The sequence below is a fragment of the Kitasatospora sp. DSM 101779 genome (genome assembly GCF_025655475.1).
Lineage (GTDB): Bacteria > Actinomycetota > Actinomycetes > Streptomycetales > Streptomycetaceae > Kitasatospora.
The window spans coordinates 3,931,236-3,985,565 of sequence record NZ_JAHTIK010000001.1 but is presented as its reverse complement, the minus strand read 5'-3'; the positions used below and the strand labels follow the sequence as shown (position 1 = coordinate 3,985,565).

Genomic DNA, 54,330 nt, shown 5'->3' with positions numbered 1-54,330 from the left:
CTGTCCCCTCCCGGACCGCTGGTGTCGGCCGACTGGCTGGCGGAGCACCTGGGCCGGCCCGGGCTGGTGGTGCTCGACGCGAGTGTCGGGGTGTACCGCGGGATCCGGCGGCCGATTCCGGGGGCGCGGACCTTCGACATCGACGGGGCGCTCTCCGACCCGGCGGACCCGCTGCCGCACACCATGCCCGGCCCCGAGCAGTTCGAGCGCGAGCTGCGGGCCCTCGGTGTGGACGACGACAGCGTCGTCGTGGCGTACGACAACGCCGGCATCTACTCCAGCGCCCGTGCCTGGTGGATGCTGCGGGCGATGGGCTTCGACCGGGCGGCCGTGCTGGACGGCGGCCTGCCGGTCTGGGAGGCCGCCGGGCTGCCCCTCGCCGGCGCCGCCGGCGCCGAGGAGGCGCCCGCCGCGCCCGGGAACTTCACCGCTCGGCCCCGCGCCGGGCTCCTGGTGGACCGCCGGGCCGTGGACGCCGCCCTCGCCGACGGGGCCACCGCCGTCCTCGACGCCCGCAGCCGGGACCGCTACACCGGCCGGGTGGAGGAACCCCGACCCGGGCTGCGCCGCGGCCACATCCCCGGCGCCGTGAACCTGCCCTACCTCGACCTCCAGGCGGACGGCCGGATGCGGCCCGCCGACGAGCTGAAGGCCCGGTTCGCCGCCGTCGCCGACGGGCGCGAGCGGCTGGTGGTCAGCTGCGGCTCCGGAGTGACCGCCTGCGTCCTGGCCCTCGGTGCCGAACTGGCCGGCTACCGGGACCTCGCCGTGTACGACGGCTCCTGGAGCGAGTGGGGCCGCCCAGGCGACCTCCCCGTCGAACAGGGCCCCGGCCCGGCGTGACCGCCGCCGGCGGGGGGCGCGGGCCCGCCCGCGCCGCCCGTGCCCGGGAACACGAAGAAGTCCCCGCAGCGATCTTCGCTGCGGGGACTTCGGCTGTGGCCAGGGCCGGGGTCGAACCGGCGACCTTCCGCTTTTCAGGCGTCCTCCGAGGTGGTCCCGGACCGGTGAGGGTTCACCTGCCACGGCGTGTCGGGGCTGACCGACTCTGCCGGCGCCCGCGAGCGTCCGTGGTTGTTGGCGTACGGGGTGGCATACGCCAACGCTAAAAAGTGAGGCTCCATCCGTTTCGTCTGAAGCAACCCTGGCACTCATCCGACCTGGGGACAGATACCTGTTGACCTGCACACAGCCCCCGAGCGTCTGTGGCCGTCCGCTCAAGTGCGGGTCTGTTGTAGCGCAGTCAGGCACTTGGCAACCTGGGGCCGCAAGGTAGTTGGCAACCAACTCAACTCCGGCAGAAGCAACTTAGACTTCTGGGCATGAGTGAAGCACCAGAGTGGACAGCTGCCACCGAAGTCGTCGTGGAGAACCCCAGACTGGCAAGAGCGGAGATCACCCACGCCTGGGACAGCGGTCGGCGGCGTACCGCTTGCGGTAAGGGTGTTGCAGGACTCGCCCTGCATGCTCGTCCGTGGGGGATCAGCCGTGATGGGCGATGCCAGGATTGCGAGCGCCAGACCTCACGATAGCCACGAGCTGCTGGCAGACTGAAGAAATGGGTGGTCGGCGATTGTCGTAGATGGGCGACGTTGGCCCATCTCGCACGGCCCAGCGAAGCTGAACTGGTCTGTGGCGAGGGTCCCGGAGGACTGGGCGTGGACATCGTAGGCCTGGATGGCCAGCACAGGTGCTTCTTGGTGTTCAAGGCTGACGGCGAGCGCTCATCGGGCTAGCCTCGGATGGTGATCACCTCTGGGGCGACTAAGGGCGCTGGCCGAGGAGCGTTCCCTGGGCGTGGGCTCGTATATGTGAACGCGACGTCCGGGGCCACTGCATGCCGGCCTCAACGTCGTCTACGGGCCTGCTTTCGAGCTGACTCGGAGGTCGATAGGGCTCTGGCGCTACTACGGTTGGGTCTCGACAGCTTGGAGCCCTGAGCACCGTTCGGCGGCACGATTCGGGGTCAGCAAGAATGTGGAGCCAATCGGCTCTACCAAGGGGAGGAAGCCGAAGCGTGAACGTGCAACAGCCCAAGGGCGGGAAGCCTGACTCGAATACCCAAGTACGGCAGGTGGGCAAAGCGCTCCGGAAGGTTTACGCCAATCTTCTGGACACTAGCGACCTCGCTGCGAAGTACACAGGGGAGGACTTCGAGAATCGCCGCACCTCCAGAGCGCTAGCCGCCCAAGCGGTGCGGATCGTTACTGGTTTCAGCCCCGGGGAGGCCGCCGCCACCGTCATTGACGGAGACCTTGATCAGGGTATCGACGCGATCGCCGTGGTTGAGGGGGCCAAGCCTCACGTCTATCTCGTCCAGAGCAAGTGGAGCCCCGAAGGTAAGGCCAAGGGAGACCGGCAGGCAGTGTTCGAACTCCTCGCAGGCTTCCGGCTCATCGATGAGGAGAACTTCGCCCCGTTCAATCCGCGCGGCCGGAGGCTGGCCGAGTATGCCAAGTCGGTCATGGACCAGGGGACCGTTCCCGTCACCCAGGTTGTGGTGATGATGCGACCCGACATGCCCGGCGAAGGCTTCATACAGGCGATCAAGAACGGGGAGGATGAGTTCAACCGGTATGGCCCGGTACTGGACAACCGGATCATCCTGGCTCCTGAGGTGTGGGCGTCCGTACGAGCTGACCAGGTGCCCGAGCCTGTGGTCCTGACCGCGGAGCTGTTCCCCTGGTTCGGCATGGGTTCTGACGCGCTGTACGAGTCTTATCAGGGAGTCGTCGACGCCGAACAGGTTGCCGATTGGGCGAAGCATGGGACGAATCTGTTCAATCTGAACATTCGTAAGCCCCTGGGCAGAACGCCTATCAATAACTCCTTGATCGCCACCCTCACTGAGGAGCCAGCCAACTTCTGGTACTACAACAACGGCATCACTGTGCTCTGCGACCGTGTGGAGAAGGTTGAACGGTCGGCGCGTGCTCCCCAGCAGAAGCCCCTGATGCTGACTCTACACAACGCCAGTGTGGTGAACGGTGCCCAGACCGTGCGCGCCGTTGCAGAAGCACTGGAGAAGGAGGACGCGACCGCCGAGGCCAAGATCAGTGTACGGATCATCGTCACACACGCGGCCAAGGAGTTCGCTAGCGATACCACGCGCGCCACCAATCGGCAAAACAGTGTTGGCGAACGAGACTTTGTCGCCCTCGATCCGATCCAGGGCGATATTCTGGACGAGATGCGGGCGGAACTCGGCCTGGAGTATGGGGTGCAGCGCAGCGAGGTCGAGCTTCCCGAGGAGTCCGGCTGCACCGTCGTCGACGCGGCCGTCGCCTTGGCCTGCGCCCATGCTGACAGTCAGTACGCAGCCCGGATCGCGCTCACACTCGACCCGCTGTGGGAGCGCGGATCGCAGGGAGTCTACGACGTGCTGTTCCGCCCGAGGCCGGGCGTTTACCTACTGTGGAACGCTGTCCAGGTGTTGCGTGAGGTGCGACGCTGTCTCCTCGACCTCCGCAAGCGCTACGAAGGCCGGGCAGCCGCGCTGACGGAACACGGCACTTACCTACTCGCCCATCTGGTGTTCCGGCTTCTCGATACCGAGGGGATTGACGAGCCCGACACCAAGCTGACCTGGGCCGAGGAGGCCAAGGTGCAGACTAAGGAAATCGTCCAGCGGCTGCTGCCCGTTACTATCCAGGTCATCGACGAGCTCTCCGAGCGGCGCCCGCAGATCCGGGCCGTGTGCTCGGACGCCGACCGCTGCCGCGAGGTCACTGAGCGGGTCATCGAGGCTATGGTGCAGGGCAAGAACGGTTCCGCCGCGGACGCGTACCGGCGCGCCCGGCCCACACGCAAGCGCCGCCGCCCCAACGCCGTGCAGGTCCTCGTCGACAAGCGGATCCTGAATGAAGGCGAGCCCCTCACGCTCAGCACGGCCTACCCGCTTGAGGCCGAGGCCCTCAAGGGCTGGCTCGCAGGGGATCCGCGGCGCTCTCGAGCCACGTGGACTAACCACCGGACGAAGCCGGTCGTTTGGACCGCGGATGGCCAGCAGTACTCACCGTCGGGCCTGATCACCCATATGTGGAAACTCGCCGAGTGGGCAGACCGGCCCACGGCTAACCAGGGCACGGCCCGCTGGGTCACGTCCTCGGGTGATACCCTCGCTGACCTCGCATGGCGGACGCTGGGGAACCTGGAAGAGCCGGACGAGTCCGACGAATCGGGCCCGTCTGAATGAGGATGCAACCGACCGGTAGAACCTTCGGGAGGCGGCTGCTCGGCCATGTGCCGCCTCGCCTTCGACATCGGTTTTGACCAGTTCCTCCCATCCCAGTTGCCGACAGGCCCGCCCGCGCCCCGTCTTACGGCGCGGAGCGGGCCTCCGCCGGAGCGGGGCGAAGATGGGAGCAGCACTGGTGCGAGCGAAGCGCCCCTTGATGAAGTGAAGAATGTTGTACCTGCTGCCTTAGCTAAGTGCTTTGGCGATGACGTGCATGGAGTCCACCACGGCAGCCGCACCGGCGGTAGCTAGCCGGGCATCCTTTCCTGGCTTGTTGGCGTAGCCAATGGTTGAGACCCCGGCAGCATGGCCAGCCTCCACATCGCGGGCGGCATCGCCGATGAAGACACACTCGGCGGGTTTGCTGGCTGTGGCTTTCATGGCATCCAGAAGGAGGCGTGGACTCGGCTTCATGGAGGACGGGTCGCCCGGAGCGCGACCGAAGACGCCGGACACGTAGGTGCTCAGTCCCCGACTGGAGATGTACGCCTCGATGGCCGGGCCTGAGTTGTTACTGACGATAGAGAGGGCGCGGCCCGTCTCGGCGCACGCACGCAAGACTGCCTCGCCGCCGGCGTTCGGTCGACCGATTAGCACGGCTTCGGTTTCAAGGATGGTCAGCTTCTGGTCCGTCGCTGCAGCGAGATCGGGCCGGGTATCGGCGACCAACCGGAACAGGGCCAGCGGGTCGGTCTCAGTCTCGCCGCTGGCAGGGACCTGCTCGCCGGTGGCGAGCAGGCTTTCACGGAGGCGGCGGGCGACTTCCGGGGCAGGCAAGCCTGCGAAGACCGAGCAGACCGGGCCATCGAAGTCGAGCAGGACGTGCTTCACCGGGCGGAGTAGCTCGGCGAGCGACGGGGAGGCGGCGGTCACGGCTGGCGCTCATAGGCGATGGTGGTCCAGACGCTGTCGAACCATGCCTGGGCTTGTTGGACGTACTGGGAGCCGAGCGAAGCGTCGTCGGGGCCGGCGGCGTGGTGGAACAGGGTCGTGTCCTTGCCGGTCACGTCGTAGAACGTGTGGCTGTCGCCGTTGATTGGGACCGTGCGCTCGCGGAGTGGGTAGAAGCCGAAGAACGCTTCTGAGCGGTTCAGGATGTAGAGCTTGAACAGGCTGGACGCTCGGTGGACCTTGACCTGGACGGTGGCCGACTGGACCAGTCCGAGTTCGGCGAGGACTTCGACCGAGTGTGCGATGCCGCCGGCGTTGGTCAGCGCGATGTTCCGGGCGCGCTCGCGGAGCGCGGGTTCGTCCTTGAGGCTGTCGACCAGGACGGGTACGGCCATCGGCTCCGTGGTGTCCGGCAGCAACAGCCGGACCGCGATCGACTCCGGGGCGAGGCGGCCGGATCGGATCTTGTCGAGCGGTTCCTGTAGGGCGTTGTGCAGCGTCTCGCTGGAGAAGCCGGCGAAGTCGAGCGTCACTTGGGGCTGTTCAAAGGCGGCTTCCAGGTGCGGGCGGAGACCCACCGGGCGGGACGTGCGCTCCCGCACGAAGGAGCCGCTGCCCTGCCGGGTCACGATCAGGCCCTCGGTGCGGAGCAGGTCGAGCGCCTTGTCAACGGTGCCGCGCGCCACGCCGAAGCGCTTCGCCAGCTCCGGGCCGGATGGGAGTTTGTCGCCGGTCTCGAAGCCTGGCTTCTTGGTGAGGATTGAGGCGCGCAGAGAGCTGCTGACCTGCTGGTACGGCGGGCGCGGGTCATCCGGGTCAAGGCTCATGTATCCATGGTAGGCGAGATGCCCAACACTGATGAGAAACCCAACACTCTTGACCTGCCTAGGCAGGTTGCTATGTTGCGAGTGTCGCAACGGAGAGAAGCCGGAGCGACACGGAGGGTCCTCTTTGGGCTGCTCTGAGCTGCACAAACGCGCCCTGATTGGCCTCTGGTCGACTCAGGTCGCGGGCCCGGGTTGAGCGGGCCGAGGCACCTGACTAGTTCAGGCCCAAGTCGGGGCCGCCGCGCGTTCCTTGGCCGGAGCGCGGCGACCCCTGCGGGCCTGTCGACTCTCCTGGAAGAGGTAGACCCGTGAAGTTGATTGTTGCAGGCCAACGCGCCATGGGCTCCGAGGAGTTCGCGGAGCTGGCGTTGGGCGTGGACTCGGAGCTTTGGTGGCGTGGCTGGTTGCCGCGTGGCTGCCGCACATCCCGCACCCGGTGCTCACCTTCAAGGGCGAGCAGGGCACCGGCAAGTCCAAGACCGCGTCCATGGTCGTCAACTTGATCGACCCGTCCCCGGCGACGAAGCGGTCGCAGCCTCGGGATGTGAAGGCGTGGGCGACGCAGGCGTTCAACTCCTGGGCGCTATGCCTGGACAACGTCTCCGCCATCCAGCCCTGGCTGTCCGACACTCTGTGCAAGGCCGTCACTGGCGACGGCATCGTCGACCGGGCCCTGTACACCGACGACGACGCCGGCGCGCTGGCCGGCGACCTCGCGGAGCGGCTGCTGGTGCTCGACCTGCAGCTCATCGGCGAGGACAAGCGCCGCACCGAGGAAGAGCTGGACAGCGCGTTCGACCAGGCCCGGCCGGCGATTGTCGCGGCCCTGCTGGACCTGCTCGCCGCCGTCCTCGCCGAACTCCCCTCCGTCCGGCTGGAGCGGATGCCGCGGATGGCCGACTTCGCCCGCGTGCTCGCCGCGGTCGACCGGGTCAAGGGCTGGCACACCCTCGACGCCTACACCGCGGCCTCCGCCAACGTGAACGCGGACGCCCTGGAGGGCGACCCGTTTGGCTCCGCCGTCGCCGAGTTCACCGAGGCGTGCGGCACCTGGACCGGCACCGCCGGCCAGCTCTTGGAGCTGCTGCCGCCGCCGGACGGCTCCATCCGAAGTGGCCCAAGGACGCCACCCGCCTCGGCGGCCAGCTCAAGCGCCTCGCGCCCGTGCTGCGTTCCATCGGGATCGAGTACGACGACACCCAGCGTTCCCGGGATCGCAAGCGCACCCGGCTGATCAGCCTCACAGCAGAGAACGGCTGCAAAACGGCGTCCGTGGCGGGAACAGTGTCCGGCACAGCCGTTGACCTGCTCACTCTCGCGGACCATGCCCAGCCCGCAAGCGTCCGCACGGCGCCATCGTAGCGTCCGCACCCGCCGACTGCGGACGCTACGAACAGCGGTGCGGACGCTCCTGCCGCCAGAGCGTCCACCGGACTCCAGGCCCCAGACCAGCACCGGAACCCTGACGCGGACGCTCGGGACGGTGCGGACACTGCAATGCAGCCGATCTCTGGACTGCACCCCCGCTGCACCGTGTGCACCCAGCCCCTCGACCGCGTCCTCGCCGACCTCGGCGCCACAAAGCACGCCACCTGCACGCCCACCCGCCGATGAACAGGAGCCCGCACATGAGCACCGTCATCCCGGTCGCCCTCACCGTCCCCGAGGTCATGGCCGCACTCCGGATGAGCCGCAGCAAGGGCTACGACCTCATCCGTGCCAAGAAGCTCGCCACCTTCACCGAGGGCCGCAGCCGGCGGATCCCGGCCGACGCCCTCGCCGCATACATCCGCACGAAGATGGAGGAGAACGCCTGATGCCCAAGCGCGCCAACGGCGACGGCAGCATCACCAAGGTCAAGGGCCGGGACCTGTACCTGGCCCGGGCCTACGTGACGACGACCTCTGGCCTGCGCAAGCGGGTCTCGGTCTACGGCAAGACCCGCGACGAGGCCCGCGAGAAGCTCACGGCCCTTCAGGCGCAGGACCACCAGGGCATCCCGGTCCCCGACACGAACGTGAAGATGGCCGAGTACCTGACCTACTGGCTGGGCGCGGTCGTGAAGGTCAACCGGCGCCCCAAGACCTACCAGGGGTACGAGAGCGTCGTGCGGGTCCACCTGACCCCCGGGCTCGGCAACAAGAAGCTCCGGACCCTCAAGGCCGCCGAGGTGCGGACCTGGCTCGCCCGGGTCGCCTTGACGTGCCAGTGCTGCAAGAACGGGTGGGACGCGGCCCGCCGCACGCCGGAGTGCTGCGCGGCAGGGGAGTGCTGCGACTCGCGGCTGTCCCGTCGCATGGTGCAGTCGATCCACGCTGTCCTCCGGAACGCCCTGGAGAACGCTGTGAGGGAGGAGCTGATCCTGCGGAACGTCGCCAAGCTGGTGCAGGTGCCCACGCCGGAGTACGGCACCGGCAGGGGGCTCACGGTGCCGCAGGCGCGCCTCCTCCTGAAGGCGGCCGGCGCGGACCGGCTGCACGCGCTCTACGTCCTGGCTCTGGCCATGGGGATGCGCCGCGGAGAGCTGCTGGGCCTGCACTGGGCGGCCGTGGACCTCGACCGCGGCACGCTGATCGTGTCCAGCAACCTCCAGCGGGTGGACGGCGCCCTGCAGCTCGGCCCGACCAAGACGACGTCCTCGCTCCGCACGCTGCCGCTCCCGCCACTCGTCACGGAGGCCCTGGAGGCCCACCGGGAGCGCCAGGCCCAGGAGCGGGTGGCGGCCGGTGAGCGGTGGATGGAGAGCGGCCTGGTGTTCACCAGCCGGGTCGGCACGGCGATCGAGCCGGACAACCTCCGACGGAGCTGGTACCCGCTCCGGGACCGGCTCGGCCTCACCCTTCGGTTCCACGACCTCCGGCACACCTGCGTGACCCTGCTGCTGGACCTCGGGGTGCCGCCGCACATCGTGCGGCAGATCGCCGGCCACAGTGACATCGGGGTGACCATGAAGGTCTACGCCCACGCCTCGCTGGACGAGCAGCGGAAGGCCCTCGGCTCGCTGAGCGACCGGCTCGCCTGATCGGTTGGCATACGGGTTGGTGCACCAGGCATGAAAACGGCCCCGGAGAGTGATCTCTCCGGGGCCGTTTTGCCTTTTCAGGCGCTTGTGGCCAGGGCCGGGGTCGAACCGGCGACCTTCCGCTTTTCAGGCGGACGCTCGTACCAACTGAGCTACCTGGCCGTACTTCACCGTCTCTTGCGAGACGAGCGATCCCGACGGGACTTGAACCCGCGACCTCCACCTTGACAGGGTGGCGAGCTAACCAACTGCTCCACGGGACCTGGTGCGGAAAATCCGCTCAGGCCTTGCGGCACTGCACTGTACTACGGTAACGCGTGCCCCCAACGGGATTCGAACCCGTGCTACCGCCTTGAAAGGGCGGCGTCCTGGGCCACTAGACGATGAGGGCTTGCGGCCCCCCGGCTGTTATCCAGCGTTCGGGGACGTCGAGAAGCATATGGGATGCCGGGCGGGAACACCAAAACGGTTTCCGGTCGCTCTGCCGGGTGTCGCGCTCCGCGGGTCACGACCAGCCCAGCTCGTGGAGCTCGTGGTCGTCGAAGCCGAAGTGGTGGGCGACCTCGTGGATCACCGTCGTCCGGACCTCGTCGGTGATCTGCTCGTGCGTCTCGCAGTACCGCAGGGTCGGGCCCATGTAGATGATGATCCGGTCGGGCAGCACCCCGGCGTACCACTCGCCCCGCTCGGTGAGCGGGGTGCCCTCGTACAGGCCGAGGAGGTCGGGGGAGGCCGGATCGGGTTCGTCCTCGACGAAGATCGCGACGTTGTCCATCATCGCCGCGAGCTTCGGGGGGATCTGGTCGAGGGCATCGGCGACCAGCGTCTCGAACTCGTCCCGGGTCATCTCCACCGCCTCATTGTCGGGTGTGCGGTGACGGTGTGCCAGGTGATCCACGCGGGTGATTCACTGGAGTGTGCGCTCGGACCGGACAAGCGGGGTCGCGGCGCCGCCGCGGACGGCCGCCGGCGGCCGTCCGCCGGTGCTGCGCGGCCAGGGGCCGACTATCGCCGTGGTGGCGCTCGGGGGCGCGTTGGGGGCCTCCGCCCGCTACGGTGCGGCCCTCGCCTGGCCGACCGGCCCCGACGCCTTCCCGTGGACGACGCTGCTGGTCAACACCGTCGGGTGCGCGGTGATCGGGGTCTTCCTGGTGCTGGTCACCGAGGTGTGGGCGCCGCACCCGCTGCTCCGGCCGTTCTTCGGCACCGGTGTGCTGGGCGGCTTCACGACCTTCTCCACTGCCACCGTCGAGGTCCAGCGCCTGGTCGACCACGGTGCGCCCGCCCGAGGCCTGGCCTACCTGGCGGCCACGGTGCTGGCCGCCCTGACCTCGGTCTGGATCGCGGCCGGCCTGACCCGTCGCCTGCTCGGCCGGCGGGTCGGATGACCACCGGCCGCAGCGGCCGACCGGGCCGCACCGACCACCGCACCGACCACCGCACCGACCACCGGGACCGCAGGAGGACGGGATGAGCCGACTCAGGGGTACGGCCCTGCGCCTGACCGTGCTGGTCGGTGAGAGCCGGATGTACCGCTCCCGCCCGCTGTACACCGAGGTGGTGCACCGCGCGCACGCCGCCGGCCTGGCCGGGGCGAGCGTCTTCCGCGGCATCGAGGGATTCGGCGCCTCCTCGGTGATCCACACCGCCCGGTTGCTCTCGCTCGGCGAGGACCTGCCGGTGGCGGTCGTGGCGGTGGACACCGCCGAGCGGATCAGGGCCTTCCTGCCCCGCCTGGAGGACCTCTCCGGGCTCGGCCCGGTGCTGCTGGAGGAGTGCGAGGTCGTCCGCTTCGGCCCCGCGGAGGCACCCGGCGTCGACGCGCCGGACGGGGAGTCGGCGGACGGGGAGTCGGCGGGCGGCGGGACGGCGGGCGGCGCCGAGCGGGAGGCGGACCGGTGACCTGGCTGCTGGTGATCGCCGGTGCGATGGTCGGCGCCCCGCTGCGCTACCTGACCGATCGGGCGGTGCAGGCGCGGCACGACTCGGTGTTCCCATGGGGCACCTTCACCGTGAACGTCTGCGGCTGTCTGGTGCTCGGACTGCTGACCGGCGCGGCGGCGCGCGGCGCGGCCTCCCTCGACCTCCAACTGCTGATCGGCACCGGCCTGTGCGGGGCGCTGACGACCTATTCCACGTTCTCGTACGAGACGCTCCGGCTGGCGCAGAGCGGCGCCCGGTTCATGGCGCTGGCCAACGTCGCGGGCAGCCTGCTCGCGGGCCTCGGCGCGGCGTACGCGGGGACGGCGCTGGCGCACGCGTTCTGGGGCTGACGCCCGGGCGGCCCCGACGCGGGCGGCCCGTGACGGCCCGCCACGGCCCGAACGGAGGGCTGCCGGCCCGATCGGCGGTGCCGGCCGTGTCCGCCGGGCCTCGCCGCGCGTTGGGCACCGGAGGGCAGTGGGCCCGGGTGGGCGGTGCGAGAGGTGGCTCGGGAGATGGCTGGGGTGAGGGCCGCGATGCGGCCGGGCGGGTCGAGGCGGCGGCGTGCGGTGGCAGGTGCCGCACTGGCGGCACTGGCGGGGCTGGGGCTCAGCGGGTGCATGGCGGTGGGGGCGGGGTCGGCCGAGTTGCAGGGCAGCGGCCGGAGCGCCGGCCAGGGCGACCTGTCGGGTGACTCCGGGGCGCCCGGGGCGCAGGCGGCGGGCGGCAAGCACGCCGGACACGGCGGGGTGCTGCCCGCGGCGGCCACGCGGCCGGGGGCGAAGCCGTCCGGTTCGGCTGCCGCGAGCAGTCGGCAGGAGAGCTCGGCCCCGGCCGGGCCGACGCCCGCCCCGTCGGCGTCGGTGCCGGCCAACCGGAGTGTGGAGACGCCCGAGCCGCACCCGACCGCCGGCCCCACCGGCAGCACCCCCTCGGCCACCACCGCCCCGGAACCGACCGGAACCGGGCAGCCCACGCCCTCCGACTCCGGTCCGCTGCCCAGCCTCCCCGGTTCCTCGGGTTCCGGCGGGGGATCGGTCGATCATTAGCGGGCTGGCCAGCACGTTTGCCTCTGATCCCCAGGCTCGTCTATGGTGGTAGATCGTTCGTTTGATCCATTTGACTGGCGCCCCCATTCCTCTTGAAACGGCGCCCTTGGCGCGTTCCGGCGATCCGTGGCTGACCGCATAGAGGCGGTTGTGAAACAGAACCCCGGACTTTGGCGCGTGCCACTTCCGGAAGGTTTTGCATGTCTCTCGTTGACGACGCCCGCTTCGCCATGCCCGCGAACGGTCTCGACGCCGCCGACACCACCGACACCGCCGAGCTGCTCGACGCCCTCGAGCCCGCCGAGGCGGACACCGACACCGACGCCGTGGACTCCGAGCCCACCGTGACCTTCGGCGACCTGGGCCTGCCGGACGACGTCGTCCGCGCCCTCGCCAAGCGCGGTGTCACCACGCCGTTCCCGATCCAGGCCGCCACCATCCCGGACGCGCTGGCCGGCAAGGACGTGCTCGGCCGCGGCCGCACCGGCTCCGGCAAGACCCTGAGCTTCGGCCTGCCGCTGCTGACCCGCCTCGCCGACGGCGAGCGCACCCGCGCCAAGCACCCGCGCGGCCTGATCCTGGTGCCGACCCGCGAGCTGGCCATGCAGGTCGCCGACGCCCTGGAGCCGTTCGGCTCGGTGCTCGGCCTGCGCCTCAAGGTGGTCTGCGGCGGCACCTCGATGTCCAACCAGATCTACGCCCTGGAGCGCGGCGTCGACGTCCTCGTCGCCACCCCGGGCCGCCTGCGCGACCTGATCAACCGCGGTTCGGCCGTGATGGACGACGTGCAGGTCGCCGTCCTCGACGAGGCCGACCAGATGGCCGACATGGGCTTTCTGCCCGAGGTCACCGAGATCCTCGACCTGGTGCCGGCCGGCGGCCAGCGCCTGCTGTTCTCCGCCACCCTGGAGAACGAGATCGACACCCTGGTCAAGCGCTACCTGAACAACCCGGTCACCCACGAGGTCGACCCGTCCGCCGGCGCGGTCACCACCATGACCCACCACATCCTCGTGGTGAAGCCCAAGGACAAGGCGCCGATCACCAACGCGATCGCCGCCCGCAAGGGCCGCACCATCATCTTCGTCCGCACCCAGATGGGTGCCGACCGCGTCGCCGAGCAGCTGGTCGAGGCCGGCGTGAAGGCGGACGCGCTGCACGGCGGCATGACCCAGGGCGCCCGGACCCGCGTGCTCGGCGACTTCAAGGACGGCTACGTCAACGTGGTCGTCGCCACCGACGTCGCCGCCCGCGGCATCCACGTCGACGGCATCGACCTGGTGCTCAACGTCGACCCGGCCGGCGACCACAAGGACTACCTGCACCGCTCGGGCCGCACCGCCCGTGCCGGCCGCTCCGGCACCGTCGTCACCCTGGTGCTGCCGCACCAGCGCCGCACCGTCTTCCGCCTGATGGAGGACGCCGGTGTCGAGGCCTCGCGCCACATCCTCGACCACGCCTTCGACGCCGAGGTCGCCAAGATCACCGGCGCCCGCTCGCTCGTCGAGGTGCAGGCCGAGTCGGCCGCCGGCATCGCCGGTGCCGCCGAGCGCGAGGTCGCCGACATGACCCGCCAGCTGGAGCGCGCGCAGCGCCGTGCGACCGAGCTGCGCGAGGAGGCGGACCGCCTCGCCACCCGTGCGGCGCGCGAGCGTGCCGCGCTGGGCATCGAGGACGAGCCCGCGGCCGAGAACGGCGAGACCGCCGAGGGCACGACCGTCGTCGAGGCGCCCGCCGCCGAGGCCCCGGCCGCTCCGGTCGAGGCCGAGCGTGCGCCGTCGTACCGCGAGGCCCGCAGCGAGCGTCCGGCGTTCACCCGGGACCGCGACCGCGAGCGCCCCTCCTTCAGCCGCGACCGTGACGACCGTGGTGGCCGTTCGTTCAACCGCGACGACCGCGGTGGCCGTTCGTTCGGCGACCGTGACCGTGGCGAGCGCGGCGGCTTCAACCGTGACGACCGTGGTGGCCGTTCGTTCAACCGCGACGACCGCGGTGGCCGTTCGTTCGGCGACCGTGACCGTGGCGAGCGCGGCGGCTTCAACCGTGACGACCGTGGTGGCCGTCCGTTCAACCGCGACGACCGCGGTGGCCGTTCGTTCGGCGACCGTGACCGTGGCGAGCGCGGCGGCTTCAACCGCGACGACCGCGGTGGCTTCAACCGTGACGACCGCGGCGGCCGTTCGTTCGGCGACCGTCCGGCGCGCTCCTTCGGTGACCGTCCGTCCTTCGGTGACCGTGACCGCGGCGGCAGCAGCCGTCCGTTCGCCCGCCGCGACGACCACCGCTCCGGCGGCCGTCCGCAGGGCTTCGGCCGTGACGACCGCGGTGGCCGTTCGTTCGGCGACCGTGACCGTGGCGAGCGCGGCGGCTTCAACCGCGACGACCGCAAGCCGCGCTGGAAGAACTGACGCCCCGACGTCCTCGGTACGGGCCCGCTCCACTTCGGTGGGGCGGGCCCGTCCGCGTTCCCAGGCGGATCCGGCCCGGTGTTGTTCTCGGAATGAGAATAATCGGTGGCGGACGGCCGGGGGTGGCGCGTAGCGTCACCGCCATGAGTCGAATGCACCAGGTGGCGGTCGAGAACGAGGAGATCGCCGAGCGGGGGAACTACCGGACGCGGGGCGGTGCGGTGGTGGAGATCGGGCCGGTCCTGGCCGCGGCGAGGGCGGGGACGGTCTCGTACGGGCCGGACGAGCCGCCCGGCCCCGGGGCCGGGCCGTACACGGGAGAGGTCGAGGTCACGGCCGAGGGCAGTGTCGAGGCCGGCGCGCGGCTGGTGGCGGCGGGCGGCGAGCACGTCGCGGTGCTGAACTTCGCCTCGGCACGCAACCCGGGCGGCGGCTACCTGCGCGGCGCCAAGGCCCAGGAGGAGGACCTCTGCCGCAGCGCGCTGCTCTACCGGTGCCTGCTGGAGGCCCCGGACTACTACGAGGCGCACCGGGCCTCCGCCGACCTGCGGTACAGCCACCGGGTGATCTGGTCGCCCCGCGTTCCGGTGATCCGCGGGCCGGGCGGGCTCCTCGCGGAGCCCTACGCGCTGTCCTTCCTGACCTCGCCCGCGCCCAACGCGGGCCAGTTGGCACTGCGCTCCGGCGGCCGTCCGGTGGACGTGGCCGGCGTGCTCGCCGAGCGGGCCGTCCGGGTGCTCTCCGCGGCGGCCCGGCACGGCGTCCGCGAGCTGGTGCTGGGGGCCTGGGGCTGCGGGGTGTTCCGCAACGACCCGGCGGTGGTGGCGGACGCCTTCGCCGCCGCTCTGGCGACCCACGGTGCCGCCTTCGACCGGGTGGTCTTCGCGGTCTGGGACCGCTCGCCGGTGTCGGCGAACCGGGCGGCCTTCGAGGCGCGCTTCCCGGCGGTCCGAGCGGTCTGAGCGTCTGAGTCGTTTGAGCGCTCTGAGCGGCGGGGCCGGTCACGTCCGGGTCGGGTGGGGGCGCCGGGGTCTTGGAAGGCGCGGACCGGCAGCCGCCCGAGGCCGGTGGGGTCAGTCGCCGCGGCGGGTGGCCAGCGCCGAGGCGGCGGCGACCACTCCGGTCACGGCGAGGACGGAGGGCCACGCGCCGATCTTCTTCGCCAGCGGGTGCGAGCCGCCGAACGCCGCCAGGTACAGCGCGGTCAGCGCCGCGGCGGTGGCCGGGCCGGCCTGGCGGTGCCACTGGACCGCCGCGGTGGCCCCGGCTGCGGCGAGCACCGCCCCGCCGAGCTCCCGGCGCCCGCTCCACCGCGCGGTGCCGTACCCGCCGATCAGACCGGCCGCCGCCACCGCCGTGCTCGGGACACCCGCCATTGCCGTACTCCTCGCTCCTGGGTCCGTCCTTCGACCATAACCCGCCGGGCCGGGCGTCCCCGGGCGGGGGCGCCCGGCCCGGCGGGCCGGTTCCGGCCGCCGAAATCCCGCCCGCGGGCCGCCGAGTTGATCCATACTCGCGCCCGTGACCACTGCCACCGGGACCACCGCCGTCGAGGGCGAGGCCGAACTGCGGGTCGGCCCGCTGGAGCTCTTCTTCGACCTCGTCTTCGTCTTCACCGTCACCCAGCTGACCGCCAGTCTGGTGCACCACCTGACCCCCGGCGGGCTGGTGCGGGTGCTGGTGATGCTGGCGGTGATCTGGTGGATGTACGACGCGTTCATCTGGCTCACCAATGCGCTGCCCCCGTCCACCCACCCGCGCCGGGCCTTCCTGCTGCTGGGCATGACGGGGTTCCTGGTGGTCTCGCTCGCCGTGCCGCACGCGTTCGACGGCAGCGGGGCCGCGTTCGGCTGGGCCTACCTGCTGGTGATCGCCGTGCACACCGGGATGTTCGCCTCGGCCGGGGTGGCCCGCGGGCCGGTACTGCGGATGGGCGGGCTGAACCTGGCCATCGCGGCCCTGGTGGTGGTCGGCGGCTACCTGCAGGGCTCCGCCCAACTCGCCCTGTGGACGGCCTCGCTGGCGCTGCAGATCGCCAACCCGTACCTGGTCGACCTGCCGCAGTTCCACCTGCGGGCGGACCACTTCGTGGAGCGGCACGGGCTGGTGGTGATCGTGGCCTTCGGCGAGTCGGTGGTCGCCCTGGGCGTCGGCGCCGCGGGCCACCAGGAGCTCACGACGGGGCCGGTGAGCGCGGCGGTCTGCGCGCTCGCGGTCTGCGTCGGCCTCTGGTGGGCCTACTTCGGCCATGACGACGACGAGCGGACGGTCGCCGCGATGGCGGAGCTGGACGACGCCCGGCGCAACCGGGTGGCGATCCGCGTCCACAACCTCGGCCACTACGCGCTGCTGCTCGCGGTGATCCTCTTCGCGGCCGGCGCCGAGTCGGCTGTCGCACACCCGACGGCGGCACTGCCCGCCGCCCGGGCCGCCGTGCTGGCCGCCGGTCCGGCGCTCTTCCTGGTCGCCAACGCCGGGATCCGCCGCACCTTCGGGCTGCACCCGCTGCTGCCCCGGCTGGTCGCGGCCGCCCTGGTCGCGGCGACCGTCCCGCTCGGCACCGGGCGGTCGGCGCTCGCCCAACTCGGGGCGATCGCCGCCCTGATGGCCGCGGCCTTCGTCTGGGAGGAGTTGCAGCGGCCGGGTCTCGACTGAGCCGGTGCAGCTCCGGGCAGGACCCGGATGATCAGCCCAACTTGCCCCGCAGCAGCACCAGTTCCTCCTCGGTGACACCGTGGGCGAGCAGGTAGCCCTCGATCGAGCCGTGCAGTTCGCGCATCCGGGCGAGCGCGGCGAGCAGGTTGTCCGCCTCCACCGGGTGCGAGAGCTGCTCCTCGCCGTTCTCGTCCAGGTAGGGCACGGGGCCCTTGTCCAGGCCGAGGTGTACGTTCGAGCGCAGGAAGTCCTCGACGATCTCCTCCTCGGACAGCCCGGCGAGGTGGTGCAGCACGGCGACGGCCAGGCCTGTGCGGTCCTTGCCGACGGCGCAGTGGACGACCGCGGGCAGCCCGTCCGGTGCGGCCAGTCGGCGGACGGTGCCGGCGATCGCGGCCCCGCCGGTCTCGGCCATGAACAGGTAGACCGCGAGCGAGCCGGACGGCCACTCGATGCCGGTCTCCGACCGGTCCGGCAGCAGCGGCAGGTGGTGGTCCAGGTAGTCCAGGCCGTGCCGCTCGTCGGGCCAGCGGCTGCGCTCGCTCGCGGTCCGCAGGTCGACGACGACCCGGATCCCGAGCGCCTCCAGTGCCCGGGCGCCCTGCGGGGTGAGCAGGGCGAGGGTGCCGGACCGGAACAGCACCCCGGGGCGGACGGTGCCCACCCCGGCGTCCCGGAAGTTCGGCACGTCCGGGACGGCCCGGTGCGGCCGGGAACGCTGGTGGTCGAGGCGGGCTGGGATGTCGGCGGCCGCCCCGGTCGTCACGGCGGTGGCGGTCGTGGCGGTTGCAGCGGCGTCGGTGTCGACGGCGTCGTCGAACTCGCTCTCGGTCATGAGGCCAACGGTAGGCCGCCCGGCCCGCCGACCGGGCCGGATCGCGAAACCCGTGCCGCCGCGCCGCTCACCGCCCGCCGGCGACGTCCAGGAAGGCCCCGGTGGTGTAGGAGGAGGCGGGCGAGAGCAGGAAGAGGATGCTCTCGGCGACCTCCTCCGGCTGCCCGCCGCGGCCCAGCGGCAGTCCCGGCGCGACCCGGTCGACCCGGCCGGGCTCGCCGCCGAGCGCGTGGATGCCGGTGTGGATCAGGCCCGGGCGCACCGCGTTGACCCGGATGCCCTCGCCGGCGACCTCCAGGGCCAGGCCGCGGGTCATCGAGTCCAGCGCGCCCTTGGAAGCGGCGTAGTCCACGTACTCGTTGGGCGAGCCGAGGCGGGACGCGGCCGAGGACACGTTGACGATCGCCCCGCCGCGGCCGCCGTAGCGGGTGGACATCCGGCGGACGGCCTCGCCCGCGCACAGGAACGGACCGGTGATGTTGGCCGCCCAGATCCGGGTCAGCCGGTCCTCGTCCAGCTCGTCGAGGCGGCACTGCTTCTCCAGCGTGCCGGCGTTGTTCACCAGCCCGGTCAGCGTGCCGAGGCGCTCGTCGACCGTCTCGAACAGCCGCCTCGCCCCCTCGGCCCGGCTGACGTCCGCCCGGACGGCGATCGCGGTGCCGCCGGCGGCCCGGATGCCGTCCACCACGGCCTGCGCCGAGACGCTGTCGTCGAGGTAGTTGATGCAGACCCGCTGGCCGCGGGCCGCGGCCAGCCGGGCGGTGGCGGCACCGATCCCGCGTCCGCCGCCGGTGACCACAAGGACGTCGTCGCTCATGGGCCCGACCGTAGCCGAACCCGCCGTGTCCGAAGTGTGGAATTCCCGGTCCGCCCGCCGACCGGCCCGGCACGATGGCCGCATGACCGCGCAGCCCGCCGACGCAGAGCCCGCCGACCTCGCCGCCGCCGACGACCCGGCCCACCTGGCCGCCGACGCGACGATCGACCACCACCACCCCGCGATCCGCGGGCTCGCCGCCGGCCTGCGCGGGGCGAGCGAGGAGGAGACGGCCCGCGCCCTGTACCTGTACGTCCGCGACGAGGTGGCGCACTCCTACGACGTGGACCGGTGGAGCGCCGCCGTCCGCGCCTCCGACGTGCTCGCCGCGGGCGACGCCGTCTGCCACGGCAAGGCCCACCTGCTGGTGGCCCTGCTGCGCGCCGAGGGCATCCCGGCCGGCCTGTGCTACCAGCGGCTCGAGGTGCTGCACGGCCTCGCCGCCTACCGGCTGCCCGGGCAGCCGGAGTGGGTCCGGATCGACCCGCGCGGCAACCGGCCGGGCCTGGACGCGCAGTTCGCCGCCACCCCGGCCGAGGAGCGGCTCGCCTACCCGGACGTCCCGCTGGAGCCCGGCGTCCACGCCGCCGTGCCGCCCGTGCTGGCCGCCGGCCTCGCCCGCGGCGTGCCGGGCGTGGCCTCCTTCGAGTACATCCCGACCGCGCTGTAGGTGCGTGTCTTCCGAGGCCTACGGATGCGATCCCAGCGGGAGGTACCCCCGCGCCCCTGTCTGCGCACCCGGGTGCCTTCGAAGAGACGTTCCGGGGCGTCGCCCCGGGTCAGCCGGCCGCCGCGCGGAGGGCTGCGATCCTGGGGGCGCGGCTCTTCGGCGAGTCCAGGCTGAACCCGCGGGCGTCCCCGAGGTCCTCGCGGACGAACTCCTCCGTGCGGTCGATCGCCTCCTGCAGCGCCGGTTCCATCGGCACGTACAGCTGGTGCACGATCTCGCGCTCCCCGGGGTCGTACTCCCAGAGCCCGACGATCCGGCCGCGGTCCACCACGACGTGGGTCTGCGGGTCGGCCTCGGTGCCGAAGCTGCGCCCGGCCCGCCCGCCCGGCAGCGTCCGCTCGGCGTCGGCCGGGTCCAGCAACCGGGGGAGGTCGCGGTGCAGCAGGTGGATGCCGTCGATCCCGGCGACCAGCGCGTACGAGGGCTCGGCGGGCGGCTCGAAGGCCTCGAACTCCTCCGCCAGGGCGGTGGGCAGCAGCAGGTCGGTGCCGGGCAGGGTCACCAGGTCGAGCGGGGCCAGAGCGGCCTTCGCGGTCGCCGCCGTGAAGCCGGTGAACCAGCGCAGGTGCCGGACGGCCGCCGGCGCCGCCCACGCCAGGTACCGCTCGGCGAGTTCCGCGGCCGAGCCCCGCACCGGCTGGTCCCACCGGACGTAGCCGTAACGCTGTTGGTCCAGGCGGCCGTTGACCGGCACCCGGCGGGCCTGGCCGCGGGCCTGCAGCAGCCCGAGCGCCAGCGGCAGCGTGGTCGACACCCCGCGCTTGCGGCCCGTCTCGCCGAGCGAGCGGACGGCCCCGCCCGCCACCTCGCGGATCGCCGCCGGCTCCAACGGCGCCTCCGGGGAGAGGAGATGGCCGATCGTCAGGCACAGCTTCTCGATCTCGTCCCGGGTGACGCCCAGGTGCTTCACCGCCGACGCGATCTCGCTCTCCGGAACGCCAGCCCCGGCGGCCAGGCCCAGCGCGTAGTCCGACGCCGGCAGGACGTAGGTGCAGCCGCGGGCGGACGGCAGCTCGTGCACCTCCAGGTCGGCCACCGCCGCGTCCACCGCCTCCCGGCGCAGCCCGGCCCGGGCGAACAGGCCCAGGTACGGGGCCGCACCGCCGACCGAACGGGCCCAGCCGGCCGCGGCGAGCACCTCGGCCGGGGAGGCGCCCTCGTGCGCCCGCCCGGGGCTGCCCGCCAGCCACTGCCGGTGCGCCCACCAGGCCCTGAGCTTCGCTGCCGGGACCACGCTGTCCTTCAGCCCGTTCGCCATGGGCCCAGTATCGGCGTGCCGGAGCACGGGCGGACGGAGCGACCTACCGACAATTCGGTCGCGCCCGGCGGCGGCCGCACGGCAGACTGCCCGTTCCAGCCCCCCACCGGTTCTGCCGGCTCCCCGACGGACGGAGACGCCCGTGCACGTCCTGCTCGCCGGCATCGTCGGCTCCACCGCCTACGGACTGGCCCACGCCGGTTCGGACATCGACCGGCTCGGCCTGTTCGCCGCACCCACCGTCGAGTTCCACGGCCTGCAGCGGCCCGCCGAGTCGCACGTCACCACCGCGCCCGACCGCACCCTGCACGAGGCGGCGAAGTGGTGCCGGCTCGCGCTGAGCTGCAACCCCACCGCCTCCGAACTCGCCTGGCTGCCCGAGGACCTGTACGAGGTGCGCACCCCGCTGGGCGAGGAGCTGATCGGCATCCGCCGGTCCTTCCTCAGCGCGCACGCCGTCCGCCGCTCCTACCTCGGCTACGCCACCCAGCAGTTCAGGAAGCTGACGACCAGGGACACCGCGGACCCGACCGCGCGGGCCCGGGCCGCCAAGCACGCCCGGCACCTCGTCCGGCTGGTCGAGCAGGGCCTCGCCCTGCACGAGACGGGCGAGATCGTCGTCCGGCTCGCCGACCCCGAGCGGGTCCGCGCCCTCGGCGAGCGCTACGCCGAGCGGCCCGGGGAGGCGGCAGGCCTGCTCGCCTCGGCGGAGGACCGCTTCGACCGGCCCGGTGTGCTGCCGGCGGCACCCGACGAGGCCCCGGCCGAGGCCTGGCTGCGCCGGGTCCGGGCCGTCCACCTGGAGCCGGCGGCCTGACGGTCGTCCGCGCACCGGTTCGAGCCGCGGCGCGGCGCACAATCCCCTGGCGGCCCCCCGGGGATCACCGGGTAGGATCGGCCCCGGCGAGCGCTGTACCAGCACGGTCGTGCCCGCCGGCGGGCCGCTAGCTCAATTGGCAGAGCTGCGGACTTTTAATCCGTAGGTTCAGGGTTCGAGCCCCTGGCGGCCCACCGCTTCGCCGAAGTCCGGCACCGCACCGCGGTGCCGGACTTCGGCGTTCCGGGGCGCTTCAGCCGTTGCCGCCCGCCCTGGTGAGGACGGGCCGGAGCAGGTCGAGGACGGCCGTCCAGCGGTAGGCGGCGCGGCCCTCGTCGGTGCGGGCCCGGTGCGGGACGGCGTCGCCGAACAGCACGCCCATCGCCCGCAGCCGCTCCAGGCTCGCCCCGTACGCGGGGTGGGCGGCCTGTGCCGCGTTGACGTACGGCTGGACGGCGGTCGGCGTGCCGAGGCCGTACGCCTCGCAGAGGATGCCGAGGGCCAGGGTGTCGGAGATGCCGGCGGCCCACTTGTTGACGGTGTTGAAGGTGGCGGGGGCGACCGCGATCGCGTCGGCCCAGGGCAGCGGCTGCGGGCTGCCCGGGGTGCGCCAGGCCGAGCGGACGGCGTGGCCGGTCTGCGCCTCGACGGCCTCGCGGTCGACGAAGCCGAGTGCGGTCGGGGTGGCGATGACGCCGACGCCCCAGCCCTCGTCCCGGGCGGCGCCGATCAGGGTGCCGACGTCGGCCGCGATGCCCGCGGCGCAGACGACGACGTAGAGGAACGGCCGGTGCTGCGCGGTCAACTGCTTGGTCAAACCTGGACTCCCCGGTGCGGTCGGCGGTGGTGCGGCAGGTACCGGGACATCCTGCCCCGTCGGCGGCCGACCGTCCCGGCCCGTGGCGGCGGACCGGAACGGGCGCCGCGTCAGAACTTCAGCAGCGGCGGGAAGAACGGCCGGGACAGCTTGAGCCGGTAGGCCATCGAGACGTCGTCGATCAGGAACGGAACCCGGTTGGCGGCGTCGTCCACCGAGAAGAACGAGATCACGGCGTGCTGCTCGGCGGAGGAGTAGAAGGCCTCCGGCAGGGTCACGGTGACCTGCTGGTAGCCACTGGCGCTGTCCTTGTTGGTCCGGGTGACGAGGGTGTACGGCGTGCCGTCCGGCGCGGTGGCCTCGACGGTGAGCTCGTGGTAGCCGAAGGTGGCCGGGCTCGGCGTGCCGATGTGCACCCAGAAGGTCAGCACCGGCACCCGCAGGGCCGGAATCGTCACCTGCTGGGTGATCCGGTCCATGCCGGCCCGGCCGTGGCCGCCGAGTTCGGCCTTCCAGCTGCCCGAGTGCGCGGGCAGCGCGGGGTCGTTCGTGATGATCCCGGTACCGAACGGCACCGAGAACGTGTTCCACCCGCTGGCGCCGGCCTCGAAGTCGGGGTTGGCGATGCCGGCCGGTGCGGCCTGCGCGGCCGGTGCGGCCAGCAGGCCGACGGCGGCCGCGGCGGCGAGGACGGAAGTGGCGATGCGCGCCTTCCGGAATATGGCCTTCATGGTTCTCCTGGTCGGGGTGGCCGCCCGCACCTGCTGTCGGTGCCCGGGGCGGCGGAGTTCCGTTGCGGCGCGGGGCCGCAACAGGAACGTACCGTCCACCACTGACTCCGCCGGGGTGGAACCGGTTCCCGATCTGACGGCCGGTCATGACCGCCGCCAGGTATGGGGGCGAACGGCCGGGCGGTGGCCTGGGCAGGGCTGCCCCGGCCACCCGGCCCGGTCAGTGGCGCGGCCTGTGGGTCAGGGCGATGCCGCCGGGCAGGAAGGCCGCCCCGAGGACGTCGGCGAGGACAGCGTCGGCGGTCTGCGCGGGCTCGTGGCCGGCGTCCATGACCGCGTGACCTGTGCGGCCGCCGGGTCGCCCGCACCGAGCCGGTGCGGGCCGCCGAAGCCCCGACCGAGCCCCGGCCGCGCGCCCTGCACCACTTCACAGGCTTCCGGCGGACCCACGACCCTGGCGGCTCCTTCGTCGCCCGTCCACCCTGACCGGTGCGTTCGGCGTGATCAACCCGCTGCGACGCGGCCGCTGACCTGCGCCGGTGACGCGGCGGCCCGCTCCGGTGGCGGCCCGCGGCCGCACCGGGAAGGGTGGTCCGAGGGGTGTCCCGTGCGGCACGGGGCCGAACCCTTCCCCAGGGAGGCACGATGCCCGAGGTAACCGCCCGCTACCGGCCCGGCACCCCCTGCTGGGTCGACCTGATGGCCAAGGACCAGCAGGCTGCCCTCGACTTCTACCGCGACCTGTTCGGCTGGCAGGGCGAGGTGGGCCCGGCCGAGTTCGGCGGCTACGCGATCTGTTCGCTGAACGGCCGTCCGGTGGCCGGCATCGCCCCGCAGTTGTCCCCCGAGGGCGAGCCGCTGCCACCGGTCGTCTGGACGACCTACCTGGCCAGTGACGACGCCGACGCCACCCTCGCCGCGGTCAACGCGGCCGGCGGCACCACGCTGATGCCGGCCGTGGACGTCGGTACCGTCGGCCGGATGCTCGTCGCCAGCGACCCGACCGGCGCCGTCTTCGGCGTCTGGCAGCCGGTGGAGTTCATCGGAGCCCAGGTCGTCAACGAGCCCGGCGCCCTCACCTGGAACGACCTGCACACCAGCGACGTCGGGGCCGCTTCCGCGTTCCTCGGCTCCGTCTTCGGGACGGAGACCGCCGAGATGGCGGGCAGGGTCGGCTACCGCGTCATCCAGGTCGACGGCCGGCCGGTCGGCGGCGTCACCGGCCTGCAGGACGACCCGCCCGGCACCCCCTCGCACTGGCGGGTCTGGTTCGCCGTCGACGACACCGACAGCACGGTCGACGCGCTGGTCAAGGCCGGCGGCACCGTCCTCGCCCCGCCCACCGACGGACCGGCCGGCCGCTCGGCCCTGGTCGCCGACCCGCAGGGCGCCGCCTTCGCCGTCGTCACCCCGGCCTGAACCGCCCCGAGCGACGCCGGCCGCCCGCCCCGGCGGGTCCAACACGCCGGGCCGCGAATGGGCGGCATATCGGCGGCCGCAGCGGCAAGACTTGCAGCCATGCTGGGGCTTCCGGACGACATCCACGCCTTCCTCTTCGATCTGGACGGCGTGCTGACGCAGACCGCGACCGTGCACGCCGCCGCCTGGAAGGACATGTTCGACACCTTCCTGCGGGCCGAGGCGGACCGCACCGGCGCACCCTTCGTGCCCTTCGACCCGGTCGGCGACTACGACGAGTACGTCGACGGCAGGCCCCGCCTCGACGGCACCAGGGGCTTCCTCGAATCGCGCGGCATCGGCCTGCCCGAGGGCGACGAGCAGGACGCCCCCGGCACCCGTACCCTGCAGGGGCTCAGCCGGGCCAAGAACGACACCGTGCTGCGGATGATCCGCGAGCAGGGCGTCGAGCCCTACCCCGGCTCCGTCGCCTACCTGCGCAGACTGCGCGACCTCGGCCTGCCGCGGGCCGTGGTCTCCTCCAGCGCCAACTGCCGGGACGTGCTGCGGGCCGCCCGGATCGACGACCTGGTCGATGTGGTGGTCGACGGCATCACCGCCCACCGCGACCACCTCGTCGGCAAGCCCGCGCCCGACACCTACCTGGCCGCCGCCCGGGCCCTCGGCACCGCGCCCGAGCACGCCGCCGTCTTCGAGGACGCGCTGGCCGGCGTCGCCTCCGGCCGGGCCGGCGGCTTCGGCACGGTGGTCGGCGTCGACCGGGTCGGCCAGGCCGAGGAGCTCCGCGCGCACGGCGCCGACCTCGTCGTCCGCGACCTCGCCGAGTTGCTCCCCGACGCACCCGGGGAGGCGCGGTGAACGGCCAGGACACCTTCGCCATCGACCCCTGGGGCGTGGTCGAGCACGGCCTGGACCTGGACGGCCTGGCCCGCGCCGAGTCCGTCTTCGCCCTCTCCAACGGCCACATCGGCCTGCGCGCCAACCTCGACGAGGGCGAGCCGCACGGCCTGCCAGGTACTTACCTCAACGGCGTCTTCGAGCTGCGCCCGCTGCCCTACGCGGAGAGCGGCTACGGCTACCCCGAGTCCGGCCAGAGCGTCATCAACGTCACCAACGGCAAGATCATCCGGTTGCTGGTCGACGACGAGCCCTTCGACCTGCGCTACGGCGGCCTGCACCAGCACCAGCGCAGCCTGGACTTCCGGGACGGCGTGCTCCGGCGCACCGCCGAGTGGACCTCCCCCGCCGGACGGACCGTCAAGGTCTCCTCCGCGCGGCTGGTCTCGCTCACCCAGCGCGCGGTCGCCGCCTTCGACTACACCGTGGAGGCGGTGGACGGGCCCGTCCGGATCGTGCTGCAGTCCGAGCTGGTCGCCAACGAGCAGCTCCCGGACGGCGAGCGCGACCCGCGGGCCGCCGCCGTGCTGGAGGCGCCGCTGGTCGCCGAGGCGCACGAGGCGGTCGGCACCAAGGCCGTGCTGGTGCACCGCACCCGGTACAGCGGCCTGCGGGTCGCCGCCGGCATGGACCACCTCATCGAGGGCCCCGACCGCTTCGAGGCCACCGCCGAGGCCACCGAGCACCAGGGCCGGATCAGCGTCACCACCGTGCTGCAGGCCGGCGAACGGCTGCGGCTGGTCAAGTTCATCGCGTACGGCTGGTCGGCGACCCGCTCGCTGCCGGCCGTGCGCGACCAGGTGGAGGCCGCGCTGACCGCCGCCCGCTACACCGGCTGGGACGGCCTGGTCGCCGAGCAGAAGGGCTTCCTCGGCGACTTCTGGGGCGGCAGCGACATCGAGGTCGAGGGCGACGTCGAGCTCCAGCAGGCCGTCCGCTTCGCGCTGTTCCACGTGCTGCAGGCCGGCGCCCGCAGCGAGGAGCGGGCGATCCCCGCCAAGGGGCTCACCGGCCCCGGCTACGACGGCCACAGCTTCTGGGACACCGAGACCTTCGTCCTCCCGGTGCTCACCTACTGCCTGCCCACCGCCGTCGACCAGGCGCTGCGCTGGCGGCACACCACGTTGCCGATGGCCCGCGAACGCGCCACCCAGCTCGGCCTGGCCGGGGCGGTCTTCCCGTGGCGGACGATCCGCGGCGAGGAGTGCTCCGGCTACTGGCCGGCCGGCACCGCGGCCTTCCACATCGGCGCGGACATCGCCGCCGCCGTCGTCCGCTACGTGCACGCCACCGGCGACGTCGAGTTCGAGCGCACCTGGGGCCTGGAACTCCTGGTCGAGACCGCCCGGATGTGGCGCTCGCTCGGCCACCACGACCCGGCCGGCCGGTTCCGCATCGAGGGCGTCACCGGCCCCGACGAGTACAGCGCCGTCGCCGACAACAACGTCTTCACCAACCTCATGGCGCAGGCCAACCTGCGCGCCGCCGCCGAGGCCGCCACCCGGCACCCGCTGGAGGCCGGCGCCCTCGGCGTTGACACCGAGGAGGCCGCCGCCTGGCGGGACGCCGCCGCCGCGATGTTCGTCCCCTACGACGAGAACCTCGGCGTGCACCCGCAGGCCGACGGCTTCACCGACCACCAGCTGTGGGACTTCGACAGCACCCCGGCCGAGAACTACCCCCTGCTGCTGCACTACCCGTACTTCGACCTCTACCGGAAGCAGGTCGTCAAACAGGCCGACCTGGTGCTCGCCATGCAGGTCCGCGGCGACGCCTTCACCGACGAGCAGAAGGCCCGCAACTTCGCGTACTACGAGCGCCTCACCGTCCGGGACTCCTCGCTCTCCGCCTGCACCCAGGCGGTCATCGCGGCCGAGGTCGGCCAGCTCGACCTGGCGTACGACTACACCGCCGAGGCCGCCCTGATGGACCTGCACGACCTCGGCGGCAACACCCGTGACGGCCTGCACATGGCCTCCCTCGCCGGGGCCTGCATCGCCCTGGTCGCGGGCTTCGGCGGGCTGCGCGACCGCGCAGGCCGGCTCTCCTTCCGGCCCCGGCTGCCCTCGGGGCTGCGCAGGCTCTCCTTCGCCCTGCGGGTGCGGGACAACCTGCTGCGGGTCGAGATCACCCACGCCACCACCACCTACACGCTCAGGCGCGGCGAGAGCATCCAGGTGCAGCACGACGGCGAGGTGCTGGAGGTGAAGGCCGGTTCGCCGCTGCACCGGCCCACCGTGGTCGCCGAGGTGCCGCCCGAGCGGTGCACCCAGCCGCCCGGCCGCGAACCGGCCCGGCGGCACCCGCAGGCCGGTGTGCACGCCCAGCCGATCGAGCACCTGCCCGCCGAGTGACGCCGGGCGGTCACCCGTTCGCCGCGGACCGGGTGCCCGCCGGTGGCCGCCGTCGCAGGGTGGTGGCGACCTGTGACCGGCGACCGAGAGGGCGGACCTTGTGGGCAGTGTGGCCGAACAGATGGTCGAGGTGCTGCGGCAGGCCGGTGTCGAACGGGTCTACGGCGTGGTCGGCGACAGCCTCAACCCGGTCGTCGACGCCATCCGCCGCGCCGAGGGGATCTCCTGGGTGCACGTCCGCAACGAGGAGGCCGGTGCCTTCGCGGCCGCCGCCGAGGCCGAACTCACCGGCCGGCTCGCGGTCTGCGCGGGCTCCTGCGGCCCCGGCAACACGCACCTCGTCCAGGGCCTCTACGACGCGCAGCGCAGCGGCGTCCCCGTCCTCGCGCTGGCCTCGCACATCCCGTCGGGGCAGATCGGCACCGGCTTCTTCCAGGAGACCCACCCGGAGCGGGTGTTCACCGACTGCAGCGGCTTCTGCGAGACGGTCTCCACCCCGGCCCAGCTGCCGCGGCTGATGCGGGTGGCCGTCCAGCACGCCATCGGGGCGCGCGGCGTCGCGGTGCTGGCCTTCCCCGGGGACGTCGCCGCGCTGCCCGCGGCCGGCCCCACCGGCAGCTCGTCCTTCCTGACCGAACAGGCCGTCGCCGCACCGCCCTGGGGCCAGGTCCAGCGGCTCGCGGTGGCCCTGGAGTCGGCCGCCACCGTCACGCTCTTCTGCGGCGCCGGCTGCCGGGACGCCCACGAGGAGGTGATGAAGCTCGCCGGCACCCTGCAGGCCCCGATCGGGCACTCGCTGCGCGGCAAGGAGTTCATCCAGTTCGACAACCCGTACGACGTCGGCATGAGTGGCCTGCTCGGCTACGGCGCCTGCCACGAGGCGCTGCACGGGGCCGAGCTGGTGCTGATGCTGGGCACCGACTTCCCGTACGACTCCTTCCTGCCGACCCGGCGGGTGATCCAGGTCGACCACGACGCCACCCGGCTCGGCCGCCGCGTCCCGCTCGAACTCGCCGTGCACGGGGACGTGTCGGCCACCCTGCGGGCCGTGCTCCCGCTGCTCGCGCAGCGCTCCGACCGAGGCTTCCTCGACGGCATGCTGGCGCGGCACGCCAAGGCCCTGGAGACCGTCGTCGGCGCGTACACCCGGGACATCGAGAAGCACACCCCGATCCACCCCGAGTACGTGGCCTCGGTGCTCGACGAGGTCGCCGCCGACGACGCCGTCTTCACCGTCGACACCGGGATGTGCAACGTCTGGGCGGCCCGCTACCTCACCCCCAACGGCCGCCGCCGGGTGATCGGTTCCTTCCTGCACGGCTCCATGGCGAACGCGCTCCCGCACGCCATCGGCGCCCAACTCGCCTTCCCTGGGCGGCAGGTGATCTCGATGTCCGGCGACGGCGGACTCGGCATGCTGCTCGGCGAACTGCTCACCGTCGCCAAGCACCGGCTGCCGGTCAAGACCGTCGTCTTCAACAACGGCGCGCTCGGCATGATCAAGCTGGAGATGCTGGTCAGCGGCTACCCCGAGTGGGAGATCGACAACGGCGACGTCGACTACGCCGCCATCGCCCGGGCGGCCGGCATCCCCGCCAAGCGGGTCACCGATCCGGCCAAGGTCCGGGAGGTGCTCGCCGAGGCGCTCGAACGCCCCGGCCCGGCCCTCGTCGACGTGGTCACCGACCCCAACGCGCTCTCCATCCCGCCGAAGATCACCGCGGCCCAGCTCCGCGGCTTCGCCCTGGCCGCCGGCCGCACCGTGCTCTCCGGCGGCGTCGGCCGGATGATCGACCTGGCCCGGTCGAACCTGCGGAACATCCCGCGGCCCTGACGCTCAGTCCGCCGGACCCGCGCCGCGGGCCGCCCGGCCGGCCAGGGCGCGCAGGTGCTCGGCGAGCTCCGGGGGTTCGTGGACCTCGAACTCGCAGCCCAGGGTGATCAGCCGGACGGCCAGCCACTCCAGCGGGTCGGCCCGGGTGTACAGCCGGCAGCGCTGCCCGTCGAGCGGCTCCAGTTCGCCGGCGCCCGGGTGGAGGCGGCGGGCGGCCTCGGCGTGCGGCAGGTGCAGGGTGGCGACCGCGCGGTAGGAGCGGGCCGGGCCGGCCAGCCGGGCGGCCACGAAGGCGGCGGCGTCCCCGCCCGGGAGTTCGCGCGGGGCGCAGCGCAGCCCCGTCCGCTGCGGGGCGGCGATCCGGTCGACACGGAAGAGCCGCCAGTCGTCCCGGTCGGTGTCGTGGGCGACGAGGTACCAGCGCCGGCCGGCCGAGACGAGGCGGTGCGGTTCGACGAGGCGGCGGGTCTCGGCGTCGTCCCGGGCCCGGTAGCCGAAGCGGACCTTCTCCCGGGCGGCGACCGCGGAGGCCAGGACGGCCAGGTCCTCGGGGTCGATCCGGGGGCCGTCGCCGGGCAGCATCGGGACGGTCGCCGTGTCGAGCGCGGAGACCCGGTGCCGCAGCCGGGACGGCAGCACCTGGACGAGCTTCGCCAGGGCCCGGACGGACGCCTCCTCGATGCCGTCCACGGCGTGCCCGGCGGCCGTCCGCAGGCCGACGGCGATGGCCACCGCCTCCTCGTCGTCCAGCAGCAGCGGGGGCATCGCGGTGCCGGCGACCAGTCGGTAGCCGCCGATCGGGCCGCGGCTGGCCTCCACGGGGTAGCCGAGGTCGCGCAGCCGCTCGACGTCGCGCCGGACGGTGCGCGGGCTGACGCCCAGCCGGTCGGCGAGTTCACTGCCGGGCCATTCGCGCGGGGTCTGCAGCAGCGACAGCAGGGACAGCAGCCGGGCGGGTGTGTCGGTCATGGCTCGGAGTCTGGCGCACATTGCGGTCAGGATCCGGCCTAATCGCGGCCTAGCGTCGGAGGCGGTCCAGCAAGGCCCCCGAGGACCCCGAGACCACTCCCACGCGCTTCCGAGGAGCACCATGACCCCCGAACGTCCCGACCGCAGGCGCTGGTTCGCGCTGGCCGTGGTGATGACGGCCAGCCTGATGGACCTGGTGGACGTCACCATCGTCAACATCGCGATGCCGAGCATCCGGGAGGAGACCGGCGCCTCGTTCAGCGCCCTGCAGTGGATCAGCGCGGGCTACGCGCTGGCCTTCGCGGTCGGCCTGATCACCGGCGGCCGGCTCGGCGACATCTACGGCCGAAAGCGGCTCTTCCTGCTGGGCATCGCCGGCTTCACGGCCGCCTCGGCGCTCTGCGGCTTCGCGACCGGGCCCGACATGCTCGTCGCGGCACGGGTGCTGCAGGGTGCGGCGGGCGCGCTGATGGTGCCCCAGGTGCTGGCGATCGTCCACGCGGGCTTCCCCGCGGAGGAGCGCGGCAAGGTGTTCGGCCTGTTCGGCGCGATGGTGGGCCTGGGCGCCGTGAGCGGGCCGCTGCTGGGCGCGCTGCTCACCGAGTGGGACGTGGCCGGCCTCGGCTGGCGGCCGATCTTCCTGGTCAACCTGCCGGTCGGCGTGGCCGGCCTGCTGCTCGGCCGGGTCTTCATCGACGAGTCGAAGGCGCCGCAGGCGCTCCGGCTGGACCTGGTCGGCATGGCACTGGCCAGCGCGGGCCTGCTGATGGTGCTCTACCCGCTGACCCAGGGCCGCGAGCTCGGCTGGCCGCTGTGGGGCTACGCGGTGATGGCCGGCGGACTCGCGGTGCTGGCGCTGTTCGTCCGGTACGAGCGGGCCAAGTCCCGCCGGGACGGCTCGCCGCTGGTGGAACTCTCGCTGTTCCGGGTGCGCAGCTTCGCAGCCGGGATCGGTGTGCAGCTCGGCCACGGCACCGCCTGCGGCGTGTTCTTCCTGGTCTGGACGCTCTACATGCAGCTCGGCCTCGGCTGGAGCCCGCTGAAGGCCGGGCTGACCGGCCTGCCGTTCTCGCTGGCGGTCTCCACCGCCGCCGGGCTCTCGGTGCAGAAGCTGGTGCCGCGGTTCGGCCGGGCGGTGCTGCGGGCGGGCGCGCTGGTGATGGCGGCGGGCACCGGCCTGTACCTCGCCCTCGCCGAGTGGCTGGGCACCGGCATCACCCCCTGGCAGATGGCCGCGCCGCTGGTGGTGATGGGCGCCGGGATGGGCCTGATCGTCGCCCCGCTGACGGACGCGGTGCTCTCCGAGGTGCCGCGGGAGCACGCCGGGTCGGCCTCCGGCCTGGTCAACACGGTGAACCAGCTGGGCGTGGCGCTCGGCCTCGGCCTGACCTCGGTGGCGTTCTTCGGGGTGGTCGACGGTGCGGCGCCGGCCGAACTCGCCGACGGGCGGGCGTTCACGGCCGCGTTCAGCGCCTCGCTGTGGTGGGTGGCCGGCGGCCTGCTGCTGGTGTTCCTGCTGATGGGGGCGCTGCCGAAGCGCCGTCCGCAGACCGGCGGACAGGAGACCGGCGGGCAGGAGACCGGCGGTGCCGGGCACGACGAGTCCGTCCGCCCGGAGGACGAGCGGGCGCTGGTCGGCTGAGAACGGGCCGGTTTGCCTCTGGGGCAAATTTCTTGCCCCGCAGGCACGGCGGGTGTGGACTGGTCGCATGAAGGACGACCAGGAGGTCGCGGGCCTCGGCACGCGACTGCGCGAGCACCGGATGGCGGGGCGGCTGACCCTGGAGGGCGCGGCCGCCCGGGTCGGCCTCTCCCCAGCCTATCTGTCGCGGTTGGAGACCGGGCGTCGGCAGCCCTCGCTGCCCGTGCTGCTCGGTCTCGCCCGCGCCTACGGCACCAGCGTCTCCGGGCTGCTCGGCGAGCAGTCCGGAGAGCCCGACCCGGTGGTCCGCGGCGGCGCCATCGAGCCCGGCCAGGCCGGCGGCTGGGGCTACCGGCGGGCCGGCGCACCCGGCCGCGCGATGCAGGCCCTGCGCGTCCAGGTGCCGCCGAGCGTGCAGGACGCGGTCGTCCGGGTGCACCCCGGCGAGGAATGGCTCTACGTGCTGCGCGGGCGGCTGCGGCTCACCCTCGGCGAGAGCATCCACCACCTCGACGAGGGCGACTCGGCGCACTTCGACTCGCTCACCCCGCACTGCATCGCCGCCGACACGCCCGACGGCGTCGAACTGCTGTTCCTGCACACCCTGCTGCAAAGCCCGGGCGGCGACCTGTGCCTCGGCGACGCACCCCGGATCTGACCGGCCCGACACCCCAGGAGGACGGACATGAGCAAGCCCACCACCACCGACGCCGGACGGCGCACCGACCGCCGGGTCCTGATCCGCGCCGCGATCTACATGGTCGCCACGCACGTCTTCGCCGGCTTCGTCATCCTGCTCTTCGAGATCGGCTCCCGGAAGAACGGATGACGGCGGGTCACGCCCCGGGCGCCGAGAGCCGGATCAGGCTGCAGAGCGCGTCCAGGGCCGGCTCGAAGGCCCGGTCCGACGGGGTGCCGTAGCCGATCACCAGCGCCGGCGGGCGGTCCGGCTCCAGGCCGGCGGACGGCGTCCGGCACCAGCCCAGGGTGTTCAGCGACAGGCCCAGCCAGGCGGCCTGGCGGCGCAGCTCCTCCTCGTCCAGCGAGCCGGGCGGCAGCTCCAGCACCGCGTGCAGCCCGGCCGCGATGCCGGTGACCCGGACCTCCGGCGCCCGCTCCGCCAGCACCGCCACCAGCCGGTCGCGCCGCCGCCGGTACTGCAGCCGGCTGCGCCGCACGTGCCGGTCGTAGGCGCCGGAGGTGATCAGCTCGGCCAGGGTCAGCTGGTCCATCACCCCGGACTGGCCGTCCGCCAGCTCCTTGCGGTGGGCCACCGGGCCGACCAGCGCGGCCGGCAGCGCCAGCCAGCCGATCCGCAGGCCCGGTGCCAGACTCTTGCTCACGGTGCCCGCGTGGACCACCCGCTCCGGGTCCAGCGCCTGCATCGCGCCGACCGGCTGGCGGTCGTAGCGGAACTCCCCGTCGTAGTCGTCCTCCACCACCAGCCCGCCGCTCTCCTGCGCCCAGGCGACGGCGGCCGCCCGCCGGGCGGCCCGCAGCGGCACCCCGGTCGGGAACTGGTGCGCCGGGGTGAGCACCGCCGCCCCGGCCCCGGTGCCGGCCAGCAGGTCGGTGCGGGCGCCGCCGGCGTCCAGCGGCAGGGCCGCGGTGGCCAGGCCCTTGGCGGCCAGCACCGCCAGCTGCGGCGGCAGCCCGTACTCCTCGACCGCGACGGTGCCGACGCCCTGCTCGCGCAGCACCTCGCAGAGCAGGCCGAGGCCCTGGGTGTAGCCGGCGCAGACGACCAGCCGCTCGGGATCGGTCCGCACGCCGCGGACCCGGGCGAGGTAGCCGGCCAGGGCGCGGCGCAGCTCGATCCGGCCGCGAGGGTCGGTGTAGCCGAAGGCCTCGTGCGGGGCGGTGGCCAGCGCGCGGCGGGCGGCCGCCAGCCAGGCGGACCGCGGGAACCGCGAGACGTCCGGGCGGCCCGGCATCAGGTCGTGCCGGACGGCCGGAGTGCGCGGCACGGGAGCCGCGGCGGTGGGCACGGACGGGGTGCCGCGGTCGGCCACCACCGTGCCCGAGCCCTGCCGGGAGGCCAGCCAGCCCTCGGCCGAGAGCTGCGCGTACGCCTCCGCCACGGTGTTCCGGGCGATCCCGAGGTCCCGGGAGAGCTCCCGCGAGGACGGCAGCCGGGTGCCCCGAGGCAGCCGCCCGGTGCGGACGGCCTCGCGCAGCGCGTCCTCCAGGGCGGCCCGCAGGCCCAGGCCCCGGGAGCGCCCCGCGGTCAGGTCGAGGTGCAGGTCGCCGCCGAAAGTGGCCCAGGATTCCATACCGCCAATGAACCACACCCGCGGGCCACTTCGCTCCTAGCGTGGGCCCATGACGACGAACGAGACTGCCTACGTCCCCGCCCCCGTCCAGCGGATCTCCCTCCCCGAGCAGGCTGCCGGCTTCTACCGCGCGATGATCGACCTGGACCGCGCCGCCCGGGCCGGCATCGAGTCCGCGCTGGCCGAGCTGGTCAAGATCCACGCCTCGGCGATCAACGGCTGCGCGTTCTGCCTGGACATGCACACCACCGACGCCCGCAAGGGCGGCGAGCAGGAGCACCGCCTCGCCACCCTGCCGGCCTGGCGCGAGGCCCCCTGGTACACCGCCCGCGAGCGCGCCGCCCTCGCCCTGACCGAGGCCGTCACCCTGGTCACCCAGGGGCACGTGCCGGACGCCGTCTACGACGAGGCCGCCAAGCACTTCGACCAGCAGGAGCTGGCCCAGCTGATCGCCCTGATCATCGCGATCAACTCGTGGAACCGGATCGCCATCACCTCCCGGATGAGCCCGGCCCCCAAGCAGGCCTGAGGGCCGGCCCGTTCGGTGTGCGGCGGCCGATCCGGGGCAGCCGTAAGGCATCTCACAGTCCGTCGGGCCCGGTCCGGTGAGGACCGGGCCCGCGGTGCCCGTATATTTGAACTGACTGGTCAGTTCAAAAACGGGGGAGGGGCGCCATGGCCGACCGGAACACCACCGGGGCCGCCGTCCGCGCCGAGGCGTTGTCACTGCGCGGAGGACGGGGCTGGGTCTACCGGGATGTCGGATTCGAGGCGCCACCGGGCGCCCTGGTCGCGCTGGAGGGCGAGGCCGGCACCGGCCGCACCTCCCTGCTGCTGACCCTCACCGGACGGATGCGCCCCACCGCGGGCCACGCCGCCGTCGACGGCCTGGAACTGCCGCGGCACGCCGCCAAGGTCCGGAGGATCGCCGCGCTCGGCCCCGTCCCCGGCGTCAACGAGCCCGACCCGGCGCTCAGCGTCGCCGCCCACCTGCGCGAGCAGCTCCACCTGCACGGGCGCCCGTTCGCTCCCCTGGTCCGCCGCGGCACCGACCGGCGGGCCGCCGAGGCGCTCGCCGCCGCCGGACTCGACCCGGCGACCCTGCCCGACGGGCTGCACACCCCCGCCCGGGAGCTCGGCGCGCTCGACCGACTGCGGCTCTCGACCGCGCTCGCCCTGATCGGCGGGCCCCGGCTGCTCTGCGCCGACGACATCGACGACCGCCTCGACGACACCGGCCGCCGCGCCGCCTGGCAGCTGCTCCGCGACGTCGCCGACCGCGGCACCACGGTGCTGGCCACCACCACCGACGCCGGCCGCGCCGCCGGCCTCGCCGACCTGACCGCGCGCACGACCCGCACGGACGACTCCGCGGAGACCGCCGCGGCACCCGAGGAGGAGGCCGCCGATGCGCGCGCTTAGCCTGGCCCGCCTGGAGTTCGGCCGCTTCTCCCGCGGCCGGCTGCCCCGCGCCGCGATGGCCGCCCTGCTGCTGCTCCCGCTGCTCTACGGCGCGCTCTACCTCTGGTCCTTCTGGGACCCGTACGGCCGCCTGGACAAGCTGCCGGTCGCCCTCGTCAACGAGGACCGCGCCGTCACCGTCGAGGGCAACCGGGTGGACGCCGGGCACGACCTGACCGCCAAGCTCCGGCAGAGCCACACCTTCGGCTGGCAGGAGACCACAGCCGCCGACGCCGAGAAGGGCCTCGCCACCGGCCGCTACTACCTGACCCTCACCATCCCCGCCGGATTCAGCGCCGGCATCGCCAGCAGCAACGGCGACCACCCGGAGCGCGGCACCCTGCAGGTGCGCACCAACGACTCCAACAACTACGTCGTCGGGTCGATCTCCAAGACGGTGTTCAGCGAGGTCCGGGCCGCCGCCAGCGCCAAGGCCTCCGCCGGGTTCTACGACAAGATCTTCCTCGGCTTCTCCGACCTGCACGACCGCACCGAGCAGGCCGCCGACGGCGCCCACCAGGTCGCCGACGGCGCGAACCGCGCCCACGACGGCTCGGCGAAGCTCGCCGACGGCACCGCCCGTGCCAAGGACGGCGCCGAGCAGCTCGCCGCCGGCGGCCGCACCGCCCGCACCGGCGCCGCCGACCTCGCCACCGGCCTGGACAAGGCCAAGCAGGGCAGCACCAGCCTCGACGACGGCATCGCCCGGATCGACGACAGCCTGGCCAAGCTGACCACCGGCGCCCAGCAGGTCGCCGACGGCACCCGCCAGCTCACCGACGAGGTCGACCCGCTGGCCCGCAGGATCTCCCCGGTGCTGCACACGTACCCGGAGCAGATCCGCATCGCCGCCCGGCTCACCGCCGACGCCGCCGGGAAGCTCTCCACCGACCTGAAGGACCTGCCCGCCCGCTCCGCGGCCGTCCTCGCCGACGCTCGCAAGGTGTCCGGCGAGATCGACGCCAGGTACGCCCGGGAGTGCCCCGGTGGCACGCCCGCCCCGGGCCACGACGCCGGCGACTGCCGGGAGGACGCCGAGCTCTCGAAGATCGGCCACCGCCTGGTCACCGCCGCCGAGGACACCGACGCCCTGATCCACCGGGCGACGCCCAGGCTGGACGAGGTCGCGGCCTACGCCGACGACGTGCAGACGGCCGCCCGGAAGCTCGCCGACCCCGACCTCGCCGCGAAGTTCGACGCCAAGGTCGCCGACCTGCACCGCCTCGACGACGGCGCCCACCAGGTCGCCGACGGCGCCGCCAAGATCAAGCAGGGCACCGCCGCCGCCCTCACCGGCATCCGCAGCCTCGACAGCGGCCTCGGCCGCCTCGACGACGGCGCCCACCGCCTCTCCGGCGGCATCTACCGGCTCTCCACCGGCATGACCGCCCTCGACTCCGCCACCGGCCAGCTCGCCGACGGCGCCGCCCGCCTCGACGACGGCCTCGGCACCCTTGCCGACGGTTCCGGCAGGCTCGCCACCGGGTTGCAGGACGGCGCCGCCAAGATCCCCGACTACACCGACGGCCAGCGCGCCGCCCGCACCGCCGCGATGAGCGACCCGGTCGCCCTCGCCCGCCAGGAGCTCAACAAGGCGCCCAACTACGGCACCGGCTTCGCCCCGTACTTCGTGCCGCTCGCCCTGTGGGTCGGCGCGATGGTCACCTACATGCTGATGCGCCCGCTCGGCCCGCGCGCCCTCGCCGGCAACGCGCCCTCCTGGCGGGTCGCGCTGGCCGGCTGGCTGCCCGCCGCCGCGATCGGCCTCGCCCAGGCCGCCGCACTGATCGGCGTGCTGCACTGGGGCCTCGGCCTGCAGCCCGAGCGGACGGCCGGCCTGCTCGGCTACCTCGCACTCACCGTGCTCTGCTTCACCGCGCTGATGCAGTGGATCAACGCCCGCTTCGGCCCGGCCGGCCGGCTGCTGGCCCTCGCCCTGCTGATGCTGCAGCTCACCTCGGCGGGCGGGACCTACCCGGTCGAGTCCAGCCCCGGATTCTTCAACGCGATCCACCCCTTCCTGCCGATGACCTACGTGGTCGCCGGACTGCGCAGGCTGATCAGCGGCGGTGACCTCACCGCCGTGTGGACGGGCAGCGCCGTGCTCGCCGCCTTCTGGGCCGGAGCGCTCGCGCTGACCGTGCTGACCGCCCGCCGCCGCCAGGTCTGGACGCTCTCCCGGCTGCACCCCGAGCTGTCGCTCTGACACCCCGCAGAACCCCTGCCGGGCGCGCGGTACGATCCGCGCGCCCGGCATTCTTCGTCCTCCACCCACCCGGCGCCGGCCGGCGTCCCCCACCCTCCCGGAAGCACCCATGAGCCAACGCCGCAGCGCGACCCGGCAGAAGCTGTACGAGGCCGCCGTCACCCTCATCGCGGAGAAGGGCTTCTCCGCCACCACCGTCGACGAGATCGCCGAACGCGCCCAGGTGGCCAAGGGCACCGTCTACTACAACTTCGCCAGCAAGACCGAGCTGTTCGAGGGCTTGCTCAAGCACGGCACCGGGCTGCTCACCGACTCGCTGCGGGAGGCCGCCGAGGGCAGACCGCCGCTGGAGGGCGTCGATGCGATGATCCGGGCCGGCCTGGTCTTCATCGCCGCCTACCCGTCCTTCGCGCAGCTGTTCGTCGCCGAGACCTGGCGGACCAACCGGGCCTGGCACGAGACGCTGCGGATGATGCGCGACAGCGCCGTCGCGGTGGTCGCCGGGGTGCTCGACGAGGCCGTCCACGAGGGCCTGCTCTCGGCGGACCTGGACACCCAGCTGATCGCCTCGGCGCTGTTCGGCATGGTGCTGGTGGTCGCCCTGGACTGGCTGGCCTTCCAGCCCGACCGCAGCCTGGACGACGTGCACGCCGCCCTGGTACGCCTCGTGCACGGCCGCATCACCCCGGCCCAGGGCGGTCTTCAAGGCGAAAAGGGGTAGCCACAAGGGGGGCGGGGAACTGCGCGACTCGGATGCGGCTCGCCGTACGAACCAGGGCCTTGCCCGAATTCGTCACGATGCCCAGTCCCGGACCGCGCAGTTCCCCACGCCCCTGAACCGCCCCCCCGAGCGCCCTCTGAAGACCGCTCCTGGCGGGGCCGGACGGCGTCAGCCGACCCGCACCGGCAGCTTCCGCACGCTGTTGGAGACGAACGAGGCGATCGGCTCGGGGGCCGGCCCGTCCGCCGCCACCAGCGTCGGGTAGCGGCCGAACAGGCCGCGCAGCGCGGTCTCCGCCTCCAGCCGGGCCAGCCCGGCGCCCAGGCAGAAGTGCGGCCCGTGCCCGAAGGACAGGTGCCGCGACGGCGCCCGGGTGAGGTCGAACCGGTCCGCCTCCGGGTGGTGCCCGGAGTCCCGCCCGGCGGCCGCGTACGAGGCCAGCAGCGCCTCGCCGCGGCGGATCAGCACCCCGCCGACCGCGATGTCCTCGGCCGCGTAGCGCAGCGGGAACTGGCCGACCGGCGAGTCGTAGCGCAGCGTCTCCTCGACCACCGCCGACCAGGTGGCCTTCCCGTCCAGCACCAGCCGCAGCTGGTCCGGGTGGGCCAGCAGCGCCCGCACCGCGTTGGTGATCAGGTTCAGCGTGGTCTCGTGCCCGGCCACCAGCATCAGCAGCAGGGTGCCCACCAGCTCCTGCTCGGAGAGCCGGTCGCCCTCCTCGCGGGCGGCGATGAGGTCGGTGGTGAGGTCGTCGCCCGGCTTCTCCCGCTTGGCGGCGATCACCGAGCCGAGCAGCGCGAACAGGCCCTGCTGGGCCGCGATCGCGGCCTGCGGGGTCGCCGAACTGGACACCAGGGTGTCGGACAGTTCGTGCAGCCCGTCCTGCTGCTCCACGTCCAGGCCGAGGAGTTCGCCGATGACCTGCATCGGCAGCGGGTAGGCGAAGTGCTCCCGCAGGTCGAACTCGCCCTCCAGCCCGGCCAGTCGGTCGAGCAGCCGTTCGGCGCGGGCCTCGATCGCGGGCGCGAGCTCGGCGATCCGGCGCGGGGTGAACGCCTGGGTGACCAGGCCGCGCAGCCGTCGGTGGTCGGCGCCGTCCGCGGTGACCATGCCGGGCACCGTGACGAAGTTGAGCAGCGGCCAGCCCTCGGGCAGCCGACCCTCGCGGAAGGTCGTCCACAGCTGCGCGTTCTTGCCGACCCGCGGGTCGGCGAGCAGCTCCTGCAGGGTGTCGTGGTGGGTTATCGCCCAGACCACCACCCCGCCAGGGAGTTCCACCAGGACCGCCGGCCCGGCTTCCCGGAGGAGGGCGTTCTCGGTGTGCTGGTCGCGTCCGAAGGGGTCGAGTCTGACGGGGGCGGGACGGTCGGCGGTGTCCATGTCGGCCTTTCGGACGCGGCGGCGGGGCGGGGCGGGGTGAACGCGCTGTAGAGCACCGGCAGGTCGACCAGGGCGCGCGACCAGGGCGACGGCCGCCACTTCAACTCGGCCGCCGGCACCGCGAGCTGCAGGTCGGGCAGCCGGTGCAGCAGGGTCTCGACGGCGGTCTCGACGATCAGCCGCGCCGGGTGCTGGGCCGGGCAGACGTGCCGCCCGGCACCCCAGGCGAGGTGGGCCCGGTTGCCGCCGATGCCGTCCGGGCCGTGCACCGCCGGGTCGGCGTTCGCCCCGGCGAGGCCGAGCACCAGCATGTCGCCGGCGCTGATGTACTGGCCGCCGAGCACGGTGTCGCCGGTCGCCCACCGGCCGGGGAAGTTCTGCGTCGGCGGGTCGCGCCAGAGCACCTCGTCCAGCGCGTCAGAGACGCTGAGCCGGCCGCCGGTCAGGGTGGAGCGGAACCGGCGGTCGGTCAGCAGCAGCCGCAGCGCGTTGCCCGTCCAGTTGATGGTGGTCTCGTTGCCCGCGACCAGGATCACCACGAGGTGGTGCACCGCCTCCTCGTCGGTGAGGCCCGCCTGGTGCGCCAGCAGCCAGGAGGTGAGGTCGGCGCCGGGCTGCTCGCGGCGGCGCCGCACCAGGTCGACCAGGATCGCCTGGAATTCGGCGTTGGCCCGCACCGACTTCTCGCTGCTGTCGACGAAGTGGCTGATCAGCTCGATCAGGTGGGGGCCGGCCTCGGCGGGCAGGCCGAGCAGCTGGGTGAAGACCAGCAGCGGCAGCCTGCGGGCGTACTGGGCGATCAGGTCGGCGGTGCCGTCCGGGCCCCAGCCGTCGATCAGTGCGTTGGCCGCCGCCTCGGTGGTGGTGCGCAGCTGCCGGTGGTCGATCCGGGCCAGGGTGTCGGCGACTGCGGCGCGCAGCCGCTGGTGCTCGGCGCCGTCCAGGTTGAGCAGGGTGGGCCGCCAGGCGGTCATCGGCAGCAGCCTGGAGTCCGCGGCGAGCCGGCACTCCCTGGCGACCCGCCAGCGCCGCGAGTCCTTGGAGAACAGCGCCTCGTTGCGGGTGAGTTCGAGCAGCTCCGGGTAGCCGAGGACGAGCCAGGCCTCCACGCCGGGCTCCAGCTCGATCGGCGCGACCGGCCCGTACTGCTCGCGGAGCCGGGCGTACAGGCCGTGCGGATCGTCGGAGACCGCCTGGCCGTACAGCGGCGCGGGGCGGCCGCCGCCGGCCTGGTGCATCGGGCAGCCCGGCGGCGGCACCGGCCCGGTCTCCGGCAGGGGGGTGGTCATGGCTGGAGCTCCAGTACGGCGGTGGCGTGCAGATGGGCGACGAAGTCGATCAGCACGTCGTAGGCGGCCTGCCGGTCGCGGGCGTCGCAGTGCAGGATCGGCACGTCGGGCAGCAGGTCGAGCGCGTCGCGCAGCTCCTGCTCGGAGTGGTGCACGGTGTCCGGGAAGACGTTGACCGCGACGGCGAACGGGATTCCCTGCTCCTCGAGTTGGCCGAGCACGTCGAAGCTCTCACCGATCCGGCGGGTGTCCACCAGGGCGATCGCGCCGAGCGCGCCGCGCGAGAGGTCCTCCCACAGCGGCCAGAAACGCTGCTGGCCGGGAGTGCCGAACAGGTAGAGCGCGAGCTGCGGGTTGAGGGTGATCCGGCCGAAGTCGAGGGCGACGGTGGTGGTGGTCTTGCCCGTCCGGCCGGTGAGGTCGTCGATGCCGACGCCGGCCGCGGTCATGGTCTCCTCGGTGCGCAGCGGCGCGATCTCGCTGAGCGACCCGACGAGGGTGGTCTTGCCGACGCCGAAGGGGCCGGTGACGAGGACCTTGACGGCGCCCTGCACGGTGGAGGGCAGATAGGACGGCTCAGCGGAGTTGGCGGAGGCCAACGAGTACCTCCTCGAGGAGCGACGTGGGCAGGCGCTCGGCCTGCGGGACGTCCGGCGGCCGGTGGACGGCGGTCGCCGGGGGCAGGACCTGGACGGCGCCGAGGTCCCAGAGATCGCCGACCAGTACCTTCACCACGCTGAGCGGCAGGTGCAGGTGGGCGGCGATCTCGGCGATCGCGAGCAGCCGCCCGCAGAGCGCCAGGATGCGCTGGTGTTCCCGGTTGAGCTCGGCCTCGCCGGTGTCGGCCCCGGGCACGGTGGAGACCAGGCTCTCCAGTGCCAGGACGTTCCGGCTGGGCCGGCTCCGGCCGCCCGTGATCACGTACGGCCGGACCGGGCCGCTCACCGCGCGTCCCCGGCCGCCTGCTCGATCCGGGGCGGACTGGTCAGGTGGGTGCCGATCCGCTCGACCATCACCTGCATCTGGTAGGCAACCAGCCCGGCGTCGACCGCCTCACCGGTGACCACCGCGAGGTGGGCGCCGGCGCCGGCCGCGACGATGAACAGGTAGCCGCCGCCGTACTCGACGACGATCTGCCGGGTCGCGCTGCCCGGCCCGCCGAAGCCCTGCGCCACGCCGCGGGCGAGCGACTGCAGTCCGGAGCAGGCGGCGGCGAGCCGTTCGGCGTCGTCACGGCCGATCCTGGCACTGCGGCCGATCTCCAGGCCGTCGTTGGACACCACGACGGCGTGCCGTACCTCGGGAACGGCGACGATGTCCGCGAGAAGCCAGCCGAGATCAGGATTGGTGGTCATAGAACTCTCCTGCGCGCAGGGGGTGTTGGGGGGAGGCGGGAAGCGTCCCGGTCGGCCCGGGGGCGGGCTCGGCCGGAGTGCCGTGCTGCTGGTCCTGCTGGTCCTGCTGGTGCTGCGGATTCTGCTGGTCCTGAACGGTGCGGCCGGTCGCCGACCGGCCGCTGGCGGTGCCGGCCTGGAAGAGCGCCATGAAGGCCTGCGCTTCCCGGGCCGAGCGCTGCGGTACGGCGGCGGGCTGCTCGGTGGCGTGCCGTCCGGGCGCGGGGGCGGCGCGGCGGCGATTGGTGCGGCGCGGGAGTGTGCCGTCGGCGGGCGCTGCCTGCGGGGCCGGTGCCGCGGCGGGGGCTGCGGTGGCAGCCGGTGTCGGTGTCGGTGTCGGTGCCGGTGCCGGGGGTGCCGGGGCGACGGCGGCCGGGACGGTCGGCGACTGCGGCAGCGGCTCGGTGAGCAGCGCGTTCGGCAGCAGGAGGACCACCCGCACGCCGCCGTACGGCGAGGGCGCGGAGCTGAGCGTGACCCGGAACCCGTACTGCTCGGCCAGCCGGCCGACCGCGGCGAGGCCCAGCTGCGGCACCTCGCCCAGCCGGGAGACCTCCAGCCCGCCCCCGCCGGCCAGCGCCGCGGCGGCCTTGTCCACCGCGCCCTCGGGCATGCCGACACCGGCGTCGTCGATCTCGATCACGGCGCCGTTGTGCACCGGCATCAGCGTGACGAACACCTGGGTGCTGGGCGGGGAGTAGCGGGTGGCGTTGTCCAGCAGCTCGGCGACCGCGTGGATCAGCGCCTCCGCGGCGGCGCCGACCACCGCGGTCTCCATCCGGCTGCGCACCACGACGCGCTGGAAGGGGAGGATGCGCGACTGGGCGCCGCGGACGACGTCCTCCAGCGCGACCGGCTCGGGCCAGTGCCGCCCTGCCCGGGCCCCGCACAGCACCGCCAGGGTCTGGGCCAGCCGGGCCTGTTGGGCGGCGGCGTGGTCGGCCTTGAGCAGCCCCTCCAGCAGCACGGGGTCGTCGTGGTTGCGCTCCATCTCGTCCAGCCCGGCCTGCTGGTCGTGAGCCATCACCAGGATGCGGCGGGCGACGCTGAGGAAGGCGCGCTGGGTGCCGGCGGTGAGCTCCTGCTCGCGCTGGACGGCCGCGCTCTCGGCGCTGCGCCGGGCCAGCTCGCCGGCCAACCGGCCGCGCAGCGAGTCGAGTTCGTGCTGCTGCTCGTCGAGCCGGCGGCGCAGGGTGCGGGTGACGGCCCGGTACCTCGCGGCGGTCAGGACCGCGGGGACGGCGAGGACAACGGCTGCCGCTGCGCACCACTGAGACATCGTCACGCGGCGAATTCTAGGATGATGATCCTACGTATGTGTGAACAGATCACCGGAATGGTGATCTGAACGCGTCAATCGCGCGGATTGCCGCATGATGACGCGTCAATCCTCACTGGCCGTCGACCTCGCCGTAGGGCTCCTGGGAGCGCGCCGGCACCGGCCGCAGGGTGCGCAGTCCGCGGGCCACCGCGACCGCGCGGCGCAGCGCGGCGACCGCGCCGGTACCGGGCTCGGCGGCGGCCGGGACGACCGGCGGCTCGACCGGCGGGCGCTGGCCGGGGATGAGCCGGGTGGCGGGCACGGTGCTGCGGGCCGTCTGCGTCATCTCTCCACGTCCTCCGTGTTCCTGCCGGCTGGCGCCGGACCGGGGCCGGTGCGGGCCGTCCACTTCCAGGCCTACCCCGCCGGACGGCAGCCGGTGTCCCGATTCGGTGACAGTGTTGTTCCGCTCGGCGCCGGCCGCGGTCACGGGGCGTGCTCCACGGCGATCATCGTGCCCTGGAGCAGCGCGACCTCCTTGCCGGGGACGCCGCCGGTGACCGATCGCACCTCGGCGCCGACCACGGTGACGGTCCGTCCGCTGCGGACGACGGTGCCGGTGGCCCGCAGCCGCTCGCCCACCCCGGGGCTGAGCAGGTTGAGCTTGAACTCCACGCTCAGTACGTCCTTGCCCTCGGGCATCAGGGAGAGCGCGGCCGCCCCGGCCGCCGCGTCGGCGAGCGTGGAGATGGCGCCGGCGTGCACGAACCCGTTCTGCTGGGTCACCCCGGGCCGCACGGGCAGGTCGAGCACCACGCGGCCGCGGGACAGCTCGACGATCTCCACCCCCAGGGTCGCCAGCATCGGCTGGCCGTCGAGGTTGCTGCGGAGTCGGTCGGTGAGGGTGTCCATGGCGCGGTCCTGGTGCGGGGCGGAGTGTTCCAGCACCTTCCGTCGCGGACCCGTCCCGCGTCAACCCGGTGGGCCCGTGCCGGAGAGCACACCGGGGCGGCCCCGGACAGCACGGAGGCCCGCGCCGGTCGGCGCGGGCCCGTGGGGGTGCGGAGAGCGGGCGGCGGCGGGCCGCCCGGGCTCAGGCGAGGTCGGCGTTCTCGGCGGCCTGCTCGGCGGCGGCGGCGGTGTCCGGGAGTTCGGTGCCGGTGACCGTCCTGGCGTCACCGGTGCGGTGCTGCGGCGCGTCGGCGTGGGCGCTCGGGGCGGTCAGCGAGGCGACGACGCCGACGGCGAGCGAGGCAAAGGCGAGCATGCTGCGCTTCTTCATGCCCTGCACAACGCGCGGGGCGCCGCCGGGTCACGGGCGGTTCAGCGCGGCCAGTCGCGCAGGCCCGCGACCAGCACCCCGGTGAGCCGCTGCCGGGTGGTCGCGACGTCCTCGGCCAGCCGGAACCCGCCGGCGGTGCTCAGCGAGGCGAAGCCGTGCGCCGCGGCGCGGACCGTCCGGGTGGCGTGGATCAGCTCGGAGCCGGCCAGTCCGTAGCCACGCAGCACCGCCAGGATCACCTCGACCAGCCGGCCGGCCGCCGCGGTCGACGCCGGGTCGTCCTGCGGCGCCTGCGGCAGGGCCGCGTAGCGGTGGGGGTACTGCACCGCGTACTCGACGTAGGCGTCGATCAGCGCGGCCAGCGCCTCGTCGCCGCCGCGGCCGAGGACCGCCCGGGAGAGCCGCTCGGTCAGCTCGTCGGTGACCCGGACGGCGATCAGCCGGCGCAGCTCGGCCAGTCCGCCGGTGACGTGCTTGTAGAGCGAGGGGGTGGCCACCCCCGCCCGGCCGGCGACAGCGGCCAGGGTGAGGGCCTCGGGGCCCTGCTCGTCGACGAGTTCCACCGCGCGGTCGACGACGGCGGCGGGGGTCAGTCCGGCCCGGGGCATCAGGCGACCTCGTTCACTTCGGTCAGGAAGGGCAGCAGGGCGTCGGCGGTGGCCTGCGGGTACCCGGCCATCGGGTAGTGGCCGCCGCCCTCGATGATCACCGTACGCCCCCGCAGGGCCCGGGCCTGCCGCTCGGCGACCGTCGCCGGGTCGGGGAAGTCCGGGTCCCGGCTGCCCATGACGACCAGGGCCGGGCACTGCACGTCGGCGCCCCAGCCGGTCGGCGCGGAGTCGCCGCGGACGTAGCCGCGGACCGCCCGGCGGCGCCCCGGCTGCTTCAGGGCGGCGACCAGCCGGGCCCGGTAGGCGTCGAAGTCCGCCGGGCGCGCGGTCGGGAAGTAGAACTTCTGGGCCGCGCCCCACAGTGCGGGGAACCAGGTGACGGCCGGGCCGAGCAGGCCGACCATCGCCTTCTGCAGCAGGTTCGGCGGGAAGTTCTCGAAGAAGGCGTCGACCAGGACGATCCCGGCGACCCGCTCCGGCGCGTCCGCGGCGACCCGGACGACCGTGGCGCCGGTGTACGAGCTGCCGACCAGCACCGCGCGCTCGATGCCCAGGTGGTCGAGCAGGGCGCGGACGTCGCCGGCGATCGCGGTCGGCGAGTAGTCGTCCCATGCCGTCGAGGACTCGCCGAGGCCGCGCAGGTCCATGGTGATCACCCGGTGTCCGGCGGCCGTGAGCAGCGGGTGCAGGTGCCGGTAGGCCGCCCGCAGGTCGAGCATCCCGGGGAGCAGGACGACGGGGGTGCCGGTGCCCTGCTCGGTGTCGTCGTACGCCAGGCGACCACCGGGGACGTCCAGGTGGCGGGTCTGCAGGGCGTGCTGGGTGTCGTTCACGGCCGGCCTCCTTGGCCTCACTGACGCGGCTGATTGCCTGTAGCCATAAAGCTACGGCTAATAGCCTTAGCCGTCAAGGGGCGGTTCCGCCGGGCTGCGGTACGTTTCGGCGGGGCCGCGGGGCCGCGGGACCGCGGGACCGAGAGGCCGAGAGACCGAGAGACCGGAGGCGTCATGCCCCTCATCACCGTCAAGCAGCTGGCCGGCCGCACCGAGCAGCAGCGCGCCGAGATCGCCCGCGAGCTCACCGCCGCCTACGCCCGGGCCACCGGCATGGACCCGGAGAAGGTCTGGGTGGTCGTCGAGGAGATCCCGGCCGAGAACTGGGCGGCCGGCGGCGAGACCTTCGCCGCCAAGCAGGCCCGCGCCGCCTCCGCCGGCTGACCGTCGCGGGCCGGGCCGCGCGGACGTCGGCCCGGAGGTCGGCTCAGAGGTTGTCCGCACGGAACGGGTCGTGCTCGGCCAGCAGCTTGTCCAGCCTGGCCTGGTCGACCCGGGACACCAATTCGCCGGCGTCCTGGCGGTCGCGGACCACCTTGGCCAGCGTGAACGAGGACGTGATCACGTACAGCAGGGCGACCGCCAGGAAGGCGCGCATCCAGGCGTCCACCGGGAGGCGGGCGATCCCGATCGCCAGGGCGGCCGTGGCGAGGGCGAAGGACAGGACGGCCTGCACGTAGTAGGCGGCCGTGGTGCGGGACTGCATCGGTGCGCTCATGCCTTGCAGGGTCCCGGAGCCGCCCCGGGCCCGCATGAGTACGGATACTCACCCCGGAGGGGTCGATCACCCTCCGTCAGAGCCCGATTCGCAATCCATGGCAAATCACCCATCTCGCGCGTAGCCCTTACGAATCCACCGCCGCAGACGCTTGGAATCAAGGCAGGCATACCATTAACGTTTGATAACGCAGCGCGGTCGGCAACGCCGTACCGACACGGCACCGTGCGCGTGTCGCTCAATCCCGCGGTCTGCCTTCGCCGGTGGCCCGAGGGAGCCGGGGAACCACCTTCCTTGGGGTGAATCGGCCGGGCCGGTGGCCCAGCCGTAGGAGACCTTCCTGCTCCGAACCCGTCAGCTAACCCGGTCGGCGAGGGAAGGAAAGGAGTGCGCCCCCGTGGCGTCGACGCACTCGGCGGAGTCCACCGCCGCAGCCACCCAGCTCCTCGACAACCCCTGGGAGCAGGCCGACCAGGCCCGCCACCGGATGCCCCGGCAGACCAGGGGCGGCAACCCGCTGCTGGGTGTCACCGCCACCGTGGCCGCCACCCTCGGCGCCGCCGGCATGACCGCGGCCGCCGCCGGCCCCGCCGCCGCAGCGGAACCCTCCGTGAGCGTGCCCGACCAGGCCGCCGACTCCGCCGACCCGGGCCTCGCCCTCTTCGCCCGCATCCAGCAGCAGGCCGACCACCGCACCGCCGCCGACGAGGCCGCCCGCCTCGCCGCCGCCCAGGAGGCCGAGGCGCGCCGCGCCGTCCAGGCCGCCGTGGAGGCCACCGCGCTCGCCCTGCCCACCTCCGGCTACACCCTCGGCGCCCAGTACGGCCCCGGCGGCCACTGGGCCCACCTGCACACCGGCCTCGACTTCCAGGCCGCCACCGGCACCCCCGTCACCGCCGTCGGCGCCGGCACCGTCACCTCGGCGGGCTGGGCCGGCTCCTACGGCTACCGCATCGTCGAGACCCTGCCCGACGGCACCGAGATCTGGTACTGCCACCTCAACCGGCTCGCGGTCACCGACGGCCCGGTCGAGCGCGGCACCGTCCTCGGCGCGGTCGGCGCCACCGGCAGCGTCACCACCCCCCGCCTCCACCTGGAGGTCCGTCCCGGCGGCGGCGCCCCCGTCGACCCCCTCGGCTGGCTCCGCTCCCACGGCGTCCAGCCGTAAGTCCACCCAGCGCCGCAGGGCTCTGCAGCGGTCACCCCGGGGCAAGGGGTCCGCAGCGCTCACCCCACGCGCCCCTGACGGGCCTGCCCCGGGTCAAGCAGCCCCCCCGTGCCCCTCCTGGTCTTCCTGCCTTGCTGCGGCGTAGGCCTCCAGTTCGGCGGTGCCCGGTTCGGGGGCGAGGTCCGGGTATTCGGTGACCAGCAGGGCGGGCAGCCCCGGTACCGTCCACTGCCCGCACAGCCACAGCGCGACGTCCGCCACGACCTGCTCGAAGTCCTCGAACTCCCCCCGCAGTTCGTACGGCATGGGCTCGCCCATGGCGGTCAGCGCCGCCAGGTTGCGGTAGCTGCGCTGCATCAGCCCGTACTCCAGCAGCCGCCGTGCCCCGTCCGTCGCCATGCCGATCGACAGCAGGTGTGCCTCGCCCCAGCCCAGTGCGGCGTCCGCCCCGGTCATCGGGTCGAGCACGCCGCGGTCGACCAGTGCCGCGTACGCCGCCGCCCGTTCCGCGGGCTCCAGTGTGCGGAAGCCGTCCAGCCAGGCCCGGACCGCGTCGGTGTCCGCGGTGTCCACCCCGTCCGTACGCAGCAGCAGGGTGTAGAGCCGGGGCCAGGTCAGCAGCTGCGGCCGCCGCAGCAGCGTCGCGAGCAGTTCGCCCTGCCACTCGGCCTCGGCGTGCAGCCGCTCCTGCCGCTTGGCGTTCAGCCGCCGGGCCGCCCGCTGGTGGTCGATCAGCAGCTGGACGGTCGCGCCGTACGCGCCGGGGTCGCCCTCCGGCTGGACGTACAGGTGGAGCCGTTCGTGCAGCAGCTGCTCCAGCACGGCCGAGCCGAGTTCGGGCCAGCCGTCGTGCAGCGGTGCGCCGCCGAGCTCCAGTAGGGCCAGGACCTGCTGTACTGCCTCCTCCGGCACCGCGGGCAGGCCCTCGGCGTCCGCCCAGGCGATCAGGTCCTCGGCGCGGGTACGGGGGATGAGCTGCAGGTCTTCGTCGTTCACGCCGGTACCGTAGCCGGTGCGGAGGCCGGCGCGCGGCATCCGGGCCTGCCGCGGGCCGGGTAGGGTCGGCGGCCATGACAGCCGAACAGGCCCGGACGGTCCGCCAGGTCCGCCTGGCCGGGCCACGCCTGGCGATCCGCGAGTTCCGGCTCGACCCGGAGGACGTCCACGCCCTGCACACCGTCCTCGGCGACCCTCAGACCGTCCGCCACCTCGGGTACGAGGTGTGCGACGAGGAGGGGTGCGCCGACCAGATCGAGCTGGGCCTCGACGAGGCGGAGCAGGATGCGCGCACCGTCTACCGGCTCGCCGTGACTCTGCCGGACCGGGGCGGGGAGGCCCCGCCGATCGGCCAGGCGGTGCTCGAACTCGAGGGCACCCGGGCCGCCTCCCTCGGCTGTGTGCTGCGCCGGGACACCTGGGGCCGGGGCTACGCCGGCGAAGTCCTGGCGCTGCTCTGCGGGTTCGGCTTCGAGACGCTCGGCCTGCACCGACTCGCCGCCCGGGTCGACCCGGAGAACCCGGCCTCGGTGCGCGTCCTCACCCGGGCCGGTTTCCGCCCGGAGGGCCGGATCCGGCACGACCTCCTGGTGCGCGGCGACTGGCGCGACTCGCTGCTGTTCTCGCTGCTGGAGGACGAGTGGGTGCGGCCCGCCGCAGCACGGGGGTGGGGAGAACCCCACCCCTGAGCCGCCGGCGGGCCGGATTACCCCGGGCGCTCCGCTCCGGCACCGTGGAGTCGTCAGTCCGAACGGACACCGAGGGGCCACAGATGACCACCGCACCGCTGCACCAGACCGCACCGCTGCACCAGACCGCCGGGCCGTACCCGGGCGAGGCGCCCGCCGAGCGCCGGCCCGGCTTCCTGCGGGCGCCGTTCGCGGCCGCCACCTACCGGGAGATCGGCTTCGTCCTCACCGGCCTGCCGGTCGCGATCGCCGCCTTCACCGTCGCCGTCACGCTCTTCTGCACCGGGCTCGGCCTGCTGGTCACCGCACTCGGCCTGCCGGTCCTGGCGCTGCTGCTCGTGCAGGCCCGCGGCTTCGGCGCGCTGGAGCGGCACCGGGCCCGTGTGCTGCTCGGCACGCCGGTCGCCGCCCCGGCGCCCGTCCTCGCGAAGCGCCCCGGCTTCTGGGGCACCGTCACCGCCCGGCTCGCCGACGGCGCGGGCTGGCGCGCGGTGCTGTACCAGGTGCTGATGTTCCCCTGGGCGGTGCTGAGCTTCGTCGTCACCGTGACCTTCCTGGTCACCGGCTGGGTGGTCGCGCTGTACCCGCTCTACCACTGGGTCTTCGCCCGGTACACCGACTGGCCGGGCTACCGGGTGTACGACTTCACCACCGGTGCCGGGCGGCACCACGAGCTCTACATCACCACGCCCGCCCAGATCGCCGGCACCTGTGCCCTCGGCATCCTGCTGGTGCTGCTCACCCCGCTGCTGGTCCGCGGTCTCACCGGGGTCAACCGGCTCGCCGTCCGCGGCCTGCTCGGCGGCCGCTGATCGGCCCTGCAGTGGAGGCCCCGCGGGCCCCGCGACCCCCGGAGCGCCCGGATGCGGGCCGCCGGGGGCCGTGGTCCGATGAGGCCGTACCGCGCCCCGGCACCTGCCCGGGGCGCACCGCCGTCCGCGAGGGGAGCCGCCGTGCTGGTGACGTCCCGTCCGCTCGACGAGTACTGCACGTCCTTCGGCCTCAGCCGGGCCGGGCTGCGCGGCCTGCCCGGGCCGCTGCTGGACTGCCCCGGCGGCGCCGCCGGGCTCGCCGCCGAGGCCCGCGCACTCGGCTGCCGGGTGGTCGCCGCCGACCCGCTGTACGCGGCGCCGCCCGCGGTGCTCGCCGGCCTCGCGCTCGCCGGCCGGGACGCCATGGCCGCACGGATGCGCAGCACCCCGCAGCGGTACCCCTCCGCCCGCCACCTGCGGCACGACAAGTACCTGCGCAGCTGGGACCGGGCCCGGGAGCTCTTCGCGGCCGACCGCGCCGCCCACCCCGAGCGCTACGTGGCCGCGGAGCTGCCCCGGCTGCCGTTCGCCGACGGGACCTTCGCGCTCACCCTCAGCTCCTACCTGCTGTTCGCCTATCCGGAGCGGTTCGGCCCGGACGAGCAACTGGCCGCCCTGCTCGAACTGGTCCGGGTGACCGACCCTGCGGGCGAGGTCCGCGTCCACCCGCTGCACGACGGGGACGGGCGGCGCTGCCCGCACCTCGACGGGCTCCGGGCCGCACTCGGCCGGCACGGTGTGGCCAGCGAGATCACCGTGCGGCCGGCCGGCGGGCTGAACCGCCGGGTACTGCGGCTACGGGCCGTCCGCCGCCGTCAGGGGACGCCCGGTCCCTCCGGCGCCTGCACCTGAGCCGGGATCGCCGGCACCTTCGCGGTCTGCGGGCCGCCGGCCGCTCCGCGGTCAGCCCCGTCCGGGCCGCTCGGGCCGCTCGGGCTGCCGTCGTCGCCGGCCGCCGGGGCGGGCACCCGCCGCAGGACCTCCTCGGCGACCGCGCGGCGCCGAGAGTAGGGCGGCACGTTCCGGGTGTTGCGGACCTTGTAGGCGACGGCCGCGCGCAGTGCCGCCCGCTGTTCCGCGGTGAGCTCGGACCGGCCGAGCATCGCCTTGGCGGCGAGCAGGGCCTGCAGCAGTTCGAAGGGCGACAGGTGCCGGTCGACGGCCGAGACGACGAGGTCCAGGTTCTCCGGGTCGGGCTTGCCCTGCAGCAGGGCGAGTGCCTGCACCCGCAGACCCTCGACGCCGGTCTCGAAGAGGTCGCGCACCTGCCGGGGTGTGAAGTTCAGCGACTCGGCGGCCAGCACCGTCTGGTTCACCGAGTCGGCGAGGGTCTGCCGGTCGGCGGCGGACAGCGCCCGGGCGAGCAGCAGCCGGGTCAGCAGCCAGCCCGCGAGGAAGCCGAGGACGGTGAAGTACACCGAGAGCGCCGCCGCGAAGCCGGCCGCGCCGGGCCCACCGCCGACCGCCGGGGCGAGCGCCTCGCCGAGGTCCCTCAGCCGGCGCGGCAGGGTGCCGATCTGGGTGAGTCCGGCACCGAGCAGGATCTTGGTCAGCCAGTCGGAGACCTGCTCCAGATTGGTGTTGGGGGCGTAGCTCGCGGTCGAGGTCGCGGACTGGTCGTCCGGATGCGCCGCCGCCCCGCTGGTCAGCAGCTTGGGGATGCCGAAGAGGAAGCCGAGCAGGCCGCCGCCGACCGCGAAGGTCGCCGCGACCACCAGGCCGCCGCCGAGCGCCCGCACTCCGTGCTCGCTCGCCAGGGCGTACAGCACCAGGCCGATCAGCCCGGCACCCACCACCCCGGCCAGCCCGATCCGCACCGCCGGCACCGGCTGTCCGCCGCGCTCCAGCTCCACCCGAGCCACCCCCACCCGTCCCCTGCGGTCCGCAGTGACTGTAGCGGACCGCCCGGTCACTCCGGGAGGTCACCGCACCGGGGGCGGCCGCGACTCCGTAGCGGGAGGGCCCGGACATGCAGACGGCCCGCGGGCTGCTTTCCTCGGCGCCGGTCCGCAAGGGACCTGCGGCCGAGGCACCGGGGATGTACCGGTGAGCCCGCGGGCCGGGTGACTGCTTGGGTCTGCGCCTGCCGCCGGAGGCCGTTCGGCCCCGCACACTGCACAGGCAGGGGCGGCTCTAGCGAGCAGCCACCTCACGCATCCTGGTGGTACTCAACTCAGGATCACCTCCTTTCAGTGTGCGGCCACCTTAGGCACGCGCTCCGGAGGAGGGCAATGGATTTTCCGGGTATCGCCGGTACCCGCCTGGCAGGGCCCGGAGGAACCCGGAGCGGCACCGTGCGTGCGCGGACACGACGAAGGCCCGGCAGAGAATCTGCCGGGCCTTCGTGCTACTGAGTAGCGGGGACAGGATTTGAACCTGCGACCTCTGGGTTATGAGCCCAGCGAGCTACCGAGCTGCTCCACCCCGCGTCGGTGAACCCAACACTACGTGACGGGCGCGCGGAAGGGAAATCCATTCCTCCCGGGGGCGCCGTTCACCCGTCCGGCAGGGTGCGGGCGGGTTGTCGGGCGCGCCGGGCGCGGGCCCAGACCGACAGGCAGACCAGGGTCGCGAAGGCGGGCACCATGACCAGCCCGTAGATCAGCAGGAAGCCGTCCGTGCCGAGGCTCGCGGCGCCGTTCCACACCCCGTGCAGGCCGATCGCCGCGACCAGGCCCACCGGGGCGGCGAGCCGGGCGAGCCAGCGCCGCCCGGTGGTGAGGGTGATCGCCACCCCGAGGCCGGTCAGGGCGGTGAACAGCGGATGCGCGAAGGGCGACAGCAGGGCCCGCAGCACGAAGGTGTGCACGGTGGAGTCGAAGTCGCGCAGGGTCGGCGGCTCGCCGAAGCCGATGGAGTCCAGCCGGGACTGCTGGTCGTCGGTGAAGGCACGGCCCAGGTAGAGGGCGTTCTCGGTGAAGGCGAAGCCGCAGGCGGTGATCGCGCCGAGGACGATGCCGGCGGCCAGCGTCCGCGGGCTCGACCGGGCCCGCGGATGGGCGCGGTCGCCCGGCCCGGGCAGCACCGGCGGGCGGAAGTACGGCAGCGGCCGCAGGTGCGGCCGTATCCGCGGCAGCGCGCCGCGCGGGCGGCGCGGCCCGGGG

General features: G+C 73.6%; 55 protein-coding genes, 5 tRNA genes and 1 riboswitch (1 of these 61 cut by a window edge). Of the genes, 30 read left to right on the top strand and 30 right to left on the bottom strand.

Annotated elements, in window-relative coordinates:
- A protein-coding gene (locus KSNIM_RS18075) for a sulfurtransferase (RefSeq protein ID WP_263104238.1) crosses the window boundary here: on the top strand, positions 1-843 show its 3' portion. Its footprint begins 9 nt before the window's first position; only the last 843 of its 852 coding nucleotides appear in the window; the start codon falls outside the window, past its left edge; the stop codon is at positions 841-843.
- A gap of 1,174 nt (positions 844-2,017) precedes the next feature.
- Positions 2,018-4,195 (top strand): AIPR family protein, encoded by a 2,178-nt coding sequence (locus KSNIM_RS18070; RefSeq protein ID WP_263104237.1) that lies wholly within the window; start codon positions 2,018-2,020, stop codon positions 4,193-4,195.
- 228 nt (positions 4,196-4,423) lie between these two features.
- Here KSNIM_RS18070 and KSNIM_RS18065 read toward each other — a convergent pair whose 3' ends face one another.
- Positions 4,424-5,110 carry an HAD family hydrolase gene (locus tag KSNIM_RS18065; protein ID WP_263104236.1) on the bottom strand — a complete coding sequence of 229 codons (687 nt, stop codon included), beginning with the start codon at positions 5,108-5,110 and terminating at the stop codon, positions 4,424-4,426.
- On the bottom strand, positions 5,107-5,955 hold the full coding sequence (locus KSNIM_RS18060) for a GntR family transcriptional regulator (RefSeq protein ID WP_263104235.1): 849 nt from the start codon (positions 5,953-5,955) through the stop codon (positions 5,107-5,109). The genes KSNIM_RS18065 and KSNIM_RS18060 overlap by 4 nt, the downstream gene beginning before the upstream one ends.
- Positions 5,956-6,346: 391 nt before the next feature.
- On the opposite strand from KSNIM_RS18060, the gene KSNIM_RS18055 reads away from it, so the two are divergent.
- From KSNIM_RS18055 to xerC, 3 genes are all read left to right on the top strand, one after another.
- On the top strand, positions 6,347-7,189 hold the full coding sequence (locus KSNIM_RS18055) for a hypothetical protein (protein WP_263104234.1): 843 nt from the start codon (positions 6,347-6,349) through the stop codon (positions 7,187-7,189).
- Positions 7,190-7,583: 394 nt separating this feature from the next.
- Entirely contained in the window at positions 7,584-7,772 is a 189-nt protein-coding gene (locus tag KSNIM_RS18050) for a helix-turn-helix domain-containing protein (RefSeq protein ID WP_263104233.1), read from the top strand.
- Positions 7,772-8,977, top strand: a complete 1,206-nt coding sequence (gene xerC / locus KSNIM_RS18045; RefSeq protein ID WP_263104232.1) for a tyrosine recombinase XerC — start codon at positions 7,772-7,774, stop codon at positions 8,975-8,977. Before KSNIM_RS18050 ends, xerC begins: the two co-directional genes overlap by 1 nt.
- Before the next feature lie 88 nt (positions 8,978-9,065).
- Here xerC and KSNIM_RS18040 read toward each other — a convergent pair.
- The 4 genes from KSNIM_RS18040 to KSNIM_RS18025 all read right to left on the bottom strand — a co-directional run bounded on the left by KSNIM_RS18040 (position 9,066) and on the right by KSNIM_RS18025 (position 9,824).
- A tRNA-Phe gene (locus tag KSNIM_RS18040) sits at positions 9,066-9,139 on the bottom strand.
- 27 nt (positions 9,140-9,166) lie between these two features.
- Positions 9,167-9,240, bottom strand: a tRNA-Asp gene (locus KSNIM_RS18035).
- Between the two features lie 55 nt (positions 9,241-9,295).
- Positions 9,296-9,368, bottom strand: a tRNA-Glu gene (locus tag KSNIM_RS18030).
- 114 nt (positions 9,369-9,482) lie between these two features.
- The gene (locus tag KSNIM_RS18025; RefSeq protein WP_030271311.1) at positions 9,483-9,824 is read right to left on the bottom strand and encodes a metallopeptidase family protein; all 342 of its coding nucleotides are present in this window, start codon (positions 9,822-9,824) and stop codon (positions 9,483-9,485) included.
- Between the two features lie 136 nt (positions 9,825-9,960).
- Between KSNIM_RS18025 and KSNIM_RS18020 the strand changes: the two genes are divergently transcribed.
- From KSNIM_RS18020 to KSNIM_RS18000, 5 genes are all read left to right on the top strand, one after another.
- Positions 9,961-10,365, top strand: a complete 405-nt coding sequence (locus KSNIM_RS18020; RefSeq protein ID WP_263108007.1) for a fluoride efflux transporter FluC — start codon at positions 9,961-9,963, stop codon at positions 10,363-10,365.
- Positions 10,366-10,447: 82 nt separating this feature from the next.
- A complete protein-coding gene (locus KSNIM_RS18015; RefSeq protein WP_263104231.1) occupies positions 10,448-10,879 on the top strand; it encodes a DUF190 domain-containing protein in 432 nt (143 codons plus the stop codon).
- A complete protein-coding gene (crcB, locus tag KSNIM_RS18010; RefSeq protein ID WP_263104230.1) occupies positions 10,876-11,250 on the top strand; it encodes a fluoride efflux transporter CrcB in 375 nt (124 codons plus the stop codon). Before KSNIM_RS18015 ends, crcB begins: the two co-directional genes overlap by 4 nt.
- Before the next feature lie 899 nt (positions 11,251-12,149).
- Positions 12,150-14,357, top strand: coding sequence for a DEAD/DEAH box helicase (locus KSNIM_RS18005; protein ID WP_263104229.1), 2,208 nt, complete (start codon positions 12,150-12,152; stop codon positions 14,355-14,357).
- 143 nt (positions 14,358-14,500) lie between these two features.
- The gene (locus KSNIM_RS18000) at positions 14,501-15,319 is read left to right on the top strand and encodes a TIGR02452 family protein (protein ID WP_263104228.1); all 819 of its coding nucleotides are present in this window, start codon (positions 14,501-14,503) and stop codon (positions 15,317-15,319) included.
- 111 nt (positions 15,320-15,430) lie between these two features.
- Here KSNIM_RS18000 and KSNIM_RS17995 read toward each other — a convergent pair whose 3' ends face one another.
- A complete protein-coding gene (locus KSNIM_RS17995) occupies positions 15,431-15,733 on the bottom strand; it encodes a hypothetical protein (RefSeq protein ID WP_263104227.1) in 303 nt (100 codons plus the stop codon).
- A 145-nt stretch (positions 15,734-15,878) separates the two neighbouring features.
- Between KSNIM_RS17995 and KSNIM_RS17990 the strand changes: the two genes are divergently transcribed.
- On the top strand, positions 15,879-17,012 hold the full coding sequence (locus KSNIM_RS17990; protein WP_263104226.1) for a low temperature requirement protein A: 1,134 nt from the start codon (positions 15,879-15,881) through the stop codon (positions 17,010-17,012).
- 31 nt (positions 17,013-17,043) lie between these two features.
- On the opposite strand, the gene KSNIM_RS17985 is transcribed toward KSNIM_RS17990, so the two are convergent.
- The gene (locus tag KSNIM_RS17985; protein ID WP_263104225.1) at positions 17,044-17,847 is read right to left on the bottom strand and encodes a tyrosine-protein phosphatase; all 804 of its coding nucleotides are present in this window, start codon (positions 17,845-17,847) and stop codon (positions 17,044-17,046) included.
- Positions 17,848-17,914: 67 nt separating this feature from the next.
- Positions 17,915-18,664, bottom strand: coding sequence for an SDR family oxidoreductase (locus KSNIM_RS17980; protein ID WP_263104224.1), 750 nt, complete (start codon positions 18,662-18,664; stop codon positions 17,915-17,917).
- A gap of 82 nt (positions 18,665-18,746) precedes the next feature.
- On the opposite strand from KSNIM_RS17980, the gene KSNIM_RS17975 reads away from it, so the two are divergent.
- Entirely contained in the window at positions 18,747-19,334 is a 588-nt protein-coding gene (locus KSNIM_RS17975; RefSeq protein ID WP_263104223.1) for a transglutaminase-like domain-containing protein, read from the top strand.
- Between the two features lie 109 nt (positions 19,335-19,443).
- Here KSNIM_RS17975 and KSNIM_RS17970 read toward each other — a convergent pair whose 3' ends face one another.
- Positions 19,444-20,652, bottom strand: coding sequence for a winged helix DNA-binding domain-containing protein (locus KSNIM_RS17970; protein ID WP_263104222.1), 1,209 nt, complete (start codon positions 20,650-20,652; stop codon positions 19,444-19,446).
- A 142-nt stretch (positions 20,653-20,794) separates the two neighbouring features.
- Here KSNIM_RS17970 and KSNIM_RS17965 point away from each other — a divergent pair, with 142 nt between their 5' ends.
- Entirely contained in the window at positions 20,795-21,469 is a 675-nt protein-coding gene (locus tag KSNIM_RS17965; RefSeq protein WP_263104221.1) for a nucleotidyltransferase domain-containing protein, read from the top strand.
- A 121-nt stretch (positions 21,470-21,590) separates the two neighbouring features.
- Positions 21,591-21,663, top strand: a tRNA-Lys gene (locus KSNIM_RS17960).
- 59 nt (positions 21,664-21,722) lie between these two features.
- On the opposite strand, the gene KSNIM_RS17955 is transcribed toward KSNIM_RS17960, so the two are convergent.
- The gene (locus tag KSNIM_RS17955; RefSeq protein ID WP_263104220.1) at positions 21,723-22,286 is read right to left on the bottom strand and encodes a flavoprotein; all 564 of its coding nucleotides are present in this window, start codon (positions 22,284-22,286) and stop codon (positions 21,723-21,725) included.
- Positions 22,287-22,396: 110 nt separating this feature from the next.
- Complete coding sequence (locus KSNIM_RS17950) at positions 22,397-23,017, bottom strand: hypothetical protein (protein ID WP_263104219.1); 621 nt, start codon at positions 23,015-23,017, stop codon at positions 22,397-22,399.
- A 645-nt stretch (positions 23,018-23,662) separates the two neighbouring features.
- On the opposite strand from KSNIM_RS17950, the gene KSNIM_RS17945 reads away from it, so the two are divergent.
- The 4 genes from KSNIM_RS17945 to KSNIM_RS17930 all read left to right on the top strand — a co-directional run bounded on the left by KSNIM_RS17945 (position 23,663) and on the right by KSNIM_RS17930 (position 29,521).
- Complete coding sequence (locus tag KSNIM_RS17945) at positions 23,663-24,436, top strand: VOC family protein (RefSeq protein WP_263104218.1); 774 nt, start codon at positions 23,663-23,665, stop codon at positions 24,434-24,436.
- A 99-nt stretch (positions 24,437-24,535) separates the two neighbouring features.
- Positions 24,536-25,294, top strand: coding sequence for an HAD family hydrolase (locus KSNIM_RS17940; RefSeq protein ID WP_263104217.1), 759 nt, complete (start codon positions 24,536-24,538; stop codon positions 25,292-25,294).
- Positions 25,291-27,687: a glycoside hydrolase family 65 protein gene (locus tag KSNIM_RS17935; protein WP_263104216.1), complete on the top strand. Its 2,397-nt coding sequence runs from the start codon at positions 25,291-25,293 to the stop codon at positions 27,685-27,687. Before KSNIM_RS17940 ends, KSNIM_RS17935 begins: the two co-directional genes overlap by 4 nt.
- Before the next feature lie 100 nt (positions 27,688-27,787).
- Positions 27,788-29,521, top strand: a complete 1,734-nt coding sequence (locus KSNIM_RS17930; protein WP_263104215.1) for a pyruvate dehydrogenase — start codon at positions 27,788-27,790, stop codon at positions 29,519-29,521.
- Between the two features lie 3 nt (positions 29,522-29,524).
- Here KSNIM_RS17930 and KSNIM_RS17925 read toward each other — a convergent pair whose 3' ends face one another.
- Complete coding sequence (locus KSNIM_RS17925) at positions 29,525-30,490, bottom strand: helix-turn-helix transcriptional regulator (protein ID WP_263104214.1); 966 nt, start codon at positions 30,488-30,490, stop codon at positions 29,525-29,527.
- Positions 30,491-30,611: 121 nt separating this feature from the next.
- On the opposite strand from KSNIM_RS17925, the gene KSNIM_RS17920 reads away from it, so the two are divergent.
- From KSNIM_RS17920 to KSNIM_RS17910, 3 genes are all read left to right on the top strand, one after another.
- Positions 30,612-32,132, top strand: coding sequence for an MFS transporter (locus KSNIM_RS17920; RefSeq protein WP_263104213.1), 1,521 nt, complete (start codon positions 30,612-30,614; stop codon positions 32,130-32,132).
- A gap of 67 nt (positions 32,133-32,199) precedes the next feature.
- A complete protein-coding gene (locus KSNIM_RS17915) occupies positions 32,200-32,790 on the top strand; it encodes a helix-turn-helix domain-containing protein (protein WP_263104212.1) in 591 nt (196 codons plus the stop codon).
- Positions 32,791-32,817: 27 nt separating this feature from the next.
- Positions 32,818-32,961 carry a DUF6126 family protein gene (locus KSNIM_RS17910; RefSeq protein WP_159401010.1) on the top strand — a complete coding sequence of 48 codons (144 nt, stop codon included), beginning with the start codon at positions 32,818-32,820 and terminating at the stop codon, positions 32,959-32,961.
- A gap of 7 nt (positions 32,962-32,968) precedes the next feature.
- On the opposite strand, the gene KSNIM_RS17905 is transcribed toward KSNIM_RS17910, so the two are convergent.
- The gene (locus KSNIM_RS17905) at positions 32,969-34,405 is read right to left on the bottom strand and encodes a PLP-dependent aminotransferase family protein (RefSeq protein ID WP_263104211.1); all 1,437 of its coding nucleotides are present in this window, start codon (positions 34,403-34,405) and stop codon (positions 32,969-32,971) included.
- Positions 34,406-34,454: 49 nt separating this feature from the next.
- Between KSNIM_RS17905 and KSNIM_RS17900 the strand changes: the two genes are divergently transcribed.
- From KSNIM_RS17900 to KSNIM_RS17885, 4 genes are all read left to right on the top strand, one after another.
- Positions 34,455-34,934 (top strand): carboxymuconolactone decarboxylase family protein, encoded by a 480-nt coding sequence (locus tag KSNIM_RS17900; RefSeq protein ID WP_263104210.1) that lies wholly within the window; start codon positions 34,455-34,457, stop codon positions 34,932-34,934.
- A 146-nt stretch (positions 34,935-35,080) separates the two neighbouring features.
- Entirely contained in the window at positions 35,081-35,827 is a 747-nt protein-coding gene (locus tag KSNIM_RS17895) for an ATP-binding cassette domain-containing protein (RefSeq protein WP_263104209.1), read from the top strand.
- Positions 35,814-38,072 (top strand): YhgE/Pip domain-containing protein, encoded by a 2,259-nt coding sequence (locus tag KSNIM_RS17890; protein WP_263104208.1) that lies wholly within the window; start codon positions 35,814-35,816, stop codon positions 38,070-38,072. The genes KSNIM_RS17895 and KSNIM_RS17890 overlap by 14 nt, the downstream gene beginning before the upstream one ends.
- 109 nt (positions 38,073-38,181) lie before the next feature.
- On the top strand, positions 38,182-38,793 hold the full coding sequence (locus KSNIM_RS17885; RefSeq protein ID WP_263104207.1) for a TetR/AcrR family transcriptional regulator: 612 nt from the start codon (positions 38,182-38,184) through the stop codon (positions 38,791-38,793).
- Positions 38,794-38,961: 168 nt separating this feature from the next.
- Here the strand turns inward: KSNIM_RS17885 and KSNIM_RS17880 are convergent, their stop codons facing one another.
- The 11 genes from KSNIM_RS17880 to KSNIM_RS17830 form a co-directional block, all read right to left on the bottom strand.
- Positions 38,962-40,071, bottom strand: coding sequence for a cytochrome P450 family protein (locus tag KSNIM_RS17880; protein WP_263104206.1), 1,110 nt, complete (start codon positions 40,069-40,071; stop codon positions 38,962-38,964).
- A complete protein-coding gene (locus KSNIM_RS17875; protein ID WP_263104205.1) occupies positions 40,035-41,462 on the bottom strand; it encodes a cytochrome P450 in 1,428 nt (475 codons plus the stop codon). The genes KSNIM_RS17880 and KSNIM_RS17875 overlap by 37 nt, the downstream gene beginning before the upstream one ends.
- Positions 41,459-42,061, bottom strand: a complete 603-nt coding sequence (locus tag KSNIM_RS17870; RefSeq protein WP_263104204.1) for a GTP-binding protein — start codon at positions 42,059-42,061, stop codon at positions 41,459-41,461. The genes KSNIM_RS17875 and KSNIM_RS17870 overlap by 4 nt, the downstream gene beginning before the upstream one ends.
- Positions 42,039-42,407: a DUF742 domain-containing protein gene (locus KSNIM_RS17865; RefSeq protein WP_263104203.1), complete on the bottom strand. Its 369-nt coding sequence runs from the start codon at positions 42,405-42,407 to the stop codon at positions 42,039-42,041. Before KSNIM_RS17865 ends, KSNIM_RS17870 begins: the two co-directional genes overlap by 23 nt.
- Positions 42,404-42,817, bottom strand: a complete 414-nt coding sequence (locus tag KSNIM_RS17860) for a roadblock/LC7 domain-containing protein (protein WP_263104202.1) — start codon at positions 42,815-42,817, stop codon at positions 42,404-42,406. Before KSNIM_RS17860 ends, KSNIM_RS17865 begins: the two co-directional genes overlap by 4 nt.
- Positions 42,801-44,135: a sensor histidine kinase gene (locus tag KSNIM_RS17855; protein WP_263108006.1), complete on the bottom strand. Its 1,335-nt coding sequence runs from the start codon at positions 44,133-44,135 to the stop codon at positions 42,801-42,803. The genes KSNIM_RS17860 and KSNIM_RS17855 overlap by 17 nt, the downstream gene beginning before the upstream one ends.
- Before the next feature lie 112 nt (positions 44,136-44,247).
- Positions 44,248-44,463, bottom strand: coding sequence for a hypothetical protein (locus tag KSNIM_RS17850; protein ID WP_263104201.1), 216 nt, complete (start codon positions 44,461-44,463; stop codon positions 44,248-44,250).
- Between the two features lie 140 nt (positions 44,464-44,603).
- Positions 44,604-45,029: a PaaI family thioesterase gene (locus tag KSNIM_RS17845; RefSeq protein WP_263104200.1), complete on the bottom strand. Its 426-nt coding sequence runs from the start codon at positions 45,027-45,029 to the stop codon at positions 44,604-44,606.
- Between the two features lie 181 nt (positions 45,030-45,210).
- Positions 45,211-45,399, bottom strand: coding sequence for a hypothetical protein (locus tag KSNIM_RS17840; protein ID WP_263104199.1), 189 nt, complete (start codon positions 45,397-45,399; stop codon positions 45,211-45,213).
- Positions 45,400-45,440: 41 nt separating this feature from the next.
- Positions 45,441-46,007 (bottom strand): TetR/AcrR family transcriptional regulator, encoded by a 567-nt coding sequence (locus KSNIM_RS17835; RefSeq protein ID WP_263104198.1) that lies wholly within the window; start codon positions 46,005-46,007, stop codon positions 45,441-45,443.
- The gene (locus tag KSNIM_RS17830) at positions 46,007-46,843 is read right to left on the bottom strand and encodes an alpha/beta fold hydrolase (protein WP_263104197.1); all 837 of its coding nucleotides are present in this window, start codon (positions 46,841-46,843) and stop codon (positions 46,007-46,009) included. Before KSNIM_RS17830 ends, KSNIM_RS17835 begins: the two co-directional genes overlap by 1 nt.
- A 174-nt stretch (positions 46,844-47,017) precedes the next feature.
- Here KSNIM_RS17830 and KSNIM_RS17825 point away from each other — a divergent pair, with 174 nt between their 5' ends.
- Positions 47,018-47,227, top strand: a complete 210-nt coding sequence (locus tag KSNIM_RS17825; RefSeq protein ID WP_263104196.1) for a tautomerase family protein — start codon at positions 47,018-47,020, stop codon at positions 47,225-47,227.
- A 43-nt stretch (positions 47,228-47,270) separates the two neighbouring features.
- Here KSNIM_RS17825 and KSNIM_RS17820 read toward each other — a convergent pair whose 3' ends face one another.
- Complete coding sequence (locus KSNIM_RS17820) at positions 47,271-47,561, bottom strand: YiaA/YiaB family inner membrane protein (RefSeq protein WP_263104195.1); 291 nt, start codon at positions 47,559-47,561, stop codon at positions 47,271-47,273.
- 248 nt (positions 47,562-47,809) lie between these two features.
- Positions 47,810-47,951: riboswitch (cyclic di-AMP (ydaO/yuaA leader) on the top strand.
- A 7-nt stretch (positions 47,952-47,958) separates the two neighbouring features.
- On the opposite strand from KSNIM_RS17820, the gene KSNIM_RS17815 reads away from it, so the two are divergent.
- Positions 47,959-48,729 carry a M23 family metallopeptidase gene (locus KSNIM_RS17815; RefSeq protein WP_263104194.1) on the top strand — a complete coding sequence of 257 codons (771 nt, stop codon included), beginning with the start codon at positions 47,959-47,961 and terminating at the stop codon, positions 48,727-48,729.
- Positions 48,730-48,822: 93 nt separating this feature from the next.
- Here the strand turns inward: KSNIM_RS17815 and KSNIM_RS17810 are convergent, their stop codons facing one another.
- Complete coding sequence (locus KSNIM_RS17810) at positions 48,823-49,725, bottom strand: hypothetical protein (protein ID WP_263104193.1); 903 nt, start codon at positions 49,723-49,725, stop codon at positions 48,823-48,825.
- A 74-nt stretch (positions 49,726-49,799) separates the two neighbouring features.
- Here KSNIM_RS17810 and KSNIM_RS17805 point away from each other — a divergent pair, with 74 nt between their 5' ends.
- The 3 genes from KSNIM_RS17805 to KSNIM_RS17795 all read left to right on the top strand — a co-directional run bounded on the left by KSNIM_RS17805 (position 49,800) and on the right by KSNIM_RS17795 (position 52,078).
- On the top strand, positions 49,800-50,414 hold the full coding sequence (locus KSNIM_RS17805; protein ID WP_263104192.1) for a GNAT family N-acetyltransferase: 615 nt from the start codon (positions 49,800-49,802) through the stop codon (positions 50,412-50,414).
- Positions 50,415-50,497: 83 nt separating this feature from the next.
- The gene (locus KSNIM_RS17800) at positions 50,498-51,226 is read left to right on the top strand and encodes a sensor domain-containing protein (RefSeq protein WP_263104191.1); all 729 of its coding nucleotides are present in this window, start codon (positions 50,498-50,500) and stop codon (positions 51,224-51,226) included.
- 141 nt (positions 51,227-51,367) lie between these two features.
- Complete coding sequence (locus tag KSNIM_RS17795) at positions 51,368-52,078, top strand: hypothetical protein (protein WP_263104190.1); 711 nt, start codon at positions 51,368-51,370, stop codon at positions 52,076-52,078.
- On the opposite strand, the gene KSNIM_RS17790 is transcribed toward KSNIM_RS17795, so the two are convergent.
- The 3 genes from KSNIM_RS17790 to KSNIM_RS17780 all read right to left on the bottom strand — a co-directional run.
- Positions 52,042-53,079: a hypothetical protein gene (locus tag KSNIM_RS17790; RefSeq protein WP_263104189.1), complete on the bottom strand. Its 1,038-nt coding sequence runs from the start codon at positions 53,077-53,079 to the stop codon at positions 52,042-52,044. The genes KSNIM_RS17795 and KSNIM_RS17790 overlap by 37 nt on opposite strands.
- A gap of 502 nt (positions 53,080-53,581) precedes the next feature.
- A tRNA-Met gene (locus KSNIM_RS17785) sits at positions 53,582-53,655 on the bottom strand.
- Positions 53,656-53,720: 65 nt separating this feature from the next.
- On the bottom strand, positions 53,721-54,330 hold a 610-nt coding region (locus KSNIM_RS17780; RefSeq protein WP_263104188.1), incomplete at its 5' end, for a PrsW family intramembrane metalloprotease.

Excerpts from the sequence above, each read along its gene's own strand:
- KSNIM_RS18060 (WP_263104235.1), bottom strand. The coding sequence starts at position 5,955 with ATGAGCCTTGACCCGGATGACCCGCGCCCGCCGTACCAGCAGGTCAGC.
- KSNIM_RS18050 (WP_263104233.1), top strand. The coding sequence starts at position 7,584 with ATGAGCACCGTCATCCCGGTCGCCCTCACCGTCCCCGAGGTCATGGCC.
- xerC (WP_263104232.1), top strand. The coding sequence starts at position 7,772 with ATGCCCAAGCGCGCCAACGGCGACGGCAGCATCACCAAGGTCAAGGGC.
- KSNIM_RS18025 (WP_030271311.1), bottom strand. The coding sequence starts at position 9,824 with ATGACCCGGGACGAGTTCGAGACGCTGGTCGCCGATGCCCTCGACCAG.
- KSNIM_RS18015 (WP_263104231.1), top strand. The coding sequence starts at position 10,448 with ATGAGCCGACTCAGGGGTACGGCCCTGCGCCTGACCGTGCTGGTCGGT.
- KSNIM_RS18005 (WP_263104229.1), top strand. The coding sequence starts at position 12,150 with ATGTCTCTCGTTGACGACGCCCGCTTCGCCATGCCCGCGAACGGTCTC.
- KSNIM_RS18000 (WP_263104228.1), top strand. The coding sequence starts at position 14,501 with ATGAGTCGAATGCACCAGGTGGCGGTCGAGAACGAGGAGATCGCCGAG.
- KSNIM_RS17995 (WP_263104227.1), bottom strand. The coding sequence starts at position 15,733 with ATGGCGGGTGTCCCGAGCACGGCGGTGGCGGCGGCCGGTCTGATCGGC.
- KSNIM_RS17985 (WP_263104225.1), bottom strand. The coding sequence starts at position 17,847 with ATGACCGAGAGCGAGTTCGACGACGCCGTCGACACCGACGCCGCTGCA.
- KSNIM_RS17980 (WP_263104224.1), bottom strand. The coding sequence starts at position 18,664 with ATGAGCGACGACGTCCTTGTGGTCACCGGCGGCGGACGCGGGATCGGT.
- KSNIM_RS17975 (WP_263104223.1), top strand. The coding sequence starts at position 18,747 with ATGACCGCGCAGCCCGCCGACGCAGAGCCCGCCGACCTCGCCGCCGCC.
- KSNIM_RS17970 (WP_263104222.1), bottom strand. The coding sequence starts at position 20,652 with ATGGCGAACGGGCTGAAGGACAGCGTGGTCCCGGCAGCGAAGCTCAGG.
- KSNIM_RS17950 (WP_263104219.1), bottom strand. The coding sequence starts at position 23,017 with ATGAAGGCCATATTCCGGAAGGCGCGCATCGCCACTTCCGTCCTCGCC.
- KSNIM_RS17945 (WP_263104218.1), top strand. The coding sequence starts at position 23,663 with ATGCCCGAGGTAACCGCCCGCTACCGGCCCGGCACCCCCTGCTGGGTC.
- KSNIM_RS17940 (WP_263104217.1), top strand. The coding sequence starts at position 24,536 with ATGCTGGGGCTTCCGGACGACATCCACGCCTTCCTCTTCGATCTGGAC.
- KSNIM_RS17925 (WP_263104214.1), bottom strand. The coding sequence starts at position 30,490 with ATGACCGACACACCCGCCCGGCTGCTGTCCCTGCTGTCGCTGCTGCAG.
- KSNIM_RS17920 (WP_263104213.1), top strand. The coding sequence starts at position 30,612 with ATGACCCCCGAACGTCCCGACCGCAGGCGCTGGTTCGCGCTGGCCGTG.
- KSNIM_RS17915 (WP_263104212.1), top strand. The coding sequence starts at position 32,200 with ATGAAGGACGACCAGGAGGTCGCGGGCCTCGGCACGCGACTGCGCGAG.
- KSNIM_RS17910 (WP_159401010.1), top strand. The coding sequence starts at position 32,818 with ATGAGCAAGCCCACCACCACCGACGCCGGACGGCGCACCGACCGCCGG.
- KSNIM_RS17905 (WP_263104211.1), bottom strand. The coding sequence starts at position 34,405 with ATGGAATCCTGGGCCACTTTCGGCGGCGACCTGCACCTCGACCTGACC.
- KSNIM_RS17900 (WP_263104210.1), top strand. The coding sequence starts at position 34,455 with ATGACGACGAACGAGACTGCCTACGTCCCCGCCCCCGTCCAGCGGATC.
- KSNIM_RS17895 (WP_263104209.1), top strand. The coding sequence starts at position 35,081 with ATGGCCGACCGGAACACCACCGGGGCCGCCGTCCGCGCCGAGGCGTTG.
- KSNIM_RS17890 (WP_263104208.1), top strand. The coding sequence starts at position 35,814 with ATGCGCGCGCTTAGCCTGGCCCGCCTGGAGTTCGGCCGCTTCTCCCGC.
- KSNIM_RS17885 (WP_263104207.1), top strand. The coding sequence starts at position 38,182 with ATGAGCCAACGCCGCAGCGCGACCCGGCAGAAGCTGTACGAGGCCGCC.
- KSNIM_RS17875 (WP_263104205.1), bottom strand. The coding sequence starts at position 41,462 with ATGACCACCCCCCTGCCGGAGACCGGGCCGGTGCCGCCGCCGGGCTGC.
- KSNIM_RS17860 (WP_263104202.1), bottom strand. The coding sequence starts at position 42,817 with ATGACCACCAATCCTGATCTCGGCTGGCTTCTCGCGGACATCGTCGCC.
- KSNIM_RS17855 (WP_263108006.1), bottom strand. The coding sequence starts at position 44,135 with ATGTCTCAGTGGTGCGCAGCGGCAGCCGTTGTCCTCGCCGTCCCCGCG.
- KSNIM_RS17850 (WP_263104201.1), bottom strand. The coding sequence starts at position 44,463 with ATGACGCAGACGGCCCGCAGCACCGTGCCCGCCACCCGGCTCATCCCC.
- KSNIM_RS17845 (WP_263104200.1), bottom strand. The coding sequence starts at position 45,029 with ATGGACACCCTCACCGACCGACTCCGCAGCAACCTCGACGGCCAGCCG.
- KSNIM_RS17840 (WP_263104199.1), bottom strand. The coding sequence starts at position 45,399 with ATGAAGAAGCGCAGCATGCTCGCCTTTGCCTCGCTCGCCGTCGGCGTC.
- KSNIM_RS17835 (WP_263104198.1), bottom strand. The coding sequence starts at position 46,007 with ATGCCCCGGGCCGGACTGACCCCCGCCGCCGTCGTCGACCGCGCGGTG.
- KSNIM_RS17825 (WP_263104196.1), top strand. The coding sequence starts at position 47,018 with ATGCCCCTCATCACCGTCAAGCAGCTGGCCGGCCGCACCGAGCAGCAG.
- KSNIM_RS17820 (WP_263104195.1), bottom strand. The coding sequence starts at position 47,561 with ATGAGCGCACCGATGCAGTCCCGCACCACGGCCGCCTACTACGTGCAG.
- KSNIM_RS17805 (WP_263104192.1), top strand. The coding sequence starts at position 49,800 with ATGACAGCCGAACAGGCCCGGACGGTCCGCCAGGTCCGCCTGGCCGGG.
- KSNIM_RS17800 (WP_263104191.1), top strand. The coding sequence starts at position 50,498 with ATGACCACCGCACCGCTGCACCAGACCGCACCGCTGCACCAGACCGCC.